61 protein-coding genes and 4 pseudogenes are annotated in these 52,231 nt (G+C 64.8%); 31 read left to right on the forward strand and 34 right to left on the reverse strand.

What is annotated here, in order from left to right; all coding sequences use genetic code 11:
* Window positions 1-262 precede the first annotated feature (262 nt).
* Window positions 263-1,213, reverse strand: coding sequence for a PspA/IM30 family protein (locus tag HMPREF2791_RS04180; protein ID WP_070844516.1), 951 nt, complete (start codon window positions 1,211-1,213; stop codon window positions 263-265).
* Window positions 1,214-1,301: 88 nt separating this feature from the next.
* A complete protein-coding gene (locus HMPREF2791_RS04185) occupies window positions 1,302-1,673 on the reverse strand; it encodes a thioredoxin family protein (RefSeq protein ID WP_070472151.1) in 372 nt (123 codons plus the stop codon).
* Window positions 1,674-1,794: 121 nt separating this feature from the next.
* Between HMPREF2791_RS04185 and HMPREF2791_RS04190 the strand changes: the two genes are divergently transcribed.
* Genes HMPREF2791_RS04190 through HMPREF2791_RS04205 form a run of 4 tightly spaced genes read left to right on the forward strand, consistent with a single transcriptional unit; the run spans window position 1,795 to window position 5,849 of the window.
* The gene (locus tag HMPREF2791_RS04190) at window positions 1,795-1,995 is read left to right on the forward strand and encodes a heavy-metal-associated domain-containing protein (protein WP_070472153.1); all 201 of its coding nucleotides are present in this window, start codon (window positions 1,795-1,797) and stop codon (window positions 1,993-1,995) included.
* 12 nt (window positions 1,996-2,007) lie between these two features.
* The gene (locus HMPREF2791_RS04195) at window positions 2,008-2,208 is read left to right on the forward strand and encodes a heavy-metal-associated domain-containing protein (RefSeq protein ID WP_070472157.1); all 201 of its coding nucleotides are present in this window, start codon (window positions 2,008-2,010) and stop codon (window positions 2,206-2,208) included.
* A gap of 21 nt (window positions 2,209-2,229) precedes the next feature.
* On the forward strand, window positions 2,230-4,494 hold the full coding sequence (locus tag HMPREF2791_RS04200; protein ID WP_070844517.1) for a heavy metal translocating P-type ATPase: 2,265 nt from the start codon (window positions 2,230-2,232) through the stop codon (window positions 4,492-4,494).
* 41 nt (window positions 4,495-4,535) lie between these two features.
* Window positions 4,536-5,849, forward strand: coding sequence for an MFS transporter (locus tag HMPREF2791_RS04205; protein WP_070844518.1), 1,314 nt, complete (start codon window positions 4,536-4,538; stop codon window positions 5,847-5,849).
* Between the two features lie 18 nt (window positions 5,850-5,867).
* Here the strand turns inward: HMPREF2791_RS04205 and HMPREF2791_RS04210 are convergent, their stop codons facing one another.
* Together HMPREF2791_RS04210 and dnaB are read right to left on the reverse strand one after the other, a co-directional pair.
* Entirely contained in the window at window positions 5,868-6,056 is a 189-nt protein-coding gene (locus HMPREF2791_RS04210) for a hypothetical protein (RefSeq protein ID WP_070844554.1), read from the reverse strand.
* A 106-nt stretch (window positions 6,057-6,162) separates the two neighbouring features.
* On the reverse strand, window positions 6,163-7,680 hold the full coding sequence (dnaB, locus tag HMPREF2791_RS04215) for a replicative DNA helicase (RefSeq protein ID WP_070844519.1): 1,518 nt from the start codon (window positions 7,678-7,680) through the stop codon (window positions 6,163-6,165).
* A gap of 383 nt (window positions 7,681-8,063) precedes the next feature.
* Between dnaB and HMPREF2791_RS04220 the strand changes: the two genes are divergently transcribed.
* The gene (locus HMPREF2791_RS04220) at window positions 8,064-8,483 is read left to right on the forward strand and encodes a hypothetical protein (protein WP_141764910.1); all 420 of its coding nucleotides are present in this window, start codon (window positions 8,064-8,066) and stop codon (window positions 8,481-8,483) included.
* Here the strand turns inward: HMPREF2791_RS04220 and HMPREF2791_RS04225 are convergent.
* Together HMPREF2791_RS04225 and HMPREF2791_RS04230 are read right to left on the reverse strand one after the other, a co-directional pair.
* Window positions 8,454-10,514 (reverse strand): RecQ family ATP-dependent DNA helicase, encoded by a 2,061-nt coding sequence (locus tag HMPREF2791_RS04225; protein WP_070844521.1) that lies wholly within the window; start codon window positions 10,512-10,514, stop codon window positions 8,454-8,456. The two genes, HMPREF2791_RS04220 and HMPREF2791_RS04225, sit on opposite strands and share 30 nt — an antisense overlap.
* Window positions 10,515-10,557: 43 nt before the next feature.
* The gene (locus HMPREF2791_RS04230) at window positions 10,558-10,743 is read right to left on the reverse strand and encodes a hypothetical protein (RefSeq protein ID WP_070844522.1); all 186 of its coding nucleotides are present in this window, start codon (window positions 10,741-10,743) and stop codon (window positions 10,558-10,560) included.
* Window positions 10,744-10,814: 71 nt separating this feature from the next.
* Between HMPREF2791_RS04230 and HMPREF2791_RS11535 the strand changes: the two are divergent.
* Window positions 10,815-11,003, forward strand: a pseudogene (locus tag HMPREF2791_RS11535) (replication initiation protein); the annotation flags it as partial.
* Window positions 11,004-11,223: 220 nt separating this feature from the next.
* Window positions 11,224-11,358: pseudogene (locus tag HMPREF2791_RS11775) on the forward strand (IS6 family transposase); the annotation flags it as partial.
* 119 nt (window positions 11,359-11,477) lie between these two features.
* On the opposite strand, the gene HMPREF2791_RS04240 reads toward HMPREF2791_RS11775, so the two are convergent.
* Window positions 11,478-12,758 carry a serine hydrolase gene (locus HMPREF2791_RS04240; RefSeq protein ID WP_083327891.1) on the reverse strand — a complete coding sequence of 427 codons (1,281 nt, stop codon included), beginning with the start codon at window positions 12,756-12,758 and terminating at the stop codon, window positions 11,478-11,480.
* A 291-nt stretch (window positions 12,759-13,049) separates the two neighbouring features.
* Complete coding sequence (locus tag HMPREF2791_RS12365; protein WP_083327893.1) at window positions 13,050-13,430, reverse strand: replication initiation protein; 381 nt, start codon at window positions 13,428-13,430, stop codon at window positions 13,050-13,052.
* 169 nt (window positions 13,431-13,599) lie between these two features.
* Between HMPREF2791_RS12365 and HMPREF2791_RS04250 the strand changes: the two genes are divergently transcribed.
* Entirely contained in the window at window positions 13,600-14,310 is a 711-nt protein-coding gene (locus tag HMPREF2791_RS04250) for an IS6 family transposase (protein ID WP_070844524.1), read from the forward strand.
* A 195-nt stretch (window positions 14,311-14,505) separates the two neighbouring features.
* On the opposite strand, the gene HMPREF2791_RS11785 is transcribed toward HMPREF2791_RS04250, so the two are convergent.
* Window positions 14,506-15,561, reverse strand: coding sequence for a DUF6414 family protein (locus HMPREF2791_RS11785; protein ID WP_141764912.1), 1,056 nt, complete (start codon window positions 15,559-15,561; stop codon window positions 14,506-14,508).
* A 247-nt stretch (window positions 15,562-15,808) separates the two neighbouring features.
* Between HMPREF2791_RS11785 and HMPREF2791_RS11790 the strand changes: the two genes are divergently transcribed.
* Window positions 15,809-15,910: a recombinase family protein gene (locus HMPREF2791_RS11790; RefSeq protein WP_371335889.1), complete on the forward strand. Its 102-nt coding sequence runs from the start codon at window positions 15,809-15,811 to the stop codon at window positions 15,908-15,910.
* Between the two features lie 811 nt (window positions 15,911-16,721).
* Here the strand turns inward: HMPREF2791_RS11790 and HMPREF2791_RS11550 are convergent.
* Window positions 16,722-17,230 (reverse strand): annotated as a pseudogene (locus HMPREF2791_RS11550) (DEAD/DEAH box helicase); the annotation flags it as partial.
* A gap of 71 nt (window positions 17,231-17,301) precedes the next feature.
* Between HMPREF2791_RS11550 and HMPREF2791_RS04265 the strand changes: the two are divergent.
* A complete protein-coding gene (locus tag HMPREF2791_RS04265; protein ID WP_070844527.1) occupies window positions 17,302-17,508 on the forward strand; it encodes a hypothetical protein in 207 nt (68 codons plus the stop codon).
* Window positions 17,505-17,879 (forward strand): type II toxin-antitoxin system death-on-curing family toxin, encoded by a 375-nt coding sequence (locus HMPREF2791_RS11555; RefSeq protein WP_246825425.1) that lies wholly within the window; start codon window positions 17,505-17,507, stop codon window positions 17,877-17,879. Before HMPREF2791_RS04265 ends, HMPREF2791_RS11555 begins: the two co-directional genes overlap by 4 nt.
* Here HMPREF2791_RS11555 and HMPREF2791_RS04275 read toward each other — a convergent pair.
* The 10 genes from HMPREF2791_RS04275 to HMPREF2791_RS04320 all read right to left on the reverse strand — a co-directional run bounded on the left by HMPREF2791_RS04275 (window position 17,876) and on the right by HMPREF2791_RS04320 (window position 26,355).
* Window positions 17,876-18,553: an AAA family ATPase gene (locus HMPREF2791_RS04275; protein WP_070844529.1), complete on the reverse strand. Its 678-nt coding sequence runs from the start codon at window positions 18,551-18,553 to the stop codon at window positions 17,876-17,878. The genes HMPREF2791_RS11555 and HMPREF2791_RS04275 overlap by 4 nt on opposite strands.
* A complete protein-coding gene (locus HMPREF2791_RS04280) occupies window positions 18,550-19,236 on the reverse strand; it encodes an AAA family ATPase (RefSeq protein WP_070844530.1) in 687 nt (228 codons plus the stop codon). The genes HMPREF2791_RS04275 and HMPREF2791_RS04280 overlap by 4 nt, the downstream gene beginning before the upstream one ends.
* Window positions 19,237-19,238: 2 nt before the next feature.
* Window positions 19,239-20,000 carry a chymotrypsin family serine protease gene (locus tag HMPREF2791_RS04285; RefSeq protein WP_070844531.1) on the reverse strand — a complete coding sequence of 254 codons (762 nt, stop codon included), beginning with the start codon at window positions 19,998-20,000 and terminating at the stop codon, window positions 19,239-19,241.
* Between the two features lie 133 nt (window positions 20,001-20,133).
* A complete protein-coding gene (gene rplI, locus HMPREF2791_RS04290) occupies window positions 20,134-20,586 on the reverse strand; it encodes a 50S ribosomal protein L9 (protein ID WP_070472187.1) in 453 nt (150 codons plus the stop codon).
* A gap of 48 nt (window positions 20,587-20,634) precedes the next feature.
* Window positions 20,635-21,279, reverse strand: a complete 645-nt coding sequence (locus HMPREF2791_RS04295; RefSeq protein WP_070844532.1) for a single-stranded DNA-binding protein — start codon at window positions 21,277-21,279, stop codon at window positions 20,635-20,637.
* A 51-nt stretch (window positions 21,280-21,330) separates the two neighbouring features.
* Window positions 21,331-21,627: a 30S ribosomal protein S6 gene (rpsF, locus tag HMPREF2791_RS04300; protein WP_070844533.1), complete on the reverse strand. Its 297-nt coding sequence runs from the start codon at window positions 21,625-21,627 to the stop codon at window positions 21,331-21,333.
* A 272-nt stretch (window positions 21,628-21,899) separates the two neighbouring features.
* Complete coding sequence (locus HMPREF2791_RS04305; RefSeq protein WP_070844534.1) at window positions 21,900-22,088, reverse strand: hypothetical protein; 189 nt, start codon at window positions 22,086-22,088, stop codon at window positions 21,900-21,902.
* Window positions 22,089-22,091: 3 nt separating this feature from the next.
* Window positions 22,092-23,618 (reverse strand): glycosyltransferase family 87 protein, encoded by a 1,527-nt coding sequence (locus HMPREF2791_RS04310; protein ID WP_083327894.1) that lies wholly within the window; start codon window positions 23,616-23,618, stop codon window positions 22,092-22,094.
* Entirely contained in the window at window positions 23,619-25,889 is a 2,271-nt protein-coding gene (locus tag HMPREF2791_RS04315; protein ID WP_070844535.1) for a transglycosylase domain-containing protein, read from the reverse strand. It abuts the gene before it with no gap.
* Between the two features lie 103 nt (window positions 25,890-25,992).
* A complete protein-coding gene (locus tag HMPREF2791_RS04320) occupies window positions 25,993-26,355 on the reverse strand; it encodes a DUF5318 family protein (protein WP_070472359.1) in 363 nt (120 codons plus the stop codon).
* A 131-nt stretch (window positions 26,356-26,486) separates the two neighbouring features.
* On the opposite strand from HMPREF2791_RS04320, the gene HMPREF2791_RS04325 reads away from it, so the two are divergent.
* The 3 genes from HMPREF2791_RS04325 (at window position 26,487) to HMPREF2791_RS04335 (ending at window position 28,402) form a co-directional block, all read left to right on the forward strand.
* Window positions 26,487-26,888 (forward strand): MarR family winged helix-turn-helix transcriptional regulator, encoded by a 402-nt coding sequence (locus tag HMPREF2791_RS04325; RefSeq protein WP_305764325.1) that lies wholly within the window; start codon window positions 26,487-26,489, stop codon window positions 26,886-26,888.
* Window positions 26,889-27,054: 166 nt separating this feature from the next.
* Window positions 27,055-27,933: a universal stress protein gene (locus HMPREF2791_RS04330; RefSeq protein WP_168168289.1), complete on the forward strand. Its 879-nt coding sequence runs from the start codon at window positions 27,055-27,057 to the stop codon at window positions 27,931-27,933.
* A 10-nt stretch (window positions 27,934-27,943) separates the two neighbouring features.
* Complete coding sequence (locus HMPREF2791_RS04335) at window positions 27,944-28,402, forward strand: hypothetical protein (RefSeq protein WP_070472365.1); 459 nt, start codon at window positions 27,944-27,946, stop codon at window positions 28,400-28,402.
* Here HMPREF2791_RS04335 and HMPREF2791_RS04340 read toward each other — a convergent pair.
* The 4 genes from HMPREF2791_RS04340 to HMPREF2791_RS04355 are packed head-to-tail and all read right to left on the reverse strand — an operon-like array spanning window position 28,374 to window position 31,904.
* Window positions 28,374-29,282 carry an oxygen-dependent tRNA uridine(34) hydroxylase TrhO gene (locus HMPREF2791_RS04340; RefSeq protein ID WP_070844536.1) on the reverse strand — a complete coding sequence of 303 codons (909 nt, stop codon included), beginning with the start codon at window positions 29,280-29,282 and terminating at the stop codon, window positions 28,374-28,376. The genes HMPREF2791_RS04335 and HMPREF2791_RS04340 overlap by 29 nt on opposite strands.
* A 38-nt stretch (window positions 29,283-29,320) precedes the next feature.
* Window positions 29,321-30,019, reverse strand: coding sequence for a PIG-L deacetylase family protein (locus HMPREF2791_RS04345; protein ID WP_070472206.1), 699 nt, complete (start codon window positions 30,017-30,019; stop codon window positions 29,321-29,323).
* A gap of 1 nt (window position 30,020) precedes the next feature.
* On the reverse strand, window positions 30,021-30,356 hold the full coding sequence (locus HMPREF2791_RS04350) for a helix-turn-helix domain-containing protein (RefSeq protein ID WP_083327896.1): 336 nt from the start codon (window positions 30,354-30,356) through the stop codon (window positions 30,021-30,023).
* Between the two features lie 54 nt (window positions 30,357-30,410).
* Entirely contained in the window at window positions 30,411-31,904 is a 1,494-nt protein-coding gene (locus HMPREF2791_RS04355; protein WP_070472211.1) for a DUF1846 domain-containing protein, read from the reverse strand.
* A 25-nt stretch (window positions 31,905-31,929) separates the two neighbouring features.
* Here HMPREF2791_RS04355 and HMPREF2791_RS04360 point away from each other — a divergent pair, with 25 nt between their 5' ends.
* The 5 genes from HMPREF2791_RS04360 to HMPREF2791_RS04380 all read left to right on the forward strand — a co-directional run bounded on the left by HMPREF2791_RS04360 (window position 31,930) and on the right by HMPREF2791_RS04380 (window position 37,950).
* Entirely contained in the window at window positions 31,930-32,736 is an 807-nt protein-coding gene (locus HMPREF2791_RS04360; protein WP_070844538.1) for an Fpg/Nei family DNA glycosylase, read from the forward strand.
* A gap of 21 nt (window positions 32,737-32,757) precedes the next feature.
* Window positions 32,758-34,329: a bifunctional ADP-dependent NAD(P)H-hydrate dehydratase/NAD(P)H-hydrate epimerase gene (locus HMPREF2791_RS04365; RefSeq protein ID WP_070844557.1), complete on the forward strand. Its 1,572-nt coding sequence runs from the start codon at window positions 32,758-32,760 to the stop codon at window positions 34,327-34,329.
* Window positions 34,322-35,281 (forward strand): NAD(P)-binding domain-containing protein, encoded by a 960-nt coding sequence (locus HMPREF2791_RS04370; protein WP_070844539.1) that lies wholly within the window; start codon window positions 34,322-34,324, stop codon window positions 35,279-35,281. The genes HMPREF2791_RS04365 and HMPREF2791_RS04370 overlap by 8 nt, the downstream gene beginning before the upstream one ends.
* 569 nt (window positions 35,282-35,850) lie before the next feature.
* Complete coding sequence (locus HMPREF2791_RS04375; protein ID WP_141741250.1) at window positions 35,851-36,759, forward strand: hypothetical protein; 909 nt, start codon at window positions 35,851-35,853, stop codon at window positions 36,757-36,759.
* A gap of 78 nt (window positions 36,760-36,837) precedes the next feature.
* Window positions 36,838-37,950: an MFS transporter gene (locus tag HMPREF2791_RS04380; RefSeq protein ID WP_070844541.1), complete on the forward strand. Its 1,113-nt coding sequence runs from the start codon at window positions 36,838-36,840 to the stop codon at window positions 37,948-37,950.
* Here HMPREF2791_RS04380 and HMPREF2791_RS11795 read toward each other — a convergent pair.
* The 3 genes from HMPREF2791_RS11795 to HMPREF2791_RS04395 are packed head-to-tail and all read right to left on the reverse strand — an operon-like array spanning window position 37,860 to window position 39,995.
* A complete protein-coding gene (locus tag HMPREF2791_RS11795) occupies window positions 37,860-38,366 on the reverse strand; it encodes a hypothetical protein (RefSeq protein WP_141764913.1) in 507 nt (168 codons plus the stop codon). The genes HMPREF2791_RS04380 and HMPREF2791_RS11795 overlap by 91 nt on opposite strands.
* A 10-nt stretch (window positions 38,367-38,376) precedes the next feature.
* Window positions 38,377-39,018: an ABC transporter ATP-binding protein gene (locus HMPREF2791_RS04390; protein WP_070472226.1), complete on the reverse strand. Its 642-nt coding sequence runs from the start codon at window positions 39,016-39,018 to the stop codon at window positions 38,377-38,379.
* Window positions 39,018-39,995, reverse strand: a complete 978-nt coding sequence (locus tag HMPREF2791_RS04395) for an ABC transporter permease (protein WP_070844543.1) — start codon at window positions 39,993-39,995, stop codon at window positions 39,018-39,020. Before HMPREF2791_RS04395 ends, HMPREF2791_RS04390 begins: the two co-directional genes overlap by 1 nt.
* A gap of 91 nt (window positions 39,996-40,086) precedes the next feature.
* Here HMPREF2791_RS04395 and HMPREF2791_RS04400 point away from each other — a divergent pair, with 91 nt between their 5' ends.
* From HMPREF2791_RS04400 to HMPREF2791_RS04420, 5 genes are all read left to right on the forward strand, one after another.
* Window positions 40,087-41,229, forward strand: coding sequence for a sensor histidine kinase (locus HMPREF2791_RS04400; RefSeq protein ID WP_070844544.1), 1,143 nt, complete (start codon window positions 40,087-40,089; stop codon window positions 41,227-41,229).
* Window positions 41,226-41,828 carry a response regulator gene (locus HMPREF2791_RS04405; RefSeq protein ID WP_070844545.1) on the forward strand — a complete coding sequence of 201 codons (603 nt, stop codon included), beginning with the start codon at window positions 41,226-41,228 and terminating at the stop codon, window positions 41,826-41,828. The genes HMPREF2791_RS04400 and HMPREF2791_RS04405 overlap by 4 nt, the downstream gene beginning before the upstream one ends.
* 10 nt (window positions 41,829-41,838) lie before the next feature.
* On the forward strand, window positions 41,839-42,381 hold the full coding sequence (locus HMPREF2791_RS04410) for a pirin-like C-terminal cupin domain-containing protein (RefSeq protein WP_070844546.1): 543 nt from the start codon (window positions 41,839-41,841) through the stop codon (window positions 42,379-42,381).
* A gap of 82 nt (window positions 42,382-42,463) precedes the next feature.
* Window positions 42,464-43,888, forward strand: coding sequence for a C4-dicarboxylate transporter DcuC (gene dcuC, locus HMPREF2791_RS04415; RefSeq protein WP_070844547.1), 1,425 nt, complete (start codon window positions 42,464-42,466; stop codon window positions 43,886-43,888).
* Between the two features lie 17 nt (window positions 43,889-43,905).
* Window positions 43,906-45,231: an IS1096 element passenger TnpR family protein gene (locus tag HMPREF2791_RS04420; RefSeq protein ID WP_070844548.1), complete on the forward strand. Its 1,326-nt coding sequence runs from the start codon at window positions 43,906-43,908 to the stop codon at window positions 45,229-45,231.
* A gap of 55 nt (window positions 45,232-45,286) precedes the next feature.
* On the opposite strand, the gene HMPREF2791_RS04425 is transcribed toward HMPREF2791_RS04420, so the two are convergent.
* From HMPREF2791_RS04425 to HMPREF2791_RS12015, 3 genes are read right to left on the reverse strand one after another with little or no spacing between them, the layout of a single operon-like run.
* A complete protein-coding gene (locus HMPREF2791_RS04425) occupies window positions 45,287-45,601 on the reverse strand; it encodes a DUF202 domain-containing protein (RefSeq protein ID WP_070844549.1) in 315 nt (104 codons plus the stop codon).
* The gene (locus HMPREF2791_RS04430) at window positions 45,598-45,963 is read right to left on the reverse strand and encodes a YidH family protein (RefSeq protein WP_070472248.1); all 366 of its coding nucleotides are present in this window, start codon (window positions 45,961-45,963) and stop codon (window positions 45,598-45,600) included. The genes HMPREF2791_RS04425 and HMPREF2791_RS04430 overlap by 4 nt, the downstream gene beginning before the upstream one ends.
* Window positions 45,960-46,466, reverse strand: a complete 507-nt coding sequence (locus tag HMPREF2791_RS12015; protein ID WP_168160578.1) for a VanZ family protein — start codon at window positions 46,464-46,466, stop codon at window positions 45,960-45,962. The genes HMPREF2791_RS04430 and HMPREF2791_RS12015 overlap by 4 nt, the downstream gene beginning before the upstream one ends.
* Window positions 46,467-46,595: 129 nt before the next feature.
* On the opposite strand from HMPREF2791_RS12015, the gene HMPREF2791_RS04440 reads away from it, so the two are divergent.
* The 5 genes from HMPREF2791_RS04440 to HMPREF2791_RS12150 all read left to right on the forward strand — a co-directional run bounded on the left by HMPREF2791_RS04440 (window position 46,596) and on the right by HMPREF2791_RS12150 (window position 48,644).
* Window positions 46,596-47,021, forward strand: coding sequence for an excisionase family DNA-binding protein (locus HMPREF2791_RS04440; RefSeq protein ID WP_070472254.1), 426 nt, complete (start codon window positions 46,596-46,598; stop codon window positions 47,019-47,021).
* A 236-nt stretch (window positions 47,022-47,257) separates the two neighbouring features.
* Window positions 47,258-47,347, forward strand: coding sequence for a TIR domain-containing protein (locus tag HMPREF2791_RS12260; protein ID WP_246815161.1), 90 nt, complete (start codon window positions 47,258-47,260; stop codon window positions 47,345-47,347).
* Window positions 47,348-47,353: 6 nt separating this feature from the next.
* A complete protein-coding gene (locus HMPREF2791_RS04445; protein ID WP_256365521.1) occupies window positions 47,354-47,731 on the forward strand; it encodes a TIR domain-containing protein in 378 nt (125 codons plus the stop codon).
* Window positions 47,728-48,171 (forward strand): HIT family protein, encoded by a 444-nt coding sequence (locus HMPREF2791_RS12145; protein WP_141741251.1) that lies wholly within the window; start codon window positions 47,728-47,730, stop codon window positions 48,169-48,171. Before HMPREF2791_RS04445 ends, HMPREF2791_RS12145 begins: the two co-directional genes overlap by 4 nt.
* Complete coding sequence (locus HMPREF2791_RS12150) at window positions 48,168-48,644, forward strand: hypothetical protein (protein ID WP_141764914.1); 477 nt, start codon at window positions 48,168-48,170, stop codon at window positions 48,642-48,644. Before HMPREF2791_RS12145 ends, HMPREF2791_RS12150 begins: the two co-directional genes overlap by 4 nt.
* Here HMPREF2791_RS12150 and HMPREF2791_RS04455 read toward each other — a convergent pair.
* Window positions 48,631-48,879 (reverse strand): annotated as a pseudogene (locus HMPREF2791_RS04455) (integrase core domain-containing protein); the annotation flags it as partial. The gene HMPREF2791_RS12150 and the pseudogene HMPREF2791_RS04455 sit on opposite strands and share 14 nt — an antisense overlap.
* Before the next feature lie 174 nt (window positions 48,880-49,053).
* Between HMPREF2791_RS04455 and HMPREF2791_RS04460 the strand changes: the two are divergent.
* Both HMPREF2791_RS04460 and HMPREF2791_RS04465 read left to right on the forward strand, forming a co-directional pair.
* Entirely contained in the window at window positions 49,054-49,452 is a 399-nt protein-coding gene (locus HMPREF2791_RS04460) for an SHOCT domain-containing protein (protein WP_070472260.1), read from the forward strand.
* Between the two features lie 255 nt (window positions 49,453-49,707).
* Window positions 49,708-49,914, forward strand: a complete 207-nt coding sequence (locus HMPREF2791_RS04465) for a hypothetical protein (RefSeq protein ID WP_070844551.1) — start codon at window positions 49,708-49,710, stop codon at window positions 49,912-49,914.
* On the opposite strand, the gene HMPREF2791_RS04470 is transcribed toward HMPREF2791_RS04465, so the two are convergent.
* From HMPREF2791_RS04470 to HMPREF2791_RS12155, 3 genes are all read right to left on the reverse strand, one after another.
* Complete coding sequence (locus tag HMPREF2791_RS04470) at window positions 49,911-50,897, reverse strand: IS481 family transposase (RefSeq protein WP_070472265.1); 987 nt, start codon at window positions 50,895-50,897, stop codon at window positions 49,911-49,913. The genes HMPREF2791_RS04465 and HMPREF2791_RS04470 overlap by 4 nt on opposite strands.
* Window positions 50,898-50,973: 76 nt before the next feature.
* Window positions 50,974-51,531 carry a DUF4865 family protein gene (locus HMPREF2791_RS04475; RefSeq protein WP_070844552.1) on the reverse strand — a complete coding sequence of 186 codons (558 nt, stop codon included), beginning with the start codon at window positions 51,529-51,531 and terminating at the stop codon, window positions 50,974-50,976.
* Window positions 51,532-51,603: 72 nt separating this feature from the next.
* Window positions 51,604-52,231, reverse strand: a 628-nt coding sequence (locus tag HMPREF2791_RS12155) for a DUF3039 domain-containing protein (RefSeq protein WP_210400155.1), incomplete at its 5' end; no start/stop codon positions are given.

The following is a 52,231-nucleotide window of genomic DNA, read 5'->3' on the forward strand; positions in this document are numbered from 1 at the left end:
CGTTACACCACACTAAGGGACGCAACCCACGCTGCCTCACCTCCGGTGGATAACTCATCCTCGAACTCCGATCCCGACAACCGGTGGTTCACAGGAAGTCCGCACAGCCGATCTGCTCCCGGCGAGTGAACTATTCTGCACCGACCAACGCGGCCCGACATTTCGCGGCGGAATCTGTCAGGCGGCCCCTCGACGCCCAGTTCAGTACAAACGGCCGCCGGAATCTGTCAGGCGGCCGTTTGTGATCTGCTAGTTGAAGAGGCTAGTCCTCGTCGCGCATGTACTTCTCGGCGTCGGCGAGGATGTCGTCGGTGTTGGCGGCGTCCGGGGCATCGGCGGCGACGCGGCGGGAGCTACCGGACGGCTTCTGCTCGGCGGCCGGATCGGAGACGTCTTCCTGGGCGGTCTCGCCCTGCGAACCCTCGCCCTCGCCGGAGCCCGCCTCAAGCTGGCGGTCCGCGTCATCGTCACCGGCACCGGAGCCGGCCTCGAGCTCGCCGGACATGGACGCGCGGATCTGGTCCAGGCGGCTGGCGGCGGCAGCGTCGGTGGAGCCGGACTCGATTTCGGCCATGCGGTCGGTCATGGAGTCCTTCATCAGCTCCTGCTGGCCCAGGGCGTTGGCGTAGCGGCGCTCAATCTTGTCGCGCACACCGTCGAGGGTGGGCACGTTGTCGTCGTTGAACTGGTTCATCGAGTCCATGGTCTTGGCCGTCTGCTCCTGCATGCGGGCCTGGTTGAGCTGGGACTCGAGCTGGGAAACCTGGGAGAGCTGCTCCTTCAGGTTCGCCTCGGACTGCTGCTGCTTCTGCTGCGCTTCCTTGGCGGCGTGGTCGGCGGCGGCGTAGGCCTGCTTGGTCTGCTCGAGCTCCTGCTCCACGGACACCAGCTGGGTGGCGATGACCTCAGCGGCGTTGTTGAACTGCTGGGACTTCTCAGCGTCGCCGGCCGCGTTTGCCTTCTCGGCGGCCTGCAGGGCGGTGCGCGCCTTGTTCTGCAGGTCCTCCTGGGACTTGATCAGGCGATCCATCTTCATCTGCAGCTGGTTGCGGTTGCCGATGATGTTGGCTGCGTGCTCGGAGATTGCCTTGTGCTGTTCCTTCGCAGCTGCGACGGCCTGCTGGATCTGCACCTTCGGGTCTGCGTTCTGGTCGATCTTGGTGTCGAACGACTGCATGAGGTACTTCCAGCCCTTGCTAAACGGGTTCGCCATTGGAGTGTCCTTCCGGTGGTGGGATTCGTCGTGAGGCAAGTGTACGTATGAAAAAAGCGCCCGTCTTGCGGGCGCTGAATACAAAGGCTTACTGCTCGGAGGCGTTCTGCTCCGCAATCTGGCGGCGGACGTCGTCCATGTCCAAGTCCTTGACCTGCTGGACAAGGTCGTCGAACGCGGCCGGCGGCAGTGCGCCAGCGTTCTGGTAGATCAGGATGCCGTCGCGGAACGCCATCAGCGTCGGGATCGCCTGGATCTCCAGGGCGGACGCGAGCTGCTGGTTCGCCTCGGTGTCGAGCTTGGCAAAGGTGACGTCGGTGTGCTTCTCAGAGGCCTTCTCGTACGTCGGCGCAAACTGCTTGCACGGGCCGCACCAGTCTGCCCATGCGTCGACGAAGACGATGCCGTCCTGGGTAACGGTGTCCTGGAAAGTGTCCTCGGTTACATCGATCGTGCTCAAAGTACACTCCTTAAAGCTTTTGGTTATTGTTGTAGAGATTGCAACGGGTACAACCCTAACAATGCCCGAGCTATTCCAGGCCGGGCTGGAACGAGTGGAAATCAGGAGGCGTGCAGCAGCCATGACGAAGACGTACCGGATCTCGGGCCCGAAGGACGAAGTCGCGGTCGATTCGCTCAAAGACGAGCTGTCGCTGGTGGACGGCACCCACGAGGTGGATGTGGACCTCGAGGCCGGGCACCTCACCGTTGTCGGATTCACCTTTGCCGACGAGGATATTGTGCAGGCGGCGAAAAACGCCGGCTACGTTATCGAGATATAAGGAGGACACACCATGGCTGGACGCGAGTTCAACGTTGAGGGCATGACCTGCGGGCACTGCGAGATGAGCGTGCAGGAGGAGATCTCCGAGGTCGCGGGCGTGACCGCTGTGAAGGCGGACCACACCACCGGAACGGTCACTGTCGAGGGGGACGGCTTCTCAACCGACGACATTGCGGCCGCGGTGAAGGAAGCCGGTTACACACTGGCCTAAACCAGGCCTAAGGTGGGGGTTATGACTGAAACCCCCACAGCATTGCAGCACGTCGAGCTGGGCGTGACGGGGATGACCTGCTCGTCGTGCTCTTCGCGCGTGCAGCGCAAATTGAACAAGCTCGACGGCGTGGACGCCACGGTGAACTACTCCACCGAAACCGCCGCCGTCGAATTCGATCCGGCGAAGACGTCGTCGCAATTGCTTATCGACGAAGTGCGCTCCGCCGGGTACGACGCGTTTGAAATGACTGATGACGCGGTCGGGGGTGAAGCGGCGGCCAAGGGGGCGTCGACAAGCGAGAAGCTCGAGGATGCCCGCCTGGAGGAAGCCGAAAAGCTGAAACGCACCACGATTTGGGCGGCGCTGGTGTCGCTGCCGGTGATGCTGGTGAGCATGGTGCCGGCGCTGCAGTTCACCAACTGGCAGTGGGCGGCGTTCGCGGCGGCGACGCTGGTGTTTTTCGCCGCGGGCAGCGTGTTTCACCGCGCGACCTGGGTGAACCTGAAGCACGGCGCGGCGACGATGGACACGCTGATCACGCTGGGCACGTCCGCGGCGTACCTGTGGTCCGTGTGGGCGCTGTTTTTCGGCAACGCGGGCGAGCCGGGGATGGTCATGGAGATGTCCATCTTCCCGTCGCACGCCGGCATGGACGAGATCTACCTCGAGTCCGTGTGCGTGGTGATTACGTTCCTGCTGCTAGGCAGGTGGTTTGAAACGCGGGCGAAGGGGCAGTCCTCGGAGGCGCTGCGCGAGCTTTTGGACATGGGCGCCAAGGACGCCGCCGTGATCCGGGGCGGCAAGGAAGTGCGCGTGCCGATTGCCCAGGTGGCGGTTGGCGACAGGTTCATCGTGCGCCCGGGCGAAAAGATCGCCACGGACGGTCGCGTGGTGTCCGGGCACTCGGCGGTGGACGAATCGATGCTCACCGGCGAGTCCGTGCCCGTGGAGGTCTCGGAAGGCTCCGCGGTCACCGGCGCGACGCTGAACACCTCCGGGCGCCTGGTGGTGGAGGCCACCCGTGTCGGCGCCGAGACCACGCTCGCGCAGATGGGCAAGTTGGTGCGCGACGCCCAGGCCGGCAAGGCGCCGGTGGAGCGGCTGGTGGACAAGATCTCGCAGGTCTTCGTACCGGTTGTGGTGCTGGTTGCGCTGGTGACGCTGGCCGGGCACCTGCTGGTCGGCCACAGCGTTGCCCACGCGTTTACCGCGGCGGTGGCGGTGCTGATCATCGCCTGCCCGTGCGCGCTGGGCCTTGCCACCCCGACCGCGATCCTGGTGGGCACCGGCCGCGGCGCCCAGCTGGGGCTGTTGATCAAGGGCCCTGAGGTGCTCGAATCCACCCGCCAGGTGGACACGGTGGTCATGGACAAAACCGGCACGATCACCTCGGGCGAAATGGGGGTTGCGGACGTAGTCGCAGCTGACGGCTTCTCCGCCGACGAGGTGCTGCGCCTCGCCGCCGGCGTGGAGGCCGGCTCCGAGCACCCGATCGCCCGCGCGATCGTGGAGGAGGTCAGCGAGGTGCCGGCCTCGGAGAACTTCCAGAATGAGGTGGGCAAGGGAGCGTCCGCGCGTATCGACGGCCGCTCGGTCCGCGTCGGCCGCCCGTCCGTGCCGCTTGGCAGGCTGGCCAGCGCCTTCGAGGACGCTGAGCGCGCCGGGGCAACACCGGTGGCGGTTGAGGTGGACGGCGCCCTGGCCGGGCTCGTGGCTGTGCGCGACACCGTGAAGGCGGATTCCGCCGACGCCGTGGCGCAGCTGCGGGAGCTGGGGCTGACACCTCACCTGCTCACTGGCGACAACGCCGGCGCAGCCCAGGCCGTCGCGGCGGAGGTGGGCATCGACCCGGCCAACGTCACCGCAGGAGTCCTGCCAGAGGACAAGGTGGAGGTGGTCAAGCGCCTGCAGGCCGAGGGCAAGCGCGTGGCCATGGTCGGCGACGGGGTCAACGACGCCGCCGCACTCGCCCAGGCGGACCTGGGCTTGGCCATGGGCGCGGGCACGGACGTGGCCATCGAGGCCGCGGACATCGCGCTGATGCGCAACTCGCTGACCTCCGCGGCGGACGCCATCAGGTTGTCGCGCAAGACCCTGAAGACGATCAAGGGCAACCTGTTCTGGGCGTTCGCCTACAACGTCATCCTCATCCCGGTGGCCGCGCTGGGCTTCCTCAATCCGATGCTCGCCGGCATCGCGATGGCGTTCAGCTCGGTGTTCGTGGTGTCGAACTCGCTGCGGCTGCGGGCGTTTAACTCTGTGTCGTCGGGCGCAGGTGAATAAAAACTGTCAACGCGCGGAAGAGCGCGTCCTACACTCCCCGCATGAACTCTTCTGCGCAGCTCACTCGTACTGAGCGCCTGGACCGCCTGCCGGTCACCCCGAAGCACAAGCGCCTGCTGGTCGGCTCCGGCATCGGCTGGGCCCTCGACGCGATGGATATCGGCCTGGTGTCCTTCATCCTCGCCGCGCTGGCAGTGCAGTGGAACTTGAACAACACCACGACCGGCTGGATCGCCTCGATCGGATTCGTCGGCATGGCCATCGGCGCAAGTTTGGGTGGCCTGCTCGCCGACAAGATCGGCCGCCGCCAAGTCTTCGCCGCAACACTTCTGCTCTACGGGCTGGCCACGGGCGCCTCAGCACTAGCGTGGTCCGTGGCGTCGCTGATGGTGTTCCGCTTCCTGGTGGGCCTCGGCCTCGGCGCGGAGCTGCCGGTAGCCTCCACACTGGTCAGCGAGTTTTCCCCGCGCAAGGTGCGGGGCCGCATGGTCGTGCTCCTGGAGGCGTTTTGGGCCGTGGGCTGGATCATGGCCGCCGTCATCGGCACTTTCGTGGTGGCGCAGAGCGACAACGGCTGGCGCTGGGGCTTCGCGCTCGGCGCGGTGCCCGCACTGTACGCCATCTACGTACGCATGGGGCTGCCGGAATCCGTGCGCTTCCTCGAATCAGTGGGCCGGCACGACGAGGCCGAACAGATCGTCCGCGAGTTCGAGGCCGAGGCCGACCCCGCGCAGTACGACACTGCCGCGCCAGCCCAGGAACACCCCGTCGATGGCGGCATCTGGGGCCCGGCGCTGCGCGGGCGCACCGCCGCATTTTGGACGATCTGGTTCTGCGTGTCGCTGTCCTACTACGGCGCGTTTATCTGGATCCCGTCCCTGCTGGTGGAGCAGGGTTTTTCGCTGGTGCGCTCGTTCACGTTCACGCTGATCATCACCCTCGCACAGCTGCCCGGTTACGCAGCAGCCGCCTGGCTCATCGAACGGTGGGGCCGCCGCGTCACCCTCGCGACCTTCCTCGCAGGCTCGGCGCTCGCAGCGTTCGCATACGGCATGGCCAGCACCGAGTGGCAGATCATCGCCGCGGGCTGCCTGCTCAGCTTCTTCAACCTCGGAGCCTGGGGCGCGCTGTACGCGATCGGCCCGGAGCTCTACCCCACCGCCATTCGCGCCACCGGAACGGGCGCGGGCGCGGCGTTCGGGCGCATCGGCTCAATTCTCGCGCCGCTTGTGGTTCCGCCGGTGCTCGCCTTCGGCGGCTCGACGGCGGTGTTCGGCGTGTTCGCCGCCGCCTTCGCGCTGGCCTGCGCGGCGGCGTTTACGCTGCCTGAGCAGCGTGGGGTGGCGATTGCGTAGTTCAGGCGGAGCCCGTCGCTAAGCAAAGAAGCGCGTGATGCGCGACAGCAGCGACTTGTCCTCCGTCGCCTTGTCGATCTCCTCGATGTTGCGCGGCAGGTTGAGCAGGAGCGTGTTCTCCCCCGTCTTGGCGACGGTAATGCTCGGGTCGAGCTTGGCCACCGTGCTCGCGCAGGCGGCGGGGCCGTTCATGGAACGCACGGTCATGGCTTTCTCCTTTGCAGCTTTTGCGTTGTGCTGTTGAAGCATAAACGCGTTTCCGCAGCGTGTCACCGTTGGAAAGCCATGCCTAACTGTTCATAGGGCAGGTTAACTAGCCGTGCGCCATGTTGACGAAGCGCGAGTAGTGCAGCTGGTGCGCCACCGGAATGGTGTCGATCGGGCCGCCGCGGTGCTTCGCCACGATGATGTCGGCCTCGCCCGCGCGCTCGTCGTCGCGGTCCTGCGAGTCCGGGCGGTAGAGCAGAAACACCATGTCGGCGTCCTGCTCCAGCGAGCCTGACTCACGCAGGTCAGCCAGCTGCGGGCGCTTGTCGGTGCGGGCCTCCGGGCCACGGTTGAGCTGAGAGATGGCGATCACCGGCACCTCGAGCTCTTTGGCGAGCAGCTTCAGGTGGCGGGAGAACTCCGAGACCTCCTGCTGGCGCGACTCGACCTTCTTGCCGGAGCTCATCAGCTGCAGGTAGTCCACCACAATCAGGTCCAGGCCGTGCTGCTGCTTCAGGCGGCGCGCCTTGGAGCGGATTTCCATCATGGTGAGGTTCGGCGAGTCGTCGATAAACAGCGGCGCGTCCTGAATCTCGGTGAGGCGGTGGGTGAGCTTCTCCCAATCACGCTCCTCCATCTGGCCCGAGCGCATCGCCGAGAGCTTGATCTCCGTCTCCGCGGACAGCATGCGCATGATGATCTCGGAGGCGCTCATCTCCAGCGAGAAGATCACGGACGTCTTGTTCTGGTGGATCGAGCACGAGCGCATGAAGTCCAGCGCGAGCGTGGATTTACCCACACCGGGACGCGCCGCGATGATGATCATTTGGCCAGCGTGCAGGCCGTTGGTGAGCTTGTCCAGGTCGATGAACCCGGTGGGCACGCCCGCCTCGAGCGCGCCGCCGGAGGCGATCATGGTCAGCTCGTCAATAGTGGGCTTGAGCAGTTCCGACAGCGGGCGGTAGTCCTCGCCCGACTGGTTGCGGGTGATGTTGAAGACCTTCTGCTGGGCGTGGTCGACGATCGCGTCGACCTCCATGCCCTCCTCGCCCTCGTAGCCGAGCTGCACCACCTGCGTGCCGGCGTTGACCAGCTGGCGCAGGATAGACTTTTCCTCGACGATCTCCGCGTAGTAGCGCGCGTTCGCCGCCGTGGGGACTTCGGAGATCAGCGTGTGCAGGTACGGCGCGCCGCCGACGCGCTCGAGCGCGTTGATGCGGTCCAGCCGCCCCGCGACAATGAGCACGTCGACGTTGCTGCCCTGCGCGAACAGGTCCAGGATGGCCTGGTAGATCAGCTGGTGCGCCGGGAAGTAGAAGTCGTCCGGGCGCAGGCTTTCCGCCACATCCAAGATGACATCCGGGTTGAGCAGCATCGCGCCGATGACGGAGCGCTCCGCCAGCTCGTCGTGCGGCGGGGTGCGGTATTCCTGCAGCTCGTTGCTGCCACGGTTGAAGTTGGAGTAGCGGTTGCTTTTCGACGAGCTGCCGCCCCGCCCGCCGCGCCCCTTCGAGCTGCCATTGTTGCCTTGGAACGCCTCAAAGTCGAAGTCGCTGAAGTCCCCGAAATCCGTGGCTGGCTCTGGCGGCGGCACGTAGTCGTCGAAGCTGTCGTCTGCACCCATGGTTTCCCCTTTCGCTGTGTGTATGAGACTACCCCGTAACGCAAACCGCAAACCGAGTTATCCACAGGGGCTGTGAACAATTGGGAAATGTGCGGGTGAGTTTTCCACAGGGGCGAGGTTTGCGGTGTGGAATTTGTGTGAATTCAGCTTCTTGAGCCCCTAGACAAGAACCCGTTACCCCTGGTTAGGCTGTATATTTTCACACCAGTAGATAGTGACGATATAGGTGGATAACTCGGTTGACCACGGCGTTTGACAACCACGAAATGTCCACTCGAGTGGACAACCTAGCCCCTACCCAGGCTGTATAACTGACCACTTATCCACACTGCTTTACGTCTTCCGTCAGCACGCCTCCAGAGCACTTTCCTATGCTCTTCACCGTGTCTCCTCGAAGCATTCTCTGGGCGTATCTCGCTTCCGTGGTAGCCGTGCCGGCCGCGTTTGTCGCGGGGATCGGACTCGCCGGTGACAGGCTCACCCACGCCACAACATGTCTCATCGGGATCGGCGTTGTCGTTCTGACAAGCGTGGGCTCTGTCGGCTGGGCGGCCGCATACACCCGCGCAACCCGCGCGCAGCGCGGTACCACCGTGGCCGTCTGGATCGCCACTGCCTGCCTACTTGTGGGCCTGGGCTCCACCGGCCACGTCTTTTGGGAGGAGTACCAGGCGGGCATGTCGCTGCCGGTCATCAACCTGTTTCTGTACCTCATCCCTCTCGGCTTACTCATCCTGCTCGGCTCGGCCGTTGCGCAGACAGCAGCGAGGACGTCACGCGCGCGAGGCGAACGTCAGCGGTAGCACCTCCACACCGAATCGCTCGGCGATATCGGCTGCGGCAACGGTGACCGACCAGCCGGAATCCACCTCGCCGGCAAGCAGCAACACCGGGCCCTCGCCCACGTCGAGCCCCGAGTAGTCGAAGTACCGGTCCAGCGCATTGACGCGGAAGGCGGAGTTACGCGCCTGAACCTCGGTCTCCCCGGCGCGCACTGCCCCGCCGTAGGACATCTGTCCGACGCGGGCGAGCGCCTCCGCGGTGGAGGCGACCATCTCCGCCCTCGCCGGATCCGCCGACCCGAGCGCGATCACCGTCGCAGGGCGTGTGTCCCAGTCCCAGTCCGCCAGCACCGCCACGAAGCGGGTGAGCCACTGGTCGTCGCGCCAGTTCGTGGCGGGACGGTAGGCGTTGTCGCGCAGAAGCTGAGCCAGGGCGGGGCCGCGGGCGACGTCGTTGAGTCGGCCGAGCGCCTTGCCCGCCTGAACGCCCTTGATTTTGCCGCGTCGGGCGGAGCCCGTCGGCCACATCTTGCGCTGGCTGAGTGGCACACCGGGGGCTTTCAGGCGGGCGTCTATGCGCTCGGCGAGCGCCGGATCCACGTCCGTGGGTAGGTGGTTGCCTGTGCAGTTGTCGCAGCGCCCGCAGCGCTCCCCCTGCCCGATCGTTGGATCGTCCAGCTCGCTGCGCAAAAACACCATGCGGCAGGCGTCCGTGGTCTCGTAGGCCAGCATGAGGTTCTGTTCGCGCCCGCGGGCGTCCGCCAGGCCGTCGTAGCGCTTGTGGTCATAGGCCCAGGGCTCGCCAGTGACAACCCAGCCGCCTTTGACGCGGCGCACCGCGCCGTCGACGTCGAGCACCTTCAGCGCCTGATCGATGCGCGAGCGCGACAAATCCACGGCGTTTTCCAGCTTCGGGGTGGACACCGGCTCCTCACCGAGCGCCCCCAGCAGCTGCTTAACCACTGGCTCCTCCGGCATGGACACGGACGCGAAGTACTCCCACACGCGCTGGTCTTCCGGGCCGGGCAACAGCACCACCTCGGCGTGGTCGGTGGCGCGCCCGGCGCGGCCGATCTGCTGGTAGTAGCTCACCGGCGAGCTCGGCGCGCCTAGGTGCACCACGAAACCGAGGTCCGGCTTGTCAAACCCCATGCCGAGCGCCGAGGTGGCCACCAGGGCTTTCAACTCGTTGTTAATCAGCGCCTGCTCGAGGCGCTCGCGTTCCTCCGCCTCGGTACGGCCGGTGTAGGCGGCCACGTTCCAACCGGCGGTCTCCAGCGCCTCCGCCAGGTCGTGCGCGGCGGCCACGGTGAGGCAGTAAATGATGCCGGAGCCTTCCACCTGCGCCAGGTACTGCGCGATCCAAGCGGCGCGCTGGGTGGGGTCGCTCAAACGCACCACGTTCAGTGACAGGGATTCGCGGTCCAGCCCGCCGCGGAGCACGCCGGTGCCCTCCCCGAGCTGAGCGACCACGTCGGCCACCACGCGGTCGTTCGCCGTCGCGGTGGTGGCGAGGACGGGGGTGTTCGCCGGCAGGTCGCTGATGAGCAACGCAATGCGCCGGTAATCCGGCCTGAAATCGTGCCCCCAGTCGGAGATGCAGTGGGCCTCGTCCACAACCAGCATGCCCACGGACCGCGCGAGCTGCGGCAGCACCTCCTCGCGGAAACCCGGGGCGTTGAGGCGTTCCGGGCTGATCAGGAGCAGGTCCAGGTCGTCGACGCCCGCCTGGATCTCCTCCCACTGCGTCATGTTTGCGGAGTTGATCGTGGCCGCCCGGATGCCGGCGCGTGCGGCCGCTTCGACCTGGTTGCGCATCAGCGCGAGCAGGGGCGAGACGATGATGGATGGGCCTTCGCCCGCCTCGCGCAACAGCTTCGCGGCGATGAAGTACACCGCCGATTTCCCCCAACCCGTGCGTTGCACCACCAGCATGCGTTTGCGCTGGTTGACAAGGGAATCGATGGCCGTCCACTGGTCGTCGCGCAGCGAGGCGAGGGGCCCCGCGATGCCCTTGAGAAGTTCGTCCGCTTGTTCGCGTGTCGCTGTCATGGCGCACACCGTATAACACCACCCCGACACGAACGTTCGAACGCTACACTAGCTCCCCTTCCGCCCAGTCCGCCATGTACTCCGCGATCCCGTGCGGATCCGCCAGGAAGTCGCGCATGGCCCGGAACGCGAGGGTGTCCTCCACCATCAGGTGGCGCTCCATGCCGTGCTCGCTGATCTCTATTATCTCCGCAACCGGTATCCCCAGCCCGGCAGTCAGGGAGGCCACCCATCAACCTGTCCGAGGAGTTACGGGGCAAACTCCTCCAGCTCGTCACCCGCAGTCTCGGGCCGGCCTGGGTGGGCATCAACCGCTTAAGCGGCAAAGCGCAGTGTTTTTGGCTGATTGAACCTGTCTACGCGGACAAGGACGGGAAATCGCCCAACACGGCGCTTCTGGCGGCGACAAGCCGGACCCTGGGCGGGTTTTTGGACCACGACCCGAACTTCGCCCACCGGTTCAGCCGCAGCCCCTTCTACACGGGTGATAGCCCAGATCGCTATATCTGGTACCGGCAGCATCACCGTATTGACCGGTTGTCCGACTTCATCAGGGAGGTGCGCGAGGTAGCCGACGAGCCCCAACACGTCTCCCCCGCCAGGAGTTCTCCAGGGGAGCCCGGGCGGGGCCGCCCGGGTGTTACTCGATACCCACCCGGGCGTTACCCGATACTCACCACACCGTTACTAAACACGTGGTCTAAACACTCGGACGTCTGCCTACCGGACGTTGAAAGGGATGGAAGCGATGCATTCATTACGGAAAGGCCAGGGCACGATGTTTGCCTACGGGCACCCGAACCCAGACGCGGTGATCGTCAGCCGGATATTCGAGACAGCTTAAGCACCCCGGAGCAAGGACAACTAATGTCTTGAGGTTGGGCTTTTCGACCCTAGCCCAACTTTGCAACAGCACCCACTGCACTACCGAGGCCCCGGCAGTACCGTGTATGTGCGAACACGTCAGCTGCTCAGCAACAATGTCTCGCCGATCTCGTCGAGGGCGAGGGTTGTGGCTCCGACGAGGAAGAGCGCGTGATCTTGCTCGCGATCAAAGCCGATCCAGCTCGAGAATCCTCCGGTACGTCCGTTATGCCAGGTGATGGTTTGTCCCTCGATTCGAGAGGTCATCCATCCCGCGCCCACGCGGTCTGCCCCGTCAGTCGAGAAGGCAGCGACTGGGTTAAGAGCGGCGGCGCCCGGTGCGAGACCGGTCAACAGCGCCCGCGCAACTTTCGCCATGCTCTTCACGTCAGTTCGAATACCACCGGCAGGCGCATATTGCAGATCGGTCCATGCCTGCTGCGGCCGCCCGTTTTTGTCTTTGCCCTGTACGGCTTGCTCATCCAGTGCCGCTTGGCCCTCTGCTGGTATGTAGAAGCGTCCCAGCTCGAGGGGTCTCGCAATGCGCTCCCGCAGCAGTTCGGCATAGTCCATTCCGGCAGCGGCAGCGAGCGCGTGGCCGAGGGCCGCAAACCCCAGATTTGAGTAAGCAGGCTCCTTCGCTCCGATCGGCACACGGCGCAGATCTTCAACAAGGTGGACGAGGGTCCTCCCGTCGAAGGGATTCCTTGCCTGGATCGTCCTGATGATGATGCGAGCTATATCTGTCATCCCCATCGGTTGTGCTGGCAGGCCTGACCTGTGCTGGGACAACTCTTCTAACGTGATGCCTGCCGCGCCGAAGCCCTGCAGCTCGAACAGTTCACCGAGCGTCGTTGTCGGAAGAACCTCTTCGCGTTCGATGGCATCGAGATAGAGCATCCCCGTGATGCCCTTATTGATTGATCCAATTTCAAATGTCGCGGCCAGCGGGGCGCCGACGGTCGCGATTCGAGAACCGCTCCGTGTCACCGAAGCGATCCCCAGGGCGTGGACGCCTCTGGTGGGCAGAAGCTCCAGCACTTGTGCGGCGAGGGCGTCGTCACCATAAACAGTCTGAAGCGGCGAGCTTGAGCACTTCCTCGGCGCTTCAGACTGTTTGCGGTGCTCATGCAAGAGGTGACCGACGGTGCCCGTGCTCACGCCCATTTCGTCGGCTATCTCTCGGTAGGACTTGCCCTCGGCTCGGAGGGCGGCCGCGCGCTCCCTGCGAGCGGCCTCTCGCTCGATCACCGCACTGCGCGGTTCTGCTCGTAGGCGCCGGACGTTTCGCGCGGACATGCCCAGCAGCTCCGCTGCCTCGGCGGCGGTAAGTGGCCGGCCATTCTTGTCGAAGCGTGGCCGGGAGTCCCGAGCACTCATCCGAATACCTCCGTTATCTGGGCCTCGCGCGCCTGTCGGCGCTTCTCGCCCGACTTGATCCCGCCTATTCTACCCCGTTTTGCTTGGTACTCGGACTTGCTAATGAAGTTCCTGCGAGTCCAACGTGCGATGGATGACGCCGTGGACTGCACCTCGGAGAACGGCAATGGCCCCCCGAGGGCATCGTCAAAGGAACGGTGCACTTGGTGGCAGTGCTGAACGACGATCCGGTGCCAATCGTCCATCGGTATAGCGGGATCATGTAGGCCATAGACCTCCCGATGCGCAGCATCAAACATCGCGCAGTTGCGACCTAGACCGCTGGATCGTTCCCAACTCGCGCAGTCCGTACGCGCGATCTGTACCCCAGATAACGTCAGCATCTTCGTGCAGAGGGTTCCGGGTCAACAGTCCGGTGTACGCCGGGTCTCCGTCGAGGGACCGGCGCAGCCCCTCAGTCACTCGGGCGAGATAACGCAGCGGATCGACTCGACCAGCGTCCGTCCGGCAGACCGGGGCGTTGAGCCACCACCCGACGTGCCCGTGCCCCTTGTTGCCCTCCACGACCCAAGACGGCATTGGGTGTTCGCTTGGGCGCTCAAAGGCCCTCAGAACGGTGTCTGGCCGGTCTACGTCGATCACTACGGAGCTACGAGGGCGCGCGGGCTGGATTCGACGTACTGTCGTGTGAGAGCGCGTTCCCGGCGCTCACGCCACACGCCCAGATCGAGGTCATCGGTCGCAAGCGGATACCGAGACAAGTAACGCTCACGCCATTGGTCGGGCGGGTGCTGTTGCAAAGTTGGGGCAGTAGGAAGATTGACGTGAAATAATCACGGCCATGGGCATCTTCTCCGGTCGTCACTTCCCCCGTGACATCATCCTGGGGGCGGTGCGGTGGTACTGCCGCTACGGCGTGAGCTACCGCGACCTCGAAGAGATGATGACCGAGCGAGGTGTGCCAGTCGATCACACCACGATCTACCGCTGGGTGCAGAAATACGCCCCTGATCTGGATAAGCACACTCGGTGGTACCGGCAGGTGCCCGACTGGCAGGCCCGGTCCTGGCGGGTGGATGAGACCTATATTCGGGTCGGCGGCACGTGGTGCTATCTCTACCGGGCTATTACCGCCGGTGGGCAGACCTTAGACTTCTACCTCTCACCAAAACAGAATGTGGCTGCGGCCAAGCGTTTCCTGGCCAAGACCCTGCGATCGACTACGACAGCCGGGTCCCCGCGGGTAATTAATACAGATAAGGCACCCTCCCTGGCCAAGGCGATCTCCGAGCTGAAGGCGGAGGGAATCTGCCCTCAGACGGTGGAGCACCGTCAGGTGAAATACCTGAACAACGTTCTCGAGGGAGATCATGGCCGGTTGAAACGAATCCTGGGACCGAAGGGGGCGTTCAAAAATCGGACGTCTGCCTACCGGACGTTGAAAGGGATGGAAGCGATGCATTCATTACGGAAAGGCCAGGGCACGATGTTTGCTTATGGGCACCCCAATCCGGACGCGGTGATCGTCAACCGGGTCTTCGAGACGGCCTGAGAACGCCGGCACGCAGCGGCCATCAGGAGATGAGAAACTGGGTCGTCTCGGTTCTCCGCCCAACTTTGCAACAGCACCCACGATGCTCTGGATCGTGAGGTGGATAAGGCAATGGGGGCTGGGCGAAAGCTCACCACGGAGCGCCAACGCCAAGAGATTCTGTTTGACAACTATGCGCGTCTTATAAAAGGTTAATCATCTAGTTTGACGGGGATTTAAATGAGACGCTCGGGGGGGGGTTATACATAGATAGCGGATAGGCAATACGGTGATTGAAGGTCCTTCTACACTTGTCTTAAAATCGAGATCCACCAGTCGGTGAGTGTCTGCCTCTTCGGCTAAAGGGCGAAGGATTTCATCTAGAGCTTCCACCTGCAGTCGGCTAAGCAGTTTGTTTCTCTCCAGGATTGGGACATTCTCTCGAATAGGGGAAACGACTTTGCCCAGAACGGAAAATCTTCCATCTAGTAGCCGATCAAAATCTTTGGATTTGAAATACTCCTTTTCGCAGACGGTAACAGCAGTCAGCGAGTGTTGGCCCGTCCCGATTAAGGCATAGAATTCTTTAGTTTCGGAACCACGGAAATCCATCCTTATAGCAGAGGTAATGGCTGCTGCAAGTGCCGCCTGGTTCTCCGCCCTAGCGTCATAGATTTCTCTGATACCGCTGATTTTCTCTACTGGGATCAGGGTATCTGCATTAGAAGCTTGCTCTCTAAGGGTGTCTATCTTTTCAAGCCCTTTGGAGCGGTGGATATATCGAGTTATAGCCGCAGTTAACTCAGGGGTAAGGATATCGAGGATGGCGTTAGCCTCGTTAGCTTCAAAGCTAGCCTCAAATTCAATAAAATCTCCCACTTGGAGTTCCGAGGCGCTTTCTGAGTTTTCTACCCGAGTTATTAGCTCCTGCCGTCGAAGTTCGGATCGGGCTTGGTCTAGAAAAAATTCTTGGGAATAAACGAATTTTTGGTGGCGGGTTGTAGCGACTTCCTCACTATTTGATTGAGAGTGTGTATAGCTCCCTTGTGCACCGAGGTTGGTTAACCAGGGAAACACGTTAGCTTTTGCGGCAATTGCGGCCTGTTTCTCGGATCCGTCGTCTTTCCCCGTGGTCGAATTGTTTTCGAACTCGGTAGCTTCCAGTAGCCCTGCTTTGTAAATCTCTTGGATGATGCCAGAGACGAAATCTGCGTTTTGGTAAATGACCACAGTTGGGAGGGAGGGGGTGGGATGTGGGGGATGACTATCCATGCACTAGTCCTATCACATGGGAAGGCCTGCTTTTTAGAAACGGAGTGAGGGCAGAAACCGTTCCCTAATTCACTCGCCCCTGGGGTCTGACAATGAAGATCATCAGGCTTGTCAAAATGTCTTACTGCGTACACCCTAAATAGACAGCTTTGAATTACAACTTCTCCCTGTTCGGTAGGGTTAGAGCAAGTCTAACAGAACAGAACCGTTACTACCTTTAGAGTTCGACGAACACCAGGACGTCGTTGTGGGGCAGAAAGCCGGTTACGCTCGGGTGAGTTCTTTGGAGCAGAACCTGGATCGCCAACTCGATCAACTCCGTGCGGCGGGGGGCTCGCAGATATATTAGGAGAAGATCAGTGGCTCCACCCGGCACCGTCACCAGTTGGAGGAGGTGTACTCGGAACAAGGGGGCATGGCCCACAGTGCCATGTGGATACACGCGCAGCAGGTTGGGTGCGTTTGGCCAAGGGGGACGTTTGGCGAGCTCGAGAACGTCGCAAGAAAGCCCGGATGAAAGCCCACGGTGTCTACGAAGTCCGCATGAAGGTACTCGCCGATGCCGGGGACCCAGGCCCGGCATCGGGTGGCCGGAGGTGTGTCGCGAACCCGCCGGTATCCGGGTTCACCTTCGGCACCGGGCCGCAGGGGCGAGAGGTGCGCGCGCCGTCCTTGCACACGATCTGCCCTGACTTGACTGCAGGCACCGGGTGGTAGCCCGCCACTGAGCGAGTGGGGTTGATGCGCTGGACCGCATCCGACAGCGGATTCACCGAACCGACGATCGGCAGATCCACCGCGCCGCCGCTGCGTTGTTGACGCTGACGGCGAGGGGGACCCCGAGTCCCGCAGGCCGCCGGAGATCTTCGTGCGGTTATCCGCCGCGTACACCGCCACCGAGACCGCGCCGCCAATCGTCGCGAGGCAGTACCCGCAGTCACACCGTAAGCCTGCGCAGGGGCGACAAACCCAACCGCGGTAGCCGCCGCGAGCAGGAGGGACACAGCCAAAGTGAGCGCACGACACGCCACGGTTAACGTTATGGGCAGTATTGTATCCGCACGCAAAAGCGCGGGCCCCACTCCTCACAAGTGGGGCCCGCGCTTTAATGCTGTTTTCGTTGGACTGCCTATATTCCGTTCTCAGGCGGAGCAGTCGTCGATAAGCAGGGCAATGTGGCGGTAGTCCGGCCTGAAATCGTGCCCCCAGTCGGAGATACAGTGGGCCTCGTCCACGACGAGCATGCCGACGGATTGCGCGAGCTGCGGCAACACGTCCTCGCGGAAGTCCGGCGCGTTGAGGCGCTCGGGGCTGATCAGCAACAAGTCCAGCTCGCCGATGTGCGCCTGGATCTCCTCCCACTGCGTCATGTTCGCGGAATTGATCGTGGCGGCGCGGATCCCTGCGCGCGGCAGCCTCGACTTGATTGCGCATGAGCGCGAGCAGCGGCGAGACGATGATGGACGGCCCCTCCCCCCGCCTCCCGCAACAGTTTCGCAGCGATGAAGTACACCGCCGATTTCCCCCACCCCGTGCGTTGCACCACCAGCATGCGTTTGCGCTGGTTGACAAGGGAATCGATGGCCGTCCACTGGTCGTCACGCAGGGCTGCGTTCGGGCCCGCAATGCCGCGGAGGAGTTCGTCCGCGTGTTCACGTGTCGCTGTAATGGCGCACACCGTATATCACCACCCCGACACGGGTGTTCGAACAATGGCACTGAAACGGTACTATCGTTACCATGGCGCTGAATTTGAGACTGACCGATGATGACGACAAGATGCTTTCCGACCTGGCTAAAAGCTCTGGAACATCCAAGCAACAGACCTTGCTTCGCTTGGTTCACCAGGAATGGGAGAAGGAAGAAGCTCGTAGGCACGCCCATGCTGAGCTGGATCGCATTTTCCAGAACCGATCGAGACTCATGGACCGGTTGAAGGACGCATGACGGATCCTCGCTCACTCTTCCAGGTCGAAATCATCGCTGAATGGATCGAACTCCGGGGATTCCATATCAAAGATATGGGCCTTTTGGCATCGGCAATTGAACGTCCGTGGCTCCGCTTTGGCAACAGAGACCTCTATCCCGATGTGTGGCACAAAGCTGCAGCCATCCTCGACAGTATGGAATCGAGCCATCCCCTCCATGACGGCAACAAACGCGTCGGAGTACTTCTTTGCCTGTTCATGCTCGCGTCCCACGGTATCGACGACGAAGTCTTTGACGAAGATGATCTTTTCGATCTCGCCTGTGATGTGGCCAAGTACCACCCTGAAGTATCCGATATCGCTGCTCGCTTACAGGAGCTAGCCAGCTAACCCAGCTCGTCTTCCGCCCAGTCCGCCATGTATTCAGCGATGCCCTCCGGATCTGCCAGAAAGTCGCGCATCGCCCGAAACGCGAGCGTGTCTTCCACCGCCAGGCCGCGGTCCGCGCCGTGCTCGCCGATCTCCACGATCTCCGCGCCCGGTACACCCAGCACGATCGGCGAGTGCGTCACCGCAATCACCTGCGCACCCGCCTCCCCTAGCGCATGCAACTGCGCCACCAGTGCCATCTGCGCCACTGGGGACAGCCCCGATTCGGGCTCGTCCAGCAGGTACAGCGCATCCGGGATAAGCCGCGAGGTCAGCTCCATCACGGACTCCCCGTGCGACCGGCCGCCGAACTCCGTCACGCGCGTGTGCGTCTCGCCGCGCAAGAAGTACCCGGCCTTCGCGCGCGGCCCGGTCCGCAGCTTAAGCGCACCAAACATCGGGTCGCGGGGGCCAGACTTACCGACGCCCCACGTTCCGCCTTCCACCGCAAACCCCCACGCCCGCGCAATCCCCTCAAGCAGGGTGGACTTTCCCACTCCGTTTCCGCCGGTGAGCAGCGTGATCGGGCGGGTAAACGGGAGGCCGAACTCCGCGACGAAACCTACTGCCGGCGCGTCGAGCGCCCATGCCGGGGCCGCCGCCGGGTTAACCGAGACGTGTTCGAGAAACATCATGGCTCCACCAAAAACCTTGCTGTGCCGGCTGGGTCGCGGACGAACTCCTGGGTAGCGGTGACGGGCTCGCAGTCGCGGAAAAGCACAGGCTCTAGCGTGGGGACGGACACGATGCGGGCGTCGGGGACGGCAAGCAGCACCGGCGAGTGCGTGGCTATGAGCACCTGCGCGCCCCGGCGGGTCAACACCGCCAGCAGGCCGAGCAGCTCGAGCTGCGAAAACACCGACAATCCGTCTTCGGGCTCGTCCAGAATGACCAGCGAGCCCGGGCTGAAGCGTTCGCGGGCCATGCGCATGATGCCCTGTCCGTGACTGCGTCGGGTGAGGTCGTGCAACCGGTCCCTGGGGCCGAGAGACTCGTGGTATTCGGCGAGGTCGAGGTAGGTTTCGCCGCGAAGGAAAAACACATCGCGCGGGTTTTCGCGGCGGGTCAGCGTAAGCGAGGCGTGCAACTGGGAGTGGTCCGCGGCCTCAAAGCGGGCGTGGCGCGACCCGCCCCCGGCGTTGGCACCGGCGGCCACCGCAATGGCCTCTACAAGCGTGGACTTACCGGAACCGTTATCTCCGGTGAGGATCGTGGTCTGCGCGAGTTCAAGCGGCCTATCGGCCAACCGACGCACCACCGGCAGATCACGGGCATAGCCGCCCACCGGCGCGTCGATGCGGATCGCGGTAAGAAACACCGCTACCTCAGGTTCGCCGGCAGCGGCAGAAGACCGTCCACCGCGAGCAGCACTCCGAACGCCGTGCCGGAGACCACGCCGATGATGTTGGCGCTGCCGTCCGGGTTCACGGTGTAGACCGGCCCGCCGGAATCGCCGTGCAGCGCCAGGATCAGTACCGCCAGCTCACCGGTGTCCGGGTTCACCTTCAGCACAGGACCGCAAGTGCGCGAGGTGCGCGCGCCGTCCTTGCACACAATCTGGCCCGGCTTCACCGCCGTCACCGGATGGTAGCCCGCCACCCGGCGGGTGGGGTTGATGCGCTGGACTGCATCCGACAGCGGATTGACCGCACCGATGACAGGGATGTCCACCGCACCGCCGCGCGCTGCCGCGGCGCCAGTGACGCCGCCGGCCAGCGGAAACCAGGCGACGTCGCGAAGCGGGCTGCCCAACGTGTTGTCACCGCGCATCTCGTAGCCCGACTCCCGCAGGTCGCCGGAAATCTTCGTGCGGCCATCCGCCGCGTACACCGCCACCGGCACCGCACCACCAATCGGCGCCAGGCAGTGGCCCGCCGTCACACCAAAGGCCCGCCCGTCGCGGTGTGCCACCGTGTTCAGCGAACAGCCGTAGCGGGAACCGTCGCTGTAGGCGACCCGGATACTATCGCCGGAATACACAGCCACAGCCTGCGCGGGGGCGGCAAACCCGACCGCGGTCGCAGCCGCAAGCAGGAGGGACACAGCCAAAGTGCGCGCACGCCGCGCCACGGAAAACGTCATGGGCGGTATTGTATCGGCACACAAAAAGCGAGGGCCCCACTCCTCACAAGTGGGACCCGCGCTTTTCAATGCTGTTGTCGTTGGACTGCCAATTTCCGTTCTCAGGCGGAGCAGTCGTCGCTAAGCGAATGTGTTATGCGCTTACGACCTCGAAGTTCACCTTGCCCTCCACAGAATCGTGGAGATCGACCTTGACCTGGTAACCACCGGTCTTGGTAACAAGGCCCTTCGGCACGTTGATGCGGCGCTTATCCAAGTTCGGGCCGCCAGCAGCCTTCACAGCCTCAGCAATGTCAGCCGGCTTCACAGAGCCGAACAGCTTGCCGTTGTTAGCGGTGCGCACAGCAACCTTGACGCCCTTGAGCTGGTCGAGCTGGTCACGCAGTTCCTTGGCGTGATCCAGGTCGCGGACCTGGCGCTCAGCCTGGGCACGCTTAATGTCTTCAATCTGCTTCTCTGCGCCGCGGGTAGCCGGGATAGCCAGGCCGCGCGGGAGCAGGAAGTTGCGTCCGTAACCGTCCTTGACCTCGACGACCTCTCCAGGCTCGCCAAGCTTCTCGACGGCAGCGGTGAGGATCAGCTTCATAATCCTAACCTTCCTTATGGTGAAAAATGCTTGATGTGTGGTTGTCGTTTAGAACGGTGGCTCATCGCCCGCGCCGCCGGAAAAACCGCCGGCATCCGGAGCGGAACCCCACGGATCATTCTGAGGCTGGGACTGGTTCGGGTTGCCCTGGGTCTGGCCCTGGCTTTGGCCGCCGAAGCCGCCGTTCGCCGGGTTGTAGCCGCCCTGGCCCTGATTCTGGCCCTGGCCGCCCTGGCCACCCTGGTCGAAACCGCCCTGGTTTCCACCAAAACCGCCGCGCTGGCCGCCCTGGTTGCCGCCGCCGTAGCCGCCCGCACCGCCCTCACGCGGATTGCGGGTGACAGACGCGCTGGCGTACTTCAGGGACGGGCCAACCTCGTCGACCTCGACCTCGAACACGGTGCGGTTTTCGCCCTCTTTGGTCTGGTAGGAACGCTGACGCAGCTTGCCGGTGACCACGACGCGCATGCCCTTGGTCAGGGACTCCGCGACGTTCTCCGCCATCTGGCGCCAGCAGTTGCAGGTGAGGAACAGGGCTTCGCCGTCTTCCCACTGGTTCGTTTCCCGGTTGAACGTGCGGGGCGTGGACGCGATGCGGAAATTCGCAACGGCAGCGCCGCTCGGGATGAAGCGCAGCTCCGGGTCCGCAACCAAGTTGCCGACAACGGTAATTGGGGTATCGCCTTGAGCCATGTCCTAAACCTTCCTACCTGCTGATCGTGTGGTTTCTGAGCCTACCGGTTCTTACTTGTCGGTACGCAGAACCTTGGTACGCAGAACGTTCTCGTTCAGGTTCAGCACGCGGTCGAGCTCCTTGACCGTGTCTGCCTCGCAGTCGAGGTTGACAACGGCGTAGATGCCCTCTTCCTTCTTGTTGATCGGGTAAGCAAGACGCTTCTTGCCCCACACATCAACGTTTTCCACCTTGCCGTTTTCCTTGCGGACGGTCTCCAGGAACTTATCCAGGGACGGGGCAACGGTGCGCTCATCCTGCTGCGGATCGAGGATGATCATTACTTCGTAGTGACGCACGGACCTCATCACCTCCTATGGTCTTGGTTGTTTCGGCCATCACCCTTGTGGTCATGGCAGGAGGGTCGTTGCGTCAAGCAACCTGAACAGACTACCCCACGGTCTGACCAGCTCAAAACCTCGCGTTCCGGTGTGCACGTGCGGACTCCGCATTGCGGACAATCCGGCCGCCACCAACTATTGGTGCGGACCCACGTTGTGCAAAAGTCGGCGGCGCTGAGAACTGACCTGGGGGTTTGCGGGCTTGGACCGCCAGAGATGCCGAGTTCTACAACATCCGCCTAGTGCGGGTTGGGCACCGCCGAGAAGAGGGCGAGGGAGACCGGGATGACGGTCATGAAGAGGAAGGCGATAAGGCCGAAGCTTATCGACGCTTGCTTCCGCCCCTTCACCGCATAGTAGAACGAAGCGCTGAACAGGAAAAACGCCACCACGATGGAGGCGATGCCCAAGAGTGTGGTGGCGTTCATCGGCTAGGCCTTGACTGCCGTGGAGCCGGCGGGCTCGGTAACGGGGTCGGCCGGAGGTGCGTCGATAGGCAATGGCTCCTTCCACTGGTACGGCAGCGACATCAGCGGGTCGTGGCCGTTGTGGGCGTCGCGGACCTTGTCCGGGCGCTTGCCCAGGATCTGCTGCACCACCAGCACCATGATGGCGATGATGAAGGCATCGCGGGAGATGATCACCACGTTGAGGAACCACCCCGGCACACCCAGGTTGTCCGCGCCCATCATGTGCCACATCAGCACCGGCCACACGGCCATGTCCACGACCATCCAGGACAAGAGGAGACGCCAGTATGGCAGCGCTAGCACCGCCGGGACAACGAACCAGAGGGAGTACTGCGGGCTCCACACCTTGTTGAAAATGAGGAACAGGCCGACGATCAGCGCCACCAGCTCGGCGATGCGCGGAGTCTGCGGAGCCTTCAGACCCAGGATGAGCACGCCCAGGCAGCCCAGCAGGAACAGGATCAGGGTCACGGCGTTGAGGATCACCGGGGCGCCCTCGCCGGAGTCGAAGCCGGTCCAGCCGGTCATGCGCGAAAACACCGCGTAGATGGTGGTCCACTCCCAGCCGCGGTCCGTGTTGAGGCGGTTGAACTCGCTCCAGGCGTCCGGGTTGCGCAGGTAGACCGGCACGTTGACCACGAGCCAGGACACCACCATGGCGGCCAGCATCTTGCCAAACGGGGCGAGGTCGCGCTTGCGCAGCGCCACGGTGAGATACGCGCCGAGCAGGAAGATCGGCCACAGTTTGAACGCGGTACCCAGGCCGATGAGCACGCCGGCGAGCCAGAACTTCCGGTTGCGGGCGGCCAGCATCGCGGCGACGGCGAAGAAGATCGAGGGGATGTCCCAGTTGGTGAACGCGTGCACGATCAGCAGCGGCGAGCCTGCAACGAGCAGGGTGTCCCAGACGCGGTTGCCTGCGAGCTCGGCGACCATGCGGATGGTGATCACCCAGAGGATGGACATCAACAGCGCGGTGACATAGAAGTACCAGCCGGAGTCCGGCAAGAAGTTGTCCACCAGGAAGTAGGTACTGCGCGACAGCCAGGCCGACAGCTGCTGGAACAGGCCGGCCAGCACCGGGTACTCCATGTAGCGGGTCAGGCCGTCTTCCACCCACGAGTAGTCGTAGACGAAGCCGCCCTGATCCAGGCCGCGGGCGCCGTAGAGCGGAATGATGTCGTTGTAGCACGCCGCGGTGTACTGGCGGTTGCCGTCCCAGTTGAGCTGGATGATGCCGTTGTCGTCGGCTTTGCCGCCGGCGCAGTGCGCCTTCTGCAGCAGACCAAAGGACAAGAACACATAGGCGACGGCGAGGATGGAGCGCAGCGGCGTCCAGAACCGGGCGCGGCCGATCTGCGCGAAGCGGCCCATCGGCCCGCCGAGGAAGTCCACCCAGCCGCGCGCGAGCGGCTCGGTGCGGCCCGGCTGGACGCGGTCCGCCGGGTCCGGCCAGGTCACCTGCTGGCTCTGCGTCGACTCAGACATTTACTGGAACGCCCCCTGGAACTGGTCGATGACATCGTTGATCGTGTCGTTGAGGTTTGGTGCCGGCGCGGGGGCCGGCGCCGGTGCAGGAGCCGGGGCGGGTGCAGGTGCCGGCGCGGGTTCCTGTGCCGGCGCAGACTCGCCGGGCGCGTCCGGCGCTGCCGGATCTGCCGGATCCGCCTGCGCCTCTGAGCTCGCGGCGGACGGCGCCTGACCGGTGCCGCCGGTGTAGCTCGGCGACGGGCTGGAGTAGTAGCCGCCCAAGCCGGTGCCGCCGGAGTAGGGGTTGACACCCCAGTAGACCGGGTTGGCGTTGGGGAAGCTCATGAACTCCTGGCCCTCAAGCTCCGAGTCCAGGAACTGTTTCCAGATCTGCGACGGGGTGTTGGAGCCGAACATGTTGCCGCCCCACTCGTTGAAGATCGGAGAGGTGTTGTCCGCGGTGCCCACCCACACAGCCACGGCGAGCTGCGGCGTGGAGCCGACCATCCAGGCGTCCTTGTTGTTGCCGGTGTCGCCCATCTGGGCGGTGCCGGTCTTGGACGCGGACTGGCGGCCGCCGGCGAGGACGGCGTTGGAATAGCCGGCCACACCCTGCATCGCCTGCAGCGTGTTGTCCGCCACCTGCTCGGACACGCGGCGCTCGGTGTAGTCCTTGTCCACCTGGTAGAGGACCTCACCGTTGGCGTCCTCAATCTTCTCCACGAAGTGGGTCGGGTGCATCAGGCCACGGTTGGTTAGGGTGGCCATTGCGGTAGCCATGTCCAGCACGCGGGACTGGTACTGGCCCAGCACGATGCCCTCGTACGGCTGGCCGCCGTTCTCGCGCAGGGTCTCCGGGATGCCGGGGATGGACTTGGCCACGCCCAGGGCGTGCGCCATATCGGCGGTGTCCTGCGTGGTGTTGTCCAGCTCGTCCTGGATGCGCATGTAGGCGGTGTTGGAGGACACGCGGGTGGCCTCGGTCATAGACAGCATGCCGCCGCCGCCACCGTCCCAGTTGGTCACGGTGATGTTGCCGGGCAGCCGCACCGGGGAGGAGTCGAACATGGAGGTCAGCGGGATACCCTGCTGCAGTGCGGCAGCCAGCGCGAAGATCTTGAACGTCGAGCCAGTCTGCAGGCCCGCGTTGGCGTAGTCCCAGCCAGACGGGTCGTCGCCGCCGTAGTACGCGCGCACTGCGCCTGTCGACGGATCCACAGCCACCGCACCAGTACGAGCATCCTCCTGCAGGTTGGTCAGGCGTTCGCGGGCGATGCGCTCCATGTTGGCCTGGGAACCTGCGTCGATGGTGGTGGTGATCTGCAAACCGCGGTTGGTCAGGTCACTTTCGGTGATGCCCAGGGCCTCGAGCTCCTTGATCACCTGGTTTTTGATCAGGCCGTTCGGGCCGGTGGCCTCGGTGTAAGCGGAGTAGGAAGCCGGATCGCGGGTCTCCGGGTAGACCATCCCGGCGCGCTGCTCCGGGGACAGCTTGCCCATCTCCACCAGGCCGTCCATGACGTAGTTCCAGCGCTGCTCCGCAGCCTGGCGGTTCGTCCACGGGTCCAACTCGCTGGGCAGCTGGATGGAGGCGGCAAGCACGCCGCCCTCCTCGACGGTGAGCTGGGACGCCGGCTTGTCAAAGAAGGCGTGCGCGGCAGCTTCGACACCGTAGGCGTTGCGGCCGAAGTACACGGTGTTCAGGTAGGCGCGGAGGATGTCCTCCTTGGACCACTGGTTGGTCATCTTCACCGAATAGACCAGCTCGTTGGCCTTGCGCTCATAAGAGTGTTCGTTGCCCACCAGCGCGTTTTTCACGTACTGCTGGGTGATGGTGGAGCCGCCGCCTGCAGACGTATTGCCGGTGATCTGCCCCAGTGCCGCACGGGCGAAACCTGTGGGCGAGAAGCCGGAGTTTGTCCAGAAGTCGCGGTCCTCCGCAGCCAGCACGGCATCCTGGACCTCCACGGGCACAGACTCGAGGGCCACCTGTTCGCGGTTACCCTCCGGGGGCACGAGGCGGGCGAGCTCGTTTTCGCCGTCGTTGAAGTAGATCGAGGAGATCTGCGCCGTCTCAATCTCGCCGGGGCCCGGGATCTCGGCCTTGGAGTATTTCCACATGAACCAGCCGACCGGGATCAACGCGAGCAGGAGAAGGAACAGCAAGAATGCAAGTACCCACTGCCACGCGCGGGACTGCTTCTTTTTCTTCACTGCCGTAGTGCCGCTGGAAGCCTTCGCCTTCGCTGCGCTCTTGTCAGCGCTCTTTTCAACGCTCTTTTCAGTCACACGTTTTTCCTGCACATTTGCACCCGCCGCGCCCGCGGGGAGGGGCAAACGGGCGAGCTACCTACCAAATTCCTACCGGACACCCTACCTGCCCAGTTCGGATTCACACTACTGGTACTGCTGTGACTTCTTGTAACAGATGGTTCCACTTGCACGACGGGCAGACCTCCACCACATGGACGGTCAGCGGCCCCACCTCTCCCACGAGGCGGTCTATCTCTTCCTCGCTGCGGGCGGTGCCAGTGCGCCTGCCCAGTTTTTCGGAGTAGACCCAGCGCACGTCGCGCATCGCTTCTCCGCACACGGGGCACGGCCTGGCGGAATCCGCACCGTGGTGTTGCGCTGCGGCGCGCAGCAGGAAGTCGGCGTCGCAAACGTCGTCGATAGGCACATGCCCACGCTTGAACTCACGCAGCGTCTGGCGGCGCTGCCACTCGTGGGACACCTCGTGCTCGTACGTGAACATCCCGGCCATCATAACCCCCGTCTTTGCTGCTAGATTTTGGAAAAGTAGTTAGAAGAAAGAGGTGCACAGTGGTCGCGCACGACGAACCCTCCGCAGAAGCTATGCGGATCGCTGCGGATATCCGCCCCGCAATGACGAGTTTGTACGTGGCGTATTTCCGCAACGCGGAAAGCTCCGACCTCACCGGCCCGCAGCTGTCCGTGTTGCACAGGCTGGGTTTTAGCGGCCCGACGCGTATCAGCAAGTTGGCCGCAGAGGAAGGCGTGCGCCTGCCCACTGCCTCGAATACCGTCAACCAACTGGAAAAACGTGAGCTGGTGCGCCGCGTGCGGTCGGTGGACGACCGCCGCGGAGTGTCGGTGGAGCTAACCGATTTCGGCCGGGAGGAGTTGGAGAGGGTCGGCGCGGAGCGCACCCGTTCGCTCGCACAGATGCTCAGCGCCCTCGACACCGAGGCGTTGGAGAAGCTGGACTCTCTGACCGGGGTGCTCAACGACCTCGCCCGCGCCTACGCGACGGGCTCCGCTGAGTAACCGCTTTTCCCGTGGCAGGGGCACATGTTTATGATGTGTGTATTACCTGAACACTCGCATTCGCCGACACGTGCCAAGGAGGCAGGCCCTGAGCAGCTCCCCCGGCGCTGACAGCGCCAGTCTTCCCAATCTCGCGTTGCCCGTGCGCGTACTCGTGGGTTGGGATGTGGCAAACACCGAGGCAGTGGAGTTCGCTGCCTGGCTCGGCCGCTCACTGCCGGTGACCGTGCAGGTCATGGCCAGCACGCAGTCCACGTGGTCAAAGTCCCTGCCCAAGGCCTCGAAAGGCCGCAAGAAGCGCATGAAGGAAGCGCAGGCCACCTTCGACTCGCGCGTAGAAAAGGCACTGAAGGAACACATCCCGCGCCCGCAGTGGTCCAAGGACGTCTCCCGCCTCGTGGACAGCAAGGACACCGTGCGCTCCCTGCACGAAACCGCCAAAGACTTCGGCGCGGACCTGATCCTGATGGGCTCCCACGCGAAGACGCCGAAGGGCCGGTTCCGCCCCTCCAGCGTGGCGGACGAGATGATGCGTTCCTGCCCCGTCCCGCTGGGCCTGGCCCCGCGCGGGGTGAAGCTGTCCAAGAAGGGCGTCACCCGCGTGACCTACGCAATCGTGGTGGAGGACGACCCGCTTGAGCCGGATTTTTCCGGCCTGGACTACGCCACCGCGCTGGCCTGCAAGCTGGGGTTGCCGCTTCGCATCATCGCGTTTTCGCCCACGGCCTACGAGAAGCACACTTCAGCGTGGAACGAGGAGGTGTTGGGCATGCTGGACCACGCCCGCGACTACGCGTGGGCGCTGGCTGCCGAGTTCGCGCCGGAGGTGTGCGACACCTTCGACGTGACCAGCGCGGTCTCCGCCGCGAAAAGCTGGAAGCGTTCCATCGATTCCGTGAAATGGAAGAAGGGCGACATCATGTTTTTGGGCACCCACCCGTCGCCGCAGTTCACCAGCGTGTTTGTGGGGACGTTGGAAGGCGAGTTCATCCGTTACGCCTCGGTGCCTGTGGTGGTGTGCCCGCACTCCGGGACGGCGCAGTAGGTTGGGCTCCATGGAGCACCCGGAGAACGACCTTCACTCCCCCGCCGACCGTTTCTCGCGCATGCGGCCGGAGCCGCGCTCCTTCGACGAGCTCGCGGACCAGCCGGATCCGCTGGAGGTGGACCGCAAAAACCGCCGCTCCACCCGCCAGGCAATCACGTTTGCGCTGGTTACGGTAGCCGCTACCCTACTGTTGGCGCTGATTCTTGCGGTGATCTCGCGGGCTCAGGGCGGCCCGCTTTGCGACGCTGGCTCCGCCTGGCTCTGCACCGAATCCTGGCGCACGTGGTGGGCTGTAGTGACCTCGATCCCGCCGGTGGTGGGCCTGCTCAGCTGCGCGGTGATCACCGTGCGCAAGCTCAACCGCTACGAGCGCTGGATCCCCTGGATCGGCGTGTTCTGGATCCCGCTGGTGCCGTTTACCATGGCGTGGCTGATTGTCACGCTGGGGATTTTGGCGACGCAGTAGCTCGCTGGCTGCATTCCGCGCAGTACGGGTTCTTCTCGCGGCAGGCTTCACAGCTTAAGTACTGGCGGCGGCATTCCGGCTCGTTTGCGCAGTTGTAGAACTGGTTCGTGGCCTCCCCGCAGTGCACGCAGTGGCCGAGCTGAACGTAGTCCGGGTCGTCCGGCGCGCCGAACTCGGTGTGCATGCGGTCGTCGAAGACGTAGAGCGAGCCCTCCCACAGGCCGGAGTTGCCGAACTTCTCGCCGTAGCGGACGATGCCGCCGTCGATTTGGTAGACCTCCTTGAATCCCCGGTTGATCATGAGGCTGGAGAGCACCTCGCAGCGGATCCCGCCGGTGCAGTAGGAGATGACGGGTTTGTCCTTCATCCAGTCGTACTTGCCGGAGTCGAGCTCTTTAATGAAGTCGTGGGTGGTGTCCACATCCGGCACCACCGCGCCTTTGAACCTGCCGATCTCGGCCTCGCGGGCGTTGCGGCCGTCGAAGAATACCGCATCCGGGTTGTCGGCCACCAGCTGGTTGACCTGCTCCGGGCTAAGGTGCACTCCCCCGCCGACCACGCCGTTTTCATCCACCTTGAGCTCGCCCGGCGCGCCGAAGGAGACGATCTCCTCGCGGGCCTTGACGCTGAGTTTGGGAAAGTCTTCCGCCCCGCCCTCGGACCACTTGAACTCGATACCCTTGAAGTACTCGCGGGTTTTCTTGGCGTAGGATTTGCAGGCACGGATGTCTCCGCCGACGGTGCCGTTAATCCCGTCCTTAGACACGATGATGCGGCCGGTCAACCCCAGGCCTTCGCACAGGTCCCGCTGCCACAGGCGCACCGCGTCCGGGTCGGCGATGGGCTGGAACTTGTAGTAGAGCAGGATCTTGCTGGTCATGCCTGGCAGTCTAGGTCCACCCAGGCCAGCGGGGAAAGTTAGAGGTCAAAGGCTTTGAACGCGATGGCCAGTGGAACGCCGAGCGCTTCGCCGCCCTGCTTGGCTGCCCCGCCGACGATCTCCGCGCCGCTGGGGTGCTCGGGCAGCGCCTGGAAGTACGCCTTGTGGGCGTCCAGGGACTGCGCGCCTTTCTCCACGTGCCGCTGCTCCACTACCACCGCCACGTCTGGTTCACTCGCGCCGGTGACCAGCAGCGTTTTCGCCTGGTGGCGCGGCCCCAGCTCCGGGAAGAGGAACTCGTTGCCGGCGTCGCGCGCGGCGTCCACCGCTGCCATGCCCGCCACCCGATGGTCCGCCTGGTTCAGGCCCCACGGTGCGACAACGCTCCAGTCCTGGGTGAGCACCACAGTGGGTTTAAAGGAACGGATCTCCCTTGCGATGGCCTTGCGCAGCTCCAAGGTGTGCTCGAGCAGTCCGTCGGTGAAGTCGAGCAGCTCCAGATCGCCAGCACCGACGATGTCGCAGGCGCGGCGCTGCTCCTTCGTGCGCGTCTCGCGCACCTGCGCGGGATCCCCGCCCGCGATGCCGTGCTCGCCGTGCGTGAGCAGCAAGTACGCCACCTCGACGCCGTCTTCGGCCCATTTGGCAACAGCGGCGGAGGCGCCGTACTCCATGTCGTCGGGGTGGGCGACGACGGCGAGGACGCGTGCGCCGTCGTCAAGCAAAAGCTCTTGCACCTTAGCCCCGCTTCTCCTTGAACGCGAGGGCGTCGCGCGTGTACACGCGGCGGTGGGTGCCCACCTTGTGGCCGGGAAGCTTGCCGTCGTCGATGAGCTTGACCACAAACGGGCGCGAGGCGCCGAGCAGGTTGGCCACCTGTTGGGTGGTCATCTCCTCGTCTGGTTCCGGCGGGCGCACCAGGCGCCCCTCCGCGAGGTCCTCGAGCAGGTCACGGACCCACACAGCCGTCTGTTTCGGCAGCGTGACGTGGTCTTCCGCGCGCGTGCGCGCGACGGCCAGGTTGTTGTTGAGCTCGGCTAATGCATCTTCCACCGGAGATTGCTGTTCCCGCATGACCCAGACAATAAACTACAACCGAAACCAGCGCAATAGTTAGTGTTGGAAAACTTAACGCTTGTGGTACAGCGCCTTGCGCCAGTACTTCGGCTCCGAGGTGGCAAGCACCCCCAAGTTACGGAAAATACCCTCGTCCACAGACCCCAGAATCGTGGTGATGTGCGCGTCGCACCCGCGCAGAGACTTCAAATGCTCCAGCGCCAGCGCCGCATCCGGGTTGCCGGACGCCGACACGGACAACGCAATGAGCACCTCGTCGGTGTGCAAGCGCGGGTTCACCGAGCCCAAATGCCGGGTCTTCAACGTCTGGATCGGCTCGATGGAGTCCGGGGAGAGCAGGTGCACGTCGTCGTCGATGCCGGCCAGCAGCTTTAAGGCGTTGAGCAGCACCGCGGCGGACGGGCCGAGCAGATCGGAGGTCTTACCGGTGACGATGCGGCCGTCCGGCAGTTCCAACGCAGCGCCGGGCTTGCCGGTGCGCTCCGCCACCTCCAGCGCGGGCGCGACCACCACTCGGTCCTCCACGGACAGGTCCGCCTTGCGCATGACGTTGAAGTTGCGGTCGGAGACAGTGGAGTCGGCGTCCGCGCGGCGCTCGTCCACAAGCGCCGCGTAATAGCGACGGATGATCTCCTGCTCGGCGGCGTGGCGGCACGCGGCGTCGTCGGAAATGCAGTAGCCCGCCATGTTCACACCCATGTCCGTCGGCGACTGGTACGGGTCCGCGCCGGTGGCCTCCCGCAGCAGCGTCTTCAGCAGCGGGAACACCTCGATGTCGCGGTTGTAGCTGGACACCTTCTCCCCGTAGGCCTCCAGGTGGTACTGGTCAATGACGTTGATGTCGTCCAAGTCCGTCGTGGCGGCCTCGTACGCCAGGTTCACCGGGTGCGACAGCGGCAGGTTCCAGATCGGGAACGTCTCAAACTTGGCGTAGCCAGCGTCGATGCCGCGCTTGTGCTCGTGGTACACCTGGGATAGGCAGGTGGCCAGCTTGCCGGAGCCGGGCCCCGGCGCGGTCATCACCACCAGGTCGCGGGTGGTTTCCACGTAGTCGTTGCGGCCGAACCCGTCTTCGCTCACCACCTTCGCGGTGTCGTTGGGGTAGCCCGGGATCATGTAATGGCGCGAAACCTTCAGCCCCAGACGGGCGAGGCGCTCCACGAAGGCCTCGACGTTCTGGTTGTGGCCCTCCAGCTGCGTAACCACCACGTTCTCCACCAAAAATCCGCGGTCCCGGAACACGTCCACAAGCCGCAGCACGTCGTCTTCGTAGGTGATGCCCAGATCCGCGCGCATCTTCTGGCGCACCACGTCGCCGGCGTTGAAGCAGATGACAATCTCCACTTCGTCCTTGATCCGGTCCAGCATGGCGATCTTGTTGTCGGGAGTGAATCCGGGCAGGACGCGGGAGGCGTGGTTGTCGTCGAAAAGCTTGCCGCCCATTTCCAGGTACAGCTTGCCACCCACCTCGGCGCGCCGTTTCTGGATGTGCTCGGACTGCATCTGGATGTATTTTTCGCGGTCGAACCCGATCTCATACGGCATGCGAGCAATAGTACAGTCAGCCACCGTGCCTGAGGGTCATGTCATTCACCGCCTTGCGCGCCGCTTCAACGCGGACTTCCGCCCCGCGCCGGTCGCCGCAAGCTCGCCGCAGGGGCGCTTTGCACCTTCGCTTATCGACGGCACTCCGCTCACCCACGCTGCAGCCCACGGAAAACACCTGTTCCTGCAGTTTCCGGACGCGACCGTGCATGTGCACCTGGGGCTGATTGGGAAGTTCTCGTTCGAACCGGCCGATACGCTGCGCGGCCAGATCCGGCTGCGGCTCGTGCCGGACGGGGGAGCAGGGGAGATAGCAGCCAACCTGCGCGGCCCGCAGAAGTGCGCCTACATCACCCCAGCGGAGCAGCAGGCGATTCTGGACGCCGCCGGGGAGGACCCGCTTTCTCCCGCCGCGGACCCGGACGCGCTGTTCGAGCGGGTGCGGCGCTCCCGGCGCGCCATCGGCTCGCTGATGATGGACCAGGCCTACTTCGCCGGGGTGGGCAACATCTACCGCGCCGAGCCGCTGTTCCGCCAGGGCATCTCCCCGTTCATCCCGGGCCGTGAGCTGGGGCGCGAGCGTTTCGACGCCATCTGGGCCGACCTAGTGGCGCTCATGGCCGACGGGGTGGAAACCGGGCGCATAGACACCGTGCGGCCCGAGCACTTGCCCGAGGCGATGGAGCGCGCCCCGCGGGAGGACGACCACGGGGGAGAGGTCTACGTCTACCGACGCACCGGCGAGCCCTGCCACGTGTGCGGGCGGCCCGTCGAAAAACAGCAGTTTGAGGGCAGAAACCTGTTCTTTTGTCCGTCCTGCCAGGCACTTTAGGGCACGGGTAGTGTGGTGCGCATGCACGCCACGACTTTCACCGCAGACCAGATTCGGGCGGCGGAGGCGCCGCTGTTGGAAGCCCAGTCGCACCCAGATGAACTGATGCAGTCGGCGGCGCACGCGGTGTACGAGGCAGCTGAGGCGATGCTGGCGCACGGTGCGGGCGGCCGCGCACTCGTGCTCGCCGGCCCGGGCGGCAACGGCGGTGACGCGCTCTACGCCGGTGCCGAGTTGCAGCTCGCCGGCCACAAAGTGGCTGCGCTGCTGACTGCCGGACACGCCCAAGGGCGGGCCCTTTCGGCGTTCACCGACGCCGGCGGCACCGTGCTGGAACGGCTGCCGGATAGTTCCGCGGAATACGCCCTGGCCATCGACGGCATTACCGGCATCGGCGGATCCGGCGGCCTGCGGGGAGAGCTCGCGGACGTGGTCGCCTGGCTTCGCAACGTGCATGTCCTGGCTGTGGACGTGCCCTCCGGCGTGGATGCGGACACCGGCGTAGCGGGTGAGCTGCACGTCACCGCCGACGCCACCGTCACGTTCGGCGGATTTCGTCGCGCACACGCGCTTGCCCCGGAGTGCGGTGTGCAGCTGCTCGCGGACATCGGCCTGCCGGGGCGTCCGCTGCACAGTACGCTGCTGGATACCCTGCCGGAATGGGCGCATGAGGGACCCGCACTGGTGCTCGCCAACCGGGCCGTGCCGGGCCCTGGCCATTGGCCCAGCAGCCTTACCCCACTTGGTGCTGCGTCGGTTCGCTCCCTCGAGCCTGGCCCTTACGACGACAAGTACAGCGGGGGAGTAGTGGGTATCCGCGCAGGCAGTGGTGGGTATCCGGGAGCTGCCGTGCTCGCCGTGTCTGGAGCGGTGCATGCCTCGCCAGCAATGGTGCGCTACTCCGGTCCGCAGGCCGCTGAGGTGGTGCGGGCACGCCCGGAGGTCGTCGTCACGCAAAAGCTCGAAGAAGCGGGACGGGTGCAGGCCTGGGTGTTCGGTCCCGGCGCCGGCACCGACGAGGCAGCCGCGCGCGAGCTGGCGTGGATCTTGCGCCAGGAGGTGCCCGTGCTCATCGACGCCGATGGCCTCACCCTCCTCACTGAACACCCTGAACTGCGCCAACAGGTGGCCAAACGGCAGCAGACTACAGTGCTCACGCCCCACGACGGCGAGTTCGCGCGCCTCCAGAAAGCGGCCGGAGTTGCCGCGGGAATCCGCTTCGAAGAGACACTCGCCCTCGCCGCAACGCTGCGCGCGACGATCGTGCGCAAGGGCCGAATCACCCTGGTCGCACCGGAGGACGAGCCACACCTGGTCCACGCCGTCGACGCCGGCCATTCTTGGGCTGCGACTCCCGGCTCGGGCGACGTGCTCGCCGGCATCATGGGTGCGCACCTGGCGCTGGCGGCAGCACGCACCCCATACGCCGACGCCGCCATAGCGGCCACAACCACCGGGGCGGTGACCGTCCACGCGCTCGCAGCGTCACTCGCCGCCGAGACCCCGTTCGGCCCCGCCACCGCGCCGGCTGGCCGCATCGCCGATTTTGTCCGCCACGCTTCCGCGCTATGCACCCGAGGCACCCATGCTTGACGCCGTCGTTGTCGGCGCGGGCCAATCCGGCCTCGCCGTGTCGTACTACCTGCGCAAATACGGCGCGGATTTTGTCGTGCTGGATGCCTCCGATACGCCCGGCGGGGCGTGGCCGCACTACTGGGACGCGCTGACGCTCTTCTCCCGCGCGGAGTTTTCCAACCTGCCCGGCTGGCCCATGCCCCACTATGACGGCTACCCGCCGCGCGATCACGTGGTGAAGTATCTGTCCCGCTACGAACAGCGGTATTCCCTGCCCATCCGCCGAGGTCAGCGGGTCAAGCATTTGCTTCACGACGGCTCCGCCTTCCACCTCAACAGCTTTTCCGCACGCAATGTTGTGATGGCCACCGGAATCTGGTCAGCGCCCTTCGTCCCGTTCGTGCCCGGGGCGTTCGCGGGGCAGCAGCTGCACTCCGCCTCGTATCGGCGTCCCTCGGATTTCTCGGGGCAGCGCGTCGCTGTGGTCGGCGGGGGCAACTCCGGCGCGCAAATCGTCGCCGACCTCGGGTTGTCCGGCGTGGACGTCCAGTGGTTCACCCGCCGGCCGCCCACCTTCATGCCCGACGACGTCGACGGCGCGCAGCTGTTCCGCCGCAACCGCGAGCGCTTCGTCGCCATCGCGCGCGGCGAGGGCGACCCAGGCGGCGCCGACTTCGGCGGCGACATCGTGGTTGTGCCCGAAGTGCGCCGCGCCCGTGCGCAGGGACTTCTCGACGCCTCACCCATGGTCTCGTCCCTCGATTCCCTGACCGACTTCGACGCCCTGATCTGGGCCACTGGCTTCCGCCCCGCGCTGTCACCCGTGCGGGGGTTGGAGCGCGGCCTAGACACCCCCGGCCTGTTCGTCCTGGGCTTCGATTCGCTGAACGGCCCGGGCGCCGGCACCATCGGAGGCGTGAGCCCTTTCGCCCGGGACATCGCGAAGCAGATCGTGGGTATCGACCAATAGTTGGTTGCCCCTTGATTGTCCGCAATGCGGAGCTGCGGATTCCGCAAGCCTGGGGCGCACACAGAGCAGCCACCCGCCCCCACAACAGCGGATCCAGCTATCTGGACCTCGTAAATCGCTGTTTTACGTCGAATAGCTGGATCCTTGTAGCTGGAAACAGCCCGTGGCAAGGGCGGATAGGTGGCCCCGACCCGCACCCCACCGCATAAAAACGTCAACATCTTTGAATGACGTGCGTGTAATTTCGCCCGCTGACAAGCAACAATGCCCCATAAAGGGCGCACCCAACCCTAGAACCTACCTTTTATTTTGCTTAGAAAGTTGAGTCAACGTTCCGGCAACCTGCGTGTTCCCCGAATTTAAACGGCCAGGGCCGTTTAAGAGAGCCACGTCACGCCTCTTACGAATGCTGAATTGTTGTACCTCTGCGCTACGCTATCGGTGTGTTAAAAAATCGGAGGATTGTAGCGCTCACATGCGCAGCCGCAACTGCAGCGGCCGCGTTTGTCGTGCCTTCCGCCGGTGCAGCTACCGTGGGCGAGCCCAGCGATGGCGTGTGCTCGCTGAAGGTGAATGACGCTGAACGTAAGTACATTGATTCGCTCGACCGCAGTGTCGGCATCGGCGCATCGGATGAACGGGCCCGCTGGACGTCCGCGTTTGAGCAGTTGTACCCAGCTGCTCCGGATACCGTCGCACCGTTTTTGGAGTTGTTCACCGGCTCGTACGTGACCTACTTCAACAGCAACCTCGAAGCCAATATCGAGATGTGGGCTCAGCGTGTCGCGGAGGACACTGGTGCGGACATCGATTCTTCCCGCGCGTACTTCACGCAGGTGTGGAATTCGGCGGCCGTTAGCGACCACCAGGCGTTCGACATGACGAAGTACTGGGACATCATCGATAACGCTGTGCGCAACGGCGAGATCACTGTGCCGGCTCGCGACGGCTTCGCGGAGTTCGCGCTGATCCCGGACCGCGAGGGGCTGATTGAGCAGCAGTCTCGCGACTACCCGGCAATGCCGAAGGACCAGGTCGAGGCGTGGGTTGACGCGTATGAGCAGCTGCCGGATGTGCAGCAGGCTCGTCGTGTGTCGAAGTTGATGGTGGCGTTCGAGGACGCCCGCACAACCTGCGCCGCAGGTGGCGGCAACGCACTTTTGCCTACCGACGGCCCGAACCCGGACACCCCGACCACCACGCCGTCGAAGAACCCGTACAAGACCCCGACGCAGCAGCCGGGCCGGTCCAACGATTCCGTGACCCACACTGTCACCACCGGTAACGTCACCGCCTCGGTGACCTCCAACCGGGTGACCAGCATCTCGGTTTCGCAGACCACGCCTAAGACGGAGAAGACCGCAGACACGGTGTCCGGCGGTTCGTCCGCAAGCCCGGGCGTGATCATCGGCGTGATTATGGCGATCCTGGTTGCCCTCGGCGCTGCCGGCGCAGCGTTTGCGCTGGGTGACCAGTAGCCGTATCTTGACGCGGTGCACAACTCCCAGCAATCCCCACAGCAAACAGCGAAGTTCCCCGTCGTCCCGCTGACGGCGATGAGCTTCGCTGCGTTCGTGTACGTCACGTTCGAGATGTTCGCCATCGGCCTGATTTCGCCGATGGCCCGGGACCTGAACGTTTCTGAAGGCCAGATTGGCCTGCTCATGAGCGTCTACGCCGGTCTGGTCGCGGTGGTGACTATCCCGCTGATGCACCTCACGCGGAAGGTGGACAGGCGCTACCTGCTCATCGCCACGCTGGTGTTCCTGCTCGGCGGCATCATTCTGCAGGCCACGGCCACAAGCTACGCCACGCTGGTGGCGGGCCGTGTGACTGCGGCGTTTACTCACGGCCTGTTCTGGTCGCTGGTCAACCCGGTTGCCGCGCGGATTGCGCCGCCGGGGCAGATGGGCAAGGCGGTCGCAGCGGTGTCGTTCGGCTCCACTCTGTCGATGGTGATCGGCTCGCCGCTGACCACGGCGATGGGCTCGGCGATCGGCTGGCGCGCCTCCACCTGGGTACTCGGCGCCGCTGTAGTGGGGGCGCTGGTGATGCTGGTGATTTCCCTGCCCAGCCTGCCCGCCAAGCCGCCGGCGCAGCAAACGGGCGCGCAAGCGACGAAGTCCGCCATCCCGTCTTTGGTCATCTACCTGGTGCTGGCGGTCATGGCGATCTTTGTCACCTTCACCTACCTGGCACTGCTCATCGAGGCCACGGCCGGCCACCGCTTCGTGCCCTACGGCGTGGCGTTGTACGGCATCGCCGGCCTGATCGGGGTGACCCTGTCGGGCCGTCTGGTGGATGCGCGCATGATCCGCCTCAACGGCATCGCCACCGCCACGCTGGTGGCCTCCGGCATCGCGGGCCTTTTGGCGCTGCACTACAACACGGGTATCGGCATGTTCGCGGTGATCGTGGTCTTCGGCATCGCCGCTGGCGCGTTGCCTACGGTGGCCACCACGATCTTCCTGTTCGCGGGCCAGCGCAACCAGGACCTGGCCAGCTCGGTGTACGTGGTCACGTTCCAGGTTGGCATCGCCTCAGGCTCGGCGCTGGGCGCCGCCACGGTGGACCTGGGTTACTTGGGCGGCACGCTGCTGTCCACGGCTGTGCTCGGCGCGTTGGCGTTTACCGTCATGGCCACCCGCTCGCGGTCCCTCCTGCGGTAGCGCGCGGGTTCCACGAACCGCCCGGCGGCCTCCAGCTCCAGGTAGCCGCGCAGAAACTCCGCGGTCTCGCTGGCGACAAACGTGCGCTGGCCCCACTCGGGCACGCGGAAGATACCGTGCGGCACGCGCACAAGGTCGCGGCCGCGCAGCATCGTCGCGCCCATTTCCTGCAGCGAGGTCACGATGAACGCCTCGCCGACCGCGTACGCGACAACGTTGCGGTCCAAGGCGCGCAGCTTATCGACGACACCCCGGCCCGCGAGCCAGTATCCGTCGCCGGCCGCGAGGTCGTCGTCAGGCAGCTGCGGGAGAGCGCGCACCTGGGGCCCGGATGACGAAAGCCCCGCCCTGCGCTCGATCTCCCTGGCCAGCAGGGCGGGGTCGAGTGGGGCGGGGCCGGGGGCGCGGTAGAACACGAGCGCCAGTCTAGGCGTAGGCGGGGGCGTTGACGCCGAGTTCGAAAACTTCGTCGCTGCTCTCGATGAGGGAGCGGTCGTGGGTGACAAAACCGCAGGCGATGTCCCGCTCGGTGGTGAGCTGGCGCAGCAGTGTCACGATCTCCTGGGAGCGGTCGGCGTCGAGGGCGGCGGTGGGCTCGTCCGCAAGCAGAAGCGACGGCTCGCCCATGAGCGCACGCGCAATGCCGACGCGCTGGCGCTGGCCGCCGGACATCTCGCCGATGCGGCGATCGCCAAGGCCCTCCAGGCCGACGGTGGCCAGCAGTTCCTCCGCCCGGTCGCGGCGGGGTTTGATGCCCCGAATGTGGTCAGTGACCAGCAGCTGGTCGCGCACGTTCAGCGCGGCGATGAGGTTGGCCTGCTGGAAGATCATGCCGATCTTGTCGCGGCGCACATCGTTGTCCACGGTCTCGCCGTTGAGCTTGGCGGTGCCGGAGTCCGGTTGAATCAGGCCGGCTGCGACGGACAGCAGGGTGGACTTGCCGGAACCGGACTCGCCGACGATGAACGTCATCTCGCCGGGCTTGGCGGTGAATTCCAGGTGGTCCAGTACAGTGCGCATTTCCTGGCCGTCCTTGAATGCGACAGTGACATCGTTGAGTTCGAGCATTATGCGACACCTCCAAGAGCCGCCTGAGGGTTAACTTTCGAGATGGAACGGGTGGCGATCAGGGCGCCGACCATGCCGAGGGCCCAGATGGCTACCGGGGGAGCGATCGCCGTGAGCGCGGTCAGGGAGAACGGTGCGCCGCCCTGCATGAGCAGGCCGAGCCCGAACGCCGCGACGCCGCCGATGAGCGCGCCGATGCCCAGAATCACCGCGGCCTGACCGAGGGCGTCCTTGAGCAGGTAGGAGTTGGATGCGCCGATGGCCTTCAGGATGGCCAGGTCGCGGGTGCGCTGCATCGTCCACACGGTGAGGAAGGCGATGATCACCAGCGCGGCGATGGCGTAGAGGAAGCCCTGGATCAGCTTCAGCGACCCCTGCTCCGAGGAGTACGCCGGCAGGCCGTCGAAGGCCTCCTTCAGGCTCCCCCCGCCGTCGACGTCGTGATCCGCCAGCAGCACCGAGCCGTCGGCGTCGGTGTGCATGGCGGCCTGCCAGAACTCGGTGGGTACCCACAGGACGGGAGAGTGGGAGAACGCGAGATCCTCGCCGGTCGCGCCGACAGTGATGTCGTTGCCGGCGACCGTCACGGTCTCGCCCTCGCCGACTTCGAGGGAGGGGGCGGCCACGGCTTCGTCGGAAAGCTTCTGGCCCCCTGGGAGCACGGTGCCCTTCGGCAGCGACAGGATGGCCACGGCCGAGTCCTCGCCGTTGTCCTTGGTCATGAGCATCTGGCTGGCACCGAGCGGGGTGAGCCCGTCGCGCGCCTCGACGCGGGAGGTGGTGAACGAGATGTCCTCCGGGTCCTGGAAGACCACCGATTGCGGGTCCAGCGCCTCCAGCGCGGACGTGTTTTGCTTGCCCAAGCCGGTGGTCAGTCCGGTGAGCACGACCACCAGCAGCGTAATCAGCGCCACGGTGCCTGCGATCAGCCCGAAGCGCCCCTTGGCTGACGTGATTTCTCTGATTCCTACGAACATGGTGTTAATCCTGCCGTTGACCTGCACCTTGATACATCGCGCAGGCGGTTGAAATCCCGCTCAACCGATCGGTTGATCTACGCTCAGACGCATGTTGTCCACCACCCGCCTGCTCGACTTTCTGCGCGTGAGCCTGCACGTGCTCGTCGCCGTGCTGCTTGCGGTGGGGCTCGTGGGGCAGTTGCGTAGCGACGCACCCGTGACCGCCCTCGCCCTGCCCCTGGCGTTCGCCTGCGTCTACATGGCCGGCACCGTCTGGCACTTCCACGGCAAGGACTACCCGGCGTGGGCGCCCTACGCCTGGCTGGCGGTGGTGGCGACGCTGTGGGTGGGGCTGGTGCAGATGTCCGGCGAGTTCGTGTGGCTGGAGTTCCCGCTGGTCATGCTGGCGTGCGTGCTGCTGAACACCTGGTGGGAGCTCGCGGCCACCGCGGCGTTTTTGGCCGTGGCCCTTTCCGCCACCGCCCCCGGCGGCGGGCCCGGCGCGATCATCGGCCCGACCATCGGCACCGTGCTGGCGGTGATCATCGTGCACGCCTACCAGGCGCTGCGCGCGGAAGCGGACCACTACCGGCAGATGGCCGAGGACCTCAAGGCCGCCCAGCGCGAGGCTGCGAAGGCCGAGCACGCCGCGGGTGTGGCGGAGGAGCGGGCGCGCCTGGCGCGCGAGGTGCACGACACCATGGCGCAAGGTTTGAGCTCCATCGTGTTGCTGGGCCGGGCGATGGACAAGCAGCTCACCCAAGGCGACCCGGCGCGCGAGACGCTGAACGTGATCCGCTCCACCGCCTCCGACAACCTGGCGGAGGCGCGCCGCTTCGTCGCCGAAAACTCCGCGAGCACGCAAACGAAACCCCCCGCGCGCGAGACGCTGCCGGTGCGGCTGGAGCGCCTGGCCCGCCACGCCCAGGACCGCCAGCGCGCACTCGGCGAACAGCTCGAGGTCCGCGTCCAGGCGGTTGAGCTGCCGGAACCGTGCGCGTCGGTGGCGGAGCGCGTCGTGCGCGAGGGCCTGAGCAACATCGTGCGCCACGCTGGTGCCTCGTCGGCGGTGGTGACCGTGGATAGGCTTGGTGCGACCGCAACCATCGACGTCTTCGACAACGGCCGCGGCATCACCGGGCCCGAGGGCTACGGCTTGAAGGGCCTGCGCGCCCGCGTCGAGGAGGTCGGCGGCGAGCTCACGGTGGAGGGCAACGTCCTCGCCGCAACCCTGCCTGTGGAGGAGAAATGACACTTCGCGTCATGCTGATCGACGACCATCCGGTCGTCCGCGCCGGCCTGCGCGCGGTGCTCAATTCCTTCGACGGCGTGCAAGTCGTCGCTGAGGCCGCCGACGGCAACGCCGAGGTGCCCGAGGGGGTGGACGTGGTGGTCTCCGACATCCAGATGCCCGGCGCGGACGGCATCGCGCTCACGCGCCGCCTCGTCGCCGCCGGAGGGCCGCCGGTGTTGATCCTGACCACCTACGACACCCAAGCCGACGTGGTCGCCGCAGTGGAAGCCGGGGCGATGGGCTACCTGCTCAAAGACGCGCCGGAAGAAGAGCTGTATGAGGCGGTGCGGAGCGCGTCGCAAGGCAAAAGAGTGCTCTCGCCGCAGGTGGCCAACGTGCTGGCGGACCGGCTGGTCAACCCGGCCGAGACGCTTTCCGCGCGCGAGATTGAGCTGCTGCGCGCGCTGCAGACCGGCGCCTCCAACAAGGAAATCGCCCAGCAGCTGTTCATCTCGCAGGCGACAGTGAAGACGCACCTGATCCACATCTACTCCAAACTCGGGGTGGACAACCGCACCGCGGCCGTGGAGGAAGCCCGGCAACGCCGGATCATATAAGCTGGCCGCCATGTCATTCATTGAGCTGAACGCTGGCCCCTGGCGCGGGGTCGCATTCCTCAGGGGCCTCGGCGGACCCAACGACACCCCCGCCGGCTGCAAATCCTTCGCATGGCGGCACGACGGCACCGCCCGCCTCGGCGGCGTGCTCGAGCGCGCGCAGGTGCAGGTGCTTGTCGACGCTGAAGCAGTCCCCGACAAGATCCAACGCGCCCAGCCGGACGCGTTTGGCCTGCGCAGCGTGACCACCGAATCCGCAGGCGAGGCCTTCGTCTTCTCCGGGCGCATGTTCGGCCGCACCGGCGCCGTGGAAACCATTGAGCCATGCGTGGCAGCCCAGCTGACCATCGCGCCGGACACCGAACTGGCGGTCACTGTCTACGAGGAGTTCGAGTACGCCGTGGTCGCCCCCGACGGGGACATCACCGTGAACAGCACCCCGGTGCCGCCGCACTCCGCCGGCATGCTGGACGCTGGCCACCGCACCCTGGGGCTGAAAAACCGCTCCGACAGCATCGCCCACGTGCTCATCCTGGGCGGCCAGCCGGCGTAGTTTCTCCGGCTTTTGCCGAGAGATTGGCCACACCCCGCGCATTCACCCAGCGGGGCGTGGCTTAACGCTGCATAATCGCAGCGTGCTTTATATTTTCTTTGCCATTCTCGCCGTCATTGCAGTCGGCTACTTCATTGCCAAAAAGGTCCACGCGGCCTCCTCCATCTTCGCCGTCGGCGTGCTGCTGCTCATGATCGCCGCAGCCACCGGGCGCATCGACCACTCCACCGCGGACATCGAATCCTCCGGCAACGCGTTCTATGACGAGCTGCTGATCATCGAGTCCCTGTTCAAGTCCCGCTTCGCCGGCACCGGCATGGCCATCATGGTGCTGTTCGGCTTCGTCGGCTACATGCGCCACATCGGCGCCGACGCCAAAACGGTGGTGGCGCTGTCCAGCCCGCTGCGCCGCTTCCACGGCTCCTACTGGCTCGTGCCCATCGGCTTTGCCGTCGCTACACTGCTGTCCTTCGTTGTGCCCTCTGCCAGTGCGTTGTCGCTGCTGCTCGTGGCCACGCTGATGCCTGCGCTCATCGCCGCGGGCCTGACGCCGCTGACCGTCGGCGCGATCGTGGCCACCGCCTCCACCATCGCGCCCTCGCCGCTGGAGGCAGGCCTGATCCAGGGCGCGGAGCTGACCGGCATGACGGTCACCGAGTTCACCTTCGGCAACGTAGCCAAAGCCACCATCCCCGCGCTGGTGGTCATCGCGTTCGTGCACATGTGGTGGCAGCACCGCTGCGACAAGAAAGACCTGGTCAAGTCCGGCGTCGGCGTGTCCGACGCCGAGCTCGAAGCGGCGAGGGACAGCGAGTCTGACCGCCGCATCCGCGAAGCCGTGGAGCGCGCCGAGGGCCTGCCCGGCTTCTACGCCATCCTGCCGCTTTTGCCGCTGCTTCTGATCATCGTCTCCGCCGCGCTGAACCGCCTCGGCGTAGTCTCCTTCGAGGCCGGCATCCTGCCGGTGACCGTGGTGTCCCTGATGGTCACCATGATCATCGAGGCCATCCGGCTGCGCGACGTCAACTACGCCGCCGACTCCCTCCAGGAGTTCTTCAAGGGCCTCGGCGAGGGCGCCGCCGGCGTGGTCTCCCTGATCGTCGCCGCCGCCATCCTGGTGGAGGGCATCACCCAGATGGGCGTGATCGAGGCCCTGACCAACCTGGCGCAGGCTTCCTCCGGCGCCGCCGTGCTGATGGTGCTGGTGTTCGTGCTGGCCACCGCCACCATGGCGCTGCTCACCGGCTCCGGCGTCGCGCCCTACTTCGCGTTCTCCGAGATGGTGCCCGGCATCGCCGCCGACTCCGCCGTGTCCGCTCCGCAGATGCTCACCTCCATCTGGGCGGCGTCCAACACCATGCGCCAGGCCTCTCCGGTTAACGCGGCGGTGCTCATCGTCGCTGGCGCGCTGCAGGTCAACCCGATCGATGTGGTCCGCCGCACCGCCGTGCCGCTGACCGCGGGCGCGGTGACTGCCGTCGTGTGTGCGTTCCTGTTCGTGGTTTAGGCCGTAAGGTTGCCGGTATGACCGTTTCTGTGCTCATGATCGTGGAGGGCACCTCGCCCGAAATTTCCCGTTGCGTCAACGTCGAGGAGACCATGACGCTGGGCGAGTTGTCCCAGATCATCGACGCGTCCCTCGGTTTCACCGGTGCCGCCACCCACCTTTACGTCAGCCAGGAGGGCGCGCAGCGCTCCGTCTTCACAGCCGCGCCCGGCCCCGGCGAGCACCAGGAAAACGAGCTCACCGTCGCCGAGATGCGGCCCATGACCTACGTCTACGACCCCGCCGCCAACTGGAACATCCACGTCGAGGTCTTGGGCCCCTCCAACATCGAGGGCCCTACGCCCATGCTTATCGACGCAGCCGGGCCCGACGTCGTCGAAGCCTGCTCGGGGCCAGAGCTGATGACCACCTTCCGCAACCAGGCCCGCCTTCTGGCCGCCGGCATCGAGCCGGACTTGGAGACCATCACCCTGATGTTTTCCTACCTGCCCGTCATGCCGCCGGAGCGCATGCTCGACCGCATGACGCAGGCCGACCCGGTGTCCGTGGCCACCCGCATCGGCAACGTCGCCGAGGAGATGTTCTTCGACGAGGTCGCCGCCGCCGACGAAGGCACCGAAGGCCCCGGCCTGGCCCAACACTTCGACGACTTCCTCCAGTCCCGCCCGGACCTGCTCCAGATCATCGACATGGACCCGCACCCGGAGCGCAACCCCACCATGATCAACGCCGTGACCGAGTTCTTCGGCGACGTGCTAGGCGGGCCGGACGGGGTAGACGTTCCCGACGTGCCGGGCATGCCTGGTCCGCCGGCGACGCAGAGCCTGCCTGCCTTCCCCGGCTTCGGGCCGGATTCCTTCGACGATCTACCCGATGTCACCGACATTTTCGCCGAGCTCATGCGCATCTTCTCCCCCGGGGTGCCATACGAGCACGGGGGGATGCCCGCCGCATTCGCTGGGAAAGTGCGCGACCTGACGGAGCTGCCGTTCCCCAACACTGTCGCCGACCTGCTCCTCGACGCCCGCCTGCTGAAAAAGCGCGGCGGCAAGCTGACCCCCACCAAAGCAGGCCTGGCCTTTCTCAACCACGACAACCCCATCCCTAAGACCGCCGACAACATCCGCCTCGGCTTTGAAAAACTGATGGGCGAGGAAATTTGGCGTTCCATCGTGGAGTGGATCGTCGACGACGAGCCGCTCAACCCCAAGGCGGAGAGCTGGCTGCTCTGGCCAGAGGCGTTCGGCATCCTGCGCGAAACCGCACCCACCCAAGTGTTCTGCACCGCGCAGGGCCTGCAGCTGCTGGAGCTGCACTACGCCCACTACACCGGGAGCAACTAGCCCCCTCGCCGCCCCCGCCGAGCCCCTCTTTGCGTGGCGGCGGAAGCCAGCCCCCTCACCCCACCACCAGGTACAGCCCCAGCCCGCCGGTGCCGAGCATCATCGCGGTCAGTAAGAACACGGCGGCGGCGTTGGGGGCGCTGCGCTCGTCGGCAAGCGCGGAGGCTTCGAAGCGGTACGCCCGCCGGTTCAGCGCCACGATCACCAGCGCGCCCGCCGCCAGCGCCACCGCCGCCACCACGATCAGCGCCGGGTAGGAACCGGCCCACCGCACCAGTGTGGCCGCGCAGACGAGCATGGCCAGCGCGGTGCGGGTCCAGCTCATGGCGGTGCGCTCCGGCTGCAGGCCGGGGTCGGTCACGGCAATCATGCGAGCAGGCTCACCGCCACGACCGCCGCCGCGACGAACACCGCCACGCACAGCACGGGGATGATGGCGGGGGCGGGCAGGGGCTCGTCGTGACGCAGGGCCCGCTCGATGCGCACCCACCGCACCGCCGCACCTGCGGAAATGGCCATGGCGATCACGATAACGGCCGCTGCCGCGACCTTGCGTACGCCGGGTTCGATGCCTGGCAGCTCGAACGCCTCGAGCGCGATGCCGCCCGCCAAGAACGCGAGCGCGGTGCGGGTCCAGGCGAGGAAGGTGCGCTCGTTGGCCAGGGTAAACCGCGGGTCGGGCTCCCCGCCGGTGGGGAAGACCCGCCTGGTAAACCATCCGCGCTCGCTCATGCGGTCAACCCTAGCGCCGCCCACACCACGAGGCTCACCGCGCCCACTGCCGCAATGCACCAGAGCACTGTTGCGCGATTGCCTCTCGACGTCCCTCCGGCCGCCCCCGCCCCCAGCCACGCACCCACGACGTTGCAGAGCACGTCGTCAGTGTCGCTGTAGCCCCACGAGAACACGTACTGGGCAACCTCGATGCCGAGGCTGCACACCAGGCCGAACAGTACCGCCCGCCCCACCGACCCCCGGTACGCGACGAAGCCGACCGGCAGAAACAGCGCAATGTTGCCGAAGAGGTTCAGCCACGGCCCCCACCACACGCGCGCGTACTGGAAGGTCTCGAAGGGGTTGAGCCGTACCTGGCTGAGCTGGTGGGACTCCGCCGTCCACAACCCGGGGATGGACACGAACGCCTTTCCCACCGTGAACGCGAGCACGACCAGCGCGGTCACCACTATCGCCGCGGCGTGGGCGGCGGCGTCGTTGGTTTTGCTCGTTGATTTCACCCGGCCCACCGTAGGCGCAGATTCTGCTTGCGGCTTGGATGGTGCATATGAAGTGGATAACCGTGGGGGTGCACTTCCCGCCGGCCCGCAGTTACAGTTATTACAGATGAACGATGGAAGGAGGACCCCATGTCCAACGCACTGCTTGGTCAGTTGGAGGGGAATTCGCTCGGCGAGGCAGAACTTGAGCGTCTGCGCGAATTCATACGCAAGGAACAAGATTCCCCGCTGGGTGTCCTTCTTCAGCGGGTCGCGGAGGCAAACGAAGACGGCATCACCGTGAACTTGCTTGCCGACGATGCGGAGCTCTCCCCGAACCAGGCTGCAAAGCTCATGAAAATGAGCCGCCCGCACCTGCTAAAGTTTATGAGGGACGGTGACCTTCCCTTCCACCTCGTGGGCAGCCACCAGCGCCTAAAGATGTCCGATCTCCGCGATTTCATGGCGACTCGTGAGGCTGGGGCGGAGTTCGTCGCCAACGCGTTGCACGACACCCATGATTCTGCGCATTCCAAATACTCGGGCGATGCCCTGTCGGAGCTGGAGGACCTCTAGGTGTACTGACCGAAGACGTTGGTCGAAAGCTGGCGGCCTTGGGTGCGTTGGGTCTCAGGTCTAGTCTTCTAGCAGTGCCACCGGAGCGGGAACACCGCTGCGCCTGTCAACCAGTCAAGGCAGTCTTCGCGTTTGCAGCAGTTCGAAGACGGTTCGGGCGAAGTGTCAGACGGAGCTGATAAGCATGGCTCGTCCGGGACGCTCTGGCCGCAGGGAAAGGAAGGCGCTCGGGAATCATGGCTAAGTCCGTCTTCTACTCGTTCCACTATCTCCGCGACGTTCACCGCGTCCAGTTGGTGCGCAACATCAACGCCTTGGAGGGGTAGCCACTGCTGAACGCTCAGGGATGGGAATCAGTTCGCCGTCAGGGCGATCAGGCGATCAAGAACTGGATCCAGAAGGAGATGGCATACAAGAAGGCAGTGATCGTGCTCATCGGTCAAGAGACAGCCAGTCGCCCCTGGGTCAAGTACGAGATCAAGAAGGCATGGGCCGACAGGAAACCCCTTCTTGGCGTCCATATCCACGGACTGTCCTCGATGGGAAGCGTGGATTCCCTGGGGCGGAGTCCCTTCAATCCCGCTGCTGGCATCCCGGTCTTCGATCCGACCGTCCTGAGTTGGACCGGTGGCATCGATTCGAAGGCCACGTACGGCAAGTTGGTCGACAACTTGGAACGGTGGTCTGCGCAGGGGGTTGTGCGGCCATGATCGACGTTCAAGAGTGTCCCTTCTGCGAGATCGTGCAGCGGGAGGATCCGGATGCGCGGGAGGTGTATCGAGACGAACACGTAGTTGCCTTCTTCCCGCTGGAGCCTGCCACACTGGGGCACACCTTGGTGGTTCCCCGGCACCATATCTCGGACATCTGGAGTCTCGACGACGAGCTCGCGCGGCACCTAGGCGTTGCGACCACCCGATTGTCTCAGGTGGTCAAGCACGTGCTGCGTCCTGAGGGCCTCAACGTCATCCAGTCGAATGGGAGAGCTGCCACGCAAACTGTGTTCCACCTCCACGTTCACATCGTCCCTCGATGGAGCAACGACTCCGTTGGTCGCATCTGGCCGCCAATAACGAACTACACCGAGGAGCAGAAGGACGCTGCATGGGAGAAGCTGCGAATCGCTTGTCGACAGGTGCCGCCCTCATGACGGCCGCCGAAGGTGGTTCTGCGAAGGCCGAGGACGTGCGCAAGCACCTCGACTTCATCCAGGCGGTGGTCACCAGGATGTCAGCCGCCTCCGCGAATGCCAAGGCGTGGCTTCTCCCTATTGTGACTGCGACATATGGCTACGCGTTGACTCAACATGCAGGAACTGTCGCGCTCTTGGGGGTATTGGCGGCTGGACTATTCGGCTTCCTCGACGCGAACTACCTCCGGCAGGAGCAGGCGTATCGCGCGCTCTACGACGCGGTGGCAAATGGAACTCGCGATGTACCGCTCTTCTCCTTGGATGTTGCGCACGCTTCCGATCCGACTCCTGAGCCCGTTGCCCGATGGGAACGCACCTTGGCGCGGCTCCACTGCTGGATCCCTCGCGGGCGCGTGTGGGCTTCATGGTCGATTGCACACTTCTACGGGGTCCTTCTCCTGGTCGGCATGGCGATCTTCATGGCTGCCTAGCAGTTGACTTGGCCTCAATGCCCGTCAATCGTGAGAAGGGTGGCTGGTTGCCGCAGGCGGTGTGGGGGCGGTGGTGGTTGTAGTAGTGCAGCCAGCCGTCGAGCTCTCCGCGGCGCTCGGCCTCGGAGGTGTAGCAGCGTTCGTAGGCCCAGCCGTCGACCAGGGTGCGGTGGAAGCGTTCGATCTTCCCGTTGGTCTGGGGTCTGTAGGGCCGGGTCCGCTTGTGTTTGATGTTCTTCACCAGCCCAACCCGGTCAGCGTGTCGCAACCCGGCTACCACACTTGGTGAGGAAGAGCTGCTAACGTGGTTCGGCGATGGCCTGGGCACGTCCTTGTTCCTAACCGTCGTGCGCTGGGGTCCGCGTGGACCGCTCGGCCAGCGTCCATCCAGTCAGGAGGCAGTCAGCAGATGTTCGACGACAACGGCTCATTCCTACTCGCCATGTTCGAGTTCTTCATCTTCTTCGCATGGTTCATGTCCCTGTGGTGGATCTTCGGAGATCTCTTCCGCAGCAAGGACCTCGGCGGCTTCGCGAAGGCGCTGTGGGTGGTGTTCATCATCGCGCTGCCGTTCATCGGAACGCTCGCGTACCTGCTTGTTCGAGGTCGGGGGATGACCGACCGCGCGGTCGAGGCGCGCCAGGAGCTCCAGCAGCGGCAGGATGAGTACATCAAGTCCGTCGCCGGCGGCTCCGCCGGATCGAGCCCGACCGATGAGATCGCCTCGGCGAAGGCCCTTCTCGACTCGGGAGCGATTACCCAGCAGGAGTTCGACCAGATCAAGGCAAGGGCGCTCTCCTCGGTCTGACCCTGGTCCGCTCCCTCGCCAGCCGCAGCGTCGCGGTCCGAGGGCGACCATCCGGCGCGGCCTTGTCGCGGGGCGAATTCGCGGTTCGCCGGACGCTGGCCAGCTTGGCTCCTAGGCTCCGGGTGCCGCGCCGCCATCGAGGGGGCGCCACCTGACCTTGGGGGTCACTCGATGGCTCTGGTTGTGCACCGGTTCACAGCGTAAGGTCTCGCCCGCCACCCGCGGCGCCGCTTCTGTCGAGGGTGGTCCTTCTCTATGCCACAAGGTCAACGCGGCGCTGGGATCTCATGGCCGCAGCGGGGCGAGGTCAGCGTCAACGCCGCCTCGACCACCACTGAACTGGACGGCAGCGGAGTGGTCGTCGCACCGGGATGGCTGACGCAGCTCAGTGTCGGCCACGTACTGGTCGGCGACTCGGGCGAGACCGTGCCGCGCGATCAATTCGAGAGCACCTGCGACTAGCTGTACTGACCGGGTACGTTGGTCAAGCGTGAGAAGGGCGGCTGGTTGCCGCAGGCGGTGTGGGGGCGGTGGTGGTTGTAGTAGTGCAGCCAGCCGTCGAGTTCTCCGCGACGTTCGGTCTCGCTGGTGTAGCAGCGGGCGTAGGCCCAGCCGTCGGCCAGGGTGCGGTGGAAGCGTTCGATCTTCCCGTTGGTCTGCGGCCGATAGGGCCTGGTGCGCTTGTGCCGGATGCCGAGCTCGTGGCAGGTGTCTCGCCACAGGTGTGAGCGGTACGCGCCGCCGTTGTCGGACAGGACCCGCTCAACGGTCACCCCGCGTGCGTTGAACCACTTGACGGCCCGAACGAGGACCGCGGTGGCGGTGAGGGCAGTTTCGTCGTCGTGGATCTCGGCGTAGGCGACGCGGGAATGGTCGTCGATGACGGTGTGGACGTAGGCCTTGCCCATCAACGGGTCGCTGTACTTGTTCTTAGGCTTGCCCGGGGTGGCGGCGCGGTTCTTCTCGCCCTGCTGGCGGCCGACGTAGCGCCAGCCGCCGCCGTCGGGGATGTTGCCGAGCTTCTTCACGTCGACGTGCAGCATCGCCCCGGGGTGATCGTGCTCGTAGCGGCGGACCGGCTCCCCGGTTGCCCGGTCGACATGCGAAAGCCGGTTCAGGTGCGCGTCGACCAGGATCCGGTGGACCGTCGACGGCGCGATCCCCAGCCGGCACGCGAGCTGGACCGGGCCCTCGCGCAATCGGAGGCGGAGCTGAATGCAGCGCTTCGTCGTCTTCGGGTTGGTCCTGTTTGGCGAGTGGTGAGGCCGCGAGGGGCGGTCCTGCATGGACTGGCCCGCCCGGTAGCGGTCGGCCCAGCGCTTCACAGTGGGCCAAGAGACCTGAAACCTGGCGGCGACCTCGCTTATCGGCCAGCCCTGGTCGACCACGAGCTGGGCGACGATCAAGCGATGGCGCGGCGTGAGAGCGGCGTTGGGATGAGACATGAAGAAGCCTCCCTGAGTGGCAGACGCCGCCCAAGAAGGCCAAGTGCCCCCGCGGGGCGGCTCGAAGGTGTGTGAGTCAGGCAGCAGCGGAAACGTGCAGTACCTCGTAGGCGGCGACATCGGTGGAGCTCTCGTCGGCTTCACGGGTGCAGAGTTCGACGAGGATGACGGTCCAGGCCGTGACGTCGACGGCGGCGACGCGGGCCACGGTGGAGTCAGTGGTCGTGGCGAGGAAGCCCGCGGTGATGTCCTCGATGCAGTGGGACGGCGCGGCGCCAACCGGGAGGGGCACGGTCTCGACGGTCAGGCTTCGGGCTGCGGAGTAGTCGGCCGGGCCGGCAACAAACTGGTGGACAGTCCAGTCGTGGATCGGGTAGCGGCCGAAGTCGCGCACGATGGCCGAGTAGCCGGGTTCGCCCAAGCAAAACTGACGCATTCCGTCGATGTCGCGCCAGACGTAGAAGGGTGCGTAAGCGTTCCGGGGTGCACCCTTGGCATTCTCCTGGATGAGGTAGGCCTTGAACTCCAGCCCGTGGTAACCGTCCATGAGATGTCCCGTGCGAGTGACGCGATCGCGGATAATCTGCATGTCGTAGTCGGTGGGCAACGTGATCTGGTACTGCATGGCGTGCATCAGTGGTTCTCCTTGGTGGCGTGCGAGTAAGTGGTGGGAGTGACGGCCTCCTGCCAGCAGATGGTCGACAGGTCATCGGCAGCTTGCTGGCCCCTGCCGGGCCGAGTACGTCGCGTGGGGCTCTTTCAATCCGAGCCCCGCGTCTCGGGCGTTCATCGAACAGGTCAAGGAATCAATCGCCCTGCACATGGTCGGCTGATGCCGGTCCCATCGATCAACGTCTCCGGTCCGTACATCTAGGAGTCTCGCTGTTCCGCGAACAGTACGCAATGCTCGCGCGACCGGCACCTCCCGTTCGCATTCAGGGCAGACCGGAAGATCTTGATGCGTAAGGTTGTCGCGGACAGGCACCCACCATTTGCCACACACCGCTTGGACGGCCTTGCCGGTGAAGAATGCCTCGTTCAGATCTCGTTTTCGCGAATAGTGCAGCACGGTGGGCGGGGGAGTCTCCACAAACTCGGGTTTCAGGGCGGATACGGGCAGGTCCAAAACGGAAATCAACGTCGCGCGTGACACCGCCAGCTGAAGCTTGAAGGTGCTGGCCGCCAGACTTTCAGTCATCTCTTCTGGGACGTTGAGCAAAGCGATCAAGTCGGCAACGAGATCTTGCGTGTGGACGAAGTAGCTCTCCCAATTCCGTATCCGCACCGACACCATGTCCACTTCAAGGGTCAAGTCCCGTGTAGTGGTGTAGCCG

The organism is Corynebacterium sp. HMSC034A01 (assembly GCF_001838175.1).
GTDB lineage: Bacteria > Actinomycetota > Actinomycetes > Mycobacteriales > Mycobacteriaceae > Corynebacterium.

What these genes read in the sequence shown, in the direction of transcription:
- HMPREF2791_RS04430 (WP_070472248.1), bottom strand. Translation starts at nt 45,963, where the DNA reads ATGAGCGAGCGCGGATGGTTTACCAGGCGGGTCTTCCCCACCGGCGGG.
- HMPREF2791_RS04195 (WP_070472157.1), top strand. Translation starts at nt 2,008, where the DNA reads ATGGCTGGACGCGAGTTCAACGTTGAGGGCATGACCTGCGGGCACTGC.
- HMPREF2791_RS04370 (WP_070844539.1), top strand. Translation starts at nt 34,322, where the DNA reads ATGCTTGACGCCGTCGTTGTCGGCGCGGGCCAATCCGGCCTCGCCGTG.
- dnaB (WP_070844519.1), bottom strand. Translation starts at nt 7,680, where the DNA reads ATGGGTGCAGACGACAGCTTCGACGACTACGTGCCGCCGCCAGAGCCA.
- HMPREF2791_RS04310 (WP_083327894.1), bottom strand. Translation starts at nt 23,618, where the DNA reads ATGTCTGAGTCGACGCAGAGCCAGCAGGTGACCTGGCCGGACCCGGCG.
- HMPREF2791_RS04395 (WP_070844543.1), bottom strand. Translation starts at nt 39,995, where the DNA reads ATGTTCGTAGGAATCAGAGAAATCACGTCAGCCAAGGGGCGCTTCGGG.
- HMPREF2791_RS04320 (WP_070472359.1), bottom strand. Translation starts at nt 26,355, where the DNA reads ATGTTCACGTACGAGCACGAGGTGTCCCACGAGTGGCAGCGCCGCCAG.
- HMPREF2791_RS04380 (WP_070844541.1), top strand. Translation starts at nt 36,838, where the DNA reads ATGAGCTTCGCTGCGTTCGTGTACGTCACGTTCGAGATGTTCGCCATC.
- rpsF (WP_070844533.1), bottom strand. Translation starts at nt 21,627, where the DNA reads ATGAGGTCCGTGCGTCACTACGAAGTAATGATCATCCTCGATCCGCAG.
- HMPREF2791_RS11555 (WP_246825425.1), top strand. Translation starts at nt 17,505, where the DNA reads ATGACGGATCCTCGCTCACTCTTCCAGGTCGAAATCATCGCTGAATGG.
- HMPREF2791_RS12260 (WP_246815161.1), top strand. Translation starts at nt 47,258, where the DNA reads ATGGCTAAGTCCGTCTTCTACTCGTTCCACTATCTCCGCGACGTTCAC.
- HMPREF2791_RS11785 (WP_141764912.1), bottom strand. Translation starts at nt 15,561, where the DNA reads ATGGATAGTCATCCCCCACATCCCACCCCCTCCCTCCCAACTGTGGTC.
- HMPREF2791_RS04295 (WP_070844532.1), bottom strand. Translation starts at nt 21,279, where the DNA reads ATGGCTCAAGGCGATACCCCAATTACCGTTGTCGGCAACTTGGTTGCG.
- HMPREF2791_RS04465 (WP_070844551.1), top strand. Translation starts at nt 49,708, where the DNA reads ATGCCACAAGGTCAACGCGGCGCTGGGATCTCATGGCCGCAGCGGGGC.
- rplI (WP_070472187.1), bottom strand. Translation starts at nt 20,586, where the DNA reads ATGAAGCTGATCCTCACCGCTGCCGTCGAGAAGCTTGGCGAGCCTGGA.
- HMPREF2791_RS04205 (WP_070844518.1), top strand. Translation starts at nt 4,536, where the DNA reads ATGAACTCTTCTGCGCAGCTCACTCGTACTGAGCGCCTGGACCGCCTG.
- HMPREF2791_RS04335 (WP_070472365.1), top strand. Translation starts at nt 27,944, where the DNA reads ATGGAGCACCCGGAGAACGACCTTCACTCCCCCGCCGACCGTTTCTCG.
- HMPREF2791_RS04425 (WP_070844549.1), bottom strand. Translation starts at nt 45,601, where the DNA reads ATGATTGCCGTGACCGACCCCGGCCTGCAGCCGGAGCGCACCGCCATG.
- HMPREF2791_RS04210 (WP_070844554.1), bottom strand. Translation starts at nt 6,056, where the DNA reads ATGACCGTGCGTTCCATGAACGGCCCCGCCGCCTGCGCGAGCACGGTG.
- HMPREF2791_RS04250 (WP_070844524.1), top strand. Translation starts at nt 13,600, where the DNA reads ATGGGCATCTTCTCCGGTCGTCACTTCCCCCGTGACATCATCCTGGGG.
- HMPREF2791_RS04180 (WP_070844516.1), bottom strand. Translation starts at nt 1,213, where the DNA reads ATGGCGAACCCGTTTAGCAAGGGCTGGAAGTACCTCATGCAGTCGTTC.
- HMPREF2791_RS04400 (WP_070844544.1), top strand. Translation starts at nt 40,087, where the DNA reads ATGTTGTCCACCACCCGCCTGCTCGACTTTCTGCGCGTGAGCCTGCAC.
- HMPREF2791_RS04365 (WP_070844557.1), top strand. Translation starts at nt 32,758, where the DNA reads ATGCACGCCACGACTTTCACCGCAGACCAGATTCGGGCGGCGGAGGCG.
- HMPREF2791_RS04470 (WP_070472265.1), bottom strand. Translation starts at nt 50,897, where the DNA reads ATGTCTCATCCCAACGCCGCTCTCACGCCGCGCCATCGCTTGATCGTC.
- HMPREF2791_RS04200 (WP_070844517.1), top strand. Translation starts at nt 2,230, where the DNA reads ATGACTGAAACCCCCACAGCATTGCAGCACGTCGAGCTGGGCGTGACG.
- HMPREF2791_RS04475 (WP_070844552.1), bottom strand. Translation starts at nt 51,531, where the DNA reads ATGCACGCCATGCAGTACCAGATCACGTTGCCCACCGACTACGACATG.
- HMPREF2791_RS12150 (WP_141764914.1), top strand. Translation starts at nt 48,168, where the DNA reads ATGACGGCCGCCGAAGGTGGTTCTGCGAAGGCCGAGGACGTGCGCAAG.
- HMPREF2791_RS04420 (WP_070844548.1), top strand. Translation starts at nt 43,906, where the DNA reads ATGACCGTTTCTGTGCTCATGATCGTGGAGGGCACCTCGCCCGAAATT.
- HMPREF2791_RS04265 (WP_070844527.1), top strand. Translation starts at nt 17,302, where the DNA reads ATGGCGCTGAATTTGAGACTGACCGATGATGACGACAAGATGCTTTCC.
- HMPREF2791_RS04340 (WP_070844536.1), bottom strand. Translation starts at nt 29,282, where the DNA reads ATGACCAGCAAGATCCTGCTCTACTACAAGTTCCAGCCCATCGCCGAC.
- HMPREF2791_RS04325 (WP_305764325.1), top strand. Translation starts at nt 26,487, where the DNA reads ATGACGAGTTTGTACGTGGCGTATTTCCGCAACGCGGAAAGCTCCGAC.
- HMPREF2791_RS04355 (WP_070472211.1), bottom strand. Translation starts at nt 31,904, where the DNA reads ATGCCGTATGAGATCGGGTTCGACCGCGAAAAATACATCCAGATGCAG.
- HMPREF2791_RS04240 (WP_083327891.1), bottom strand. Translation starts at nt 12,758, where the DNA reads ATGAGTGCTCGGGACTCCCGGCCACGCTTCGACAAGAATGGCCGGCCA.
- HMPREF2791_RS04390 (WP_070472226.1), bottom strand. Translation starts at nt 39,018, where the DNA reads ATGCTCGAACTCAACGATGTCACTGTCGCATTCAAGGACGGCCAGGAA.
- HMPREF2791_RS04350 (WP_083327896.1), bottom strand. Translation starts at nt 30,356, where the DNA reads ATGCGGGAACAGCAATCTCCGGTGGAAGATGCATTAGCCGAGCTCAAC.
- HMPREF2791_RS04190 (WP_070472153.1), top strand. Translation starts at nt 1,795, where the DNA reads ATGACGAAGACGTACCGGATCTCGGGCCCGAAGGACGAAGTCGCGGTC.
- HMPREF2791_RS04285 (WP_070844531.1), bottom strand. Translation starts at nt 20,000, where the DNA reads ATGACGTTTTCCGTGGCGCGGCGTGCGCGCACTTTGGCTGTGTCCCTC.
- HMPREF2791_RS04460 (WP_070472260.1), top strand. Translation starts at nt 49,054, where the DNA reads ATGTTCGACGACAACGGCTCATTCCTACTCGCCATGTTCGAGTTCTTC.
- HMPREF2791_RS12145 (WP_141741251.1), top strand. Translation starts at nt 47,728, where the DNA reads ATGATCGACGTTCAAGAGTGTCCCTTCTGCGAGATCGTGCAGCGGGAG.
- HMPREF2791_RS04305 (WP_070844534.1), bottom strand. Translation starts at nt 22,088, where the DNA reads ATGAACGCCACCACACTCTTGGGCATCGCCTCCATCGTGGTGGCGTTT.
- HMPREF2791_RS04410 (WP_070844546.1), top strand. Translation starts at nt 41,839, where the DNA reads ATGTCATTCATTGAGCTGAACGCTGGCCCCTGGCGCGGGGTCGCATTC.
- HMPREF2791_RS04275 (WP_070844529.1), bottom strand. Translation starts at nt 18,553, where the DNA reads ATGATGTTTCTCGAACACGTCTCGGTTAACCCGGCGGCGGCCCCGGCA.
- HMPREF2791_RS04225 (WP_070844521.1), bottom strand. Translation starts at nt 10,514, where the DNA reads ATGACAGCGACACGCGAACAAGCGGACGAACTTCTCAAGGGCATCGCG.
- HMPREF2791_RS04405 (WP_070844545.1), top strand. Translation starts at nt 41,226, where the DNA reads ATGACACTTCGCGTCATGCTGATCGACGACCATCCGGTCGTCCGCGCC.
- HMPREF2791_RS04440 (WP_070472254.1), top strand. Translation starts at nt 46,596, where the DNA reads ATGTCCAACGCACTGCTTGGTCAGTTGGAGGGGAATTCGCTCGGCGAG.